The sequence below is a fragment of the Acidithiobacillus sp. TH-A117 genome (assembly GCF_057473465.1).
On the sequence record NZ_JBYCKQ010000038.1, the window covers coordinates 1 to 56,671 of the forward strand.

The 56,671-nt window shown below is 56.8% G+C and carries 56 protein-coding genes, 1 rRNA gene and 2 pseudogenes (1 of these 59 cut by a window edge); 51 read left to right on the top strand and 8 right to left on the bottom strand.

Annotated features, from left to right (window positions below):
• A 5S ribosomal RNA gene (rrf, locus tag AC2VLR_RS09260) occupies positions 1-87 on the top strand; the annotation flags it as partial.
• A gap of 61 nt (positions 88-148) precedes the next feature.
• Here rrf and AC2VLR_RS09265 read toward each other — a convergent pair.
• On the bottom strand, positions 149-1,336 hold the full coding sequence (locus AC2VLR_RS09265; protein WP_486881873.1) for a BaiN/RdsA family NAD(P)/FAD-dependent oxidoreductase: 1,188 nt from the start codon (positions 1,334-1,336) through the stop codon (positions 149-151).
• A 99-nt stretch (positions 1,337-1,435) separates the two neighbouring features.
• Here AC2VLR_RS09265 and AC2VLR_RS09270 point away from each other — a divergent pair, with 99 nt between their 5' ends.
• The 3 genes from AC2VLR_RS09270 (at position 1,436) to AC2VLR_RS09280 (ending at position 3,622) form a co-directional block, all read left to right on the top strand.
• Positions 1,436-2,035 carry a nitroreductase family protein gene (locus AC2VLR_RS09270; RefSeq protein WP_486881874.1) on the top strand — a complete coding sequence of 200 codons (600 nt, stop codon included), beginning with the start codon at positions 1,436-1,438 and terminating at the stop codon, positions 2,033-2,035.
• Positions 2,036-2,109: 74 nt separating this feature from the next.
• Positions 2,110-2,310 carry a YgaP family membrane protein gene (locus AC2VLR_RS09275; RefSeq protein WP_215844356.1) on the top strand — a complete coding sequence of 67 codons (201 nt, stop codon included), beginning with the start codon at positions 2,110-2,112 and terminating at the stop codon, positions 2,308-2,310.
• Between the two features lie 112 nt (positions 2,311-2,422).
• Positions 2,423-3,622 (top strand): Bcr/CflA family multidrug efflux MFS transporter, encoded by a 1,200-nt coding sequence (locus tag AC2VLR_RS09280; protein WP_486881875.1) that lies wholly within the window; start codon positions 2,423-2,425, stop codon positions 3,620-3,622.
• On the opposite strand, the gene AC2VLR_RS09285 is transcribed toward AC2VLR_RS09280, so the two are convergent.
• Positions 3,623-3,928 (bottom strand): hypothetical protein, encoded by a 306-nt coding sequence (locus AC2VLR_RS09285; protein WP_215844354.1) that lies wholly within the window; start codon positions 3,926-3,928, stop codon positions 3,623-3,625.
• Between the two features lie 151 nt (positions 3,929-4,079).
• On the opposite strand from AC2VLR_RS09285, the gene AC2VLR_RS09290 reads away from it, so the two are divergent.
• The 13 genes from AC2VLR_RS09290 to AC2VLR_RS09350 are packed head-to-tail and all read left to right on the top strand — an operon-like array spanning position 4,080 to position 17,547.
• Positions 4,080-4,439 carry an NADH-quinone oxidoreductase subunit A gene (locus tag AC2VLR_RS09290; RefSeq protein WP_486881876.1) on the top strand — a complete coding sequence of 120 codons (360 nt, stop codon included), beginning with the start codon at positions 4,080-4,082 and terminating at the stop codon, positions 4,437-4,439.
• Positions 4,430-4,930: an NADH-quinone oxidoreductase subunit B gene (locus AC2VLR_RS09295; RefSeq protein WP_486881877.1), complete on the top strand. Its 501-nt coding sequence runs from the start codon at positions 4,430-4,432 to the stop codon at positions 4,928-4,930. The genes AC2VLR_RS09290 and AC2VLR_RS09295 overlap by 10 nt, the downstream gene beginning before the upstream one ends.
• On the top strand, positions 4,917-6,620 hold the full coding sequence (gene nuoD, locus AC2VLR_RS09300; RefSeq protein ID WP_486881878.1) for an NADH dehydrogenase (quinone) subunit D: 1,704 nt from the start codon (positions 4,917-4,919) through the stop codon (positions 6,618-6,620). The genes AC2VLR_RS09295 and nuoD overlap by 14 nt, the downstream gene beginning before the upstream one ends.
• Positions 6,595-7,107: an NADH-quinone oxidoreductase subunit NuoE gene (nuoE, locus tag AC2VLR_RS09305; RefSeq protein ID WP_486881879.1), complete on the top strand. Its 513-nt coding sequence runs from the start codon at positions 6,595-6,597 to the stop codon at positions 7,105-7,107. The genes nuoD and nuoE overlap by 26 nt, the downstream gene beginning before the upstream one ends.
• Positions 7,092-8,351: a complex I 51 kDa subunit family protein gene (locus AC2VLR_RS09310; RefSeq protein ID WP_486881880.1), complete on the top strand. Its 1,260-nt coding sequence runs from the start codon at positions 7,092-7,094 to the stop codon at positions 8,349-8,351. Before nuoE ends, AC2VLR_RS09310 begins: the two co-directional genes overlap by 16 nt.
• Complete coding sequence (locus tag AC2VLR_RS09315) at positions 8,348-10,645, top strand: 2Fe-2S iron-sulfur cluster-binding protein (RefSeq protein WP_486881881.1); 2,298 nt, start codon at positions 8,348-8,350, stop codon at positions 10,643-10,645. The genes AC2VLR_RS09310 and AC2VLR_RS09315 overlap by 4 nt, the downstream gene beginning before the upstream one ends.
• Positions 10,642-11,598 (top strand): NADH-quinone oxidoreductase subunit NuoH, encoded by a 957-nt coding sequence (nuoH, locus tag AC2VLR_RS09320; RefSeq protein WP_486881882.1) that lies wholly within the window; start codon positions 10,642-10,644, stop codon positions 11,596-11,598. Before AC2VLR_RS09315 ends, nuoH begins: the two co-directional genes overlap by 4 nt.
• Positions 11,595-12,125, top strand: coding sequence for an NADH-quinone oxidoreductase subunit NuoI (gene nuoI / locus AC2VLR_RS09325; protein WP_486881883.1), 531 nt, complete (start codon positions 11,595-11,597; stop codon positions 12,123-12,125). The genes nuoH and nuoI overlap by 4 nt, the downstream gene beginning before the upstream one ends.
• Entirely contained in the window at positions 12,122-12,616 is a 495-nt protein-coding gene (locus AC2VLR_RS09330; protein ID WP_226819122.1) for an NADH-quinone oxidoreductase subunit J family protein, read from the top strand. Before nuoI ends, AC2VLR_RS09330 begins: the two co-directional genes overlap by 4 nt.
• On the top strand, positions 12,606-12,917 hold the full coding sequence (locus AC2VLR_RS09335) for an NADH-quinone oxidoreductase subunit NuoK (protein ID WP_486881884.1): 312 nt from the start codon (positions 12,606-12,608) through the stop codon (positions 12,915-12,917). Before AC2VLR_RS09330 ends, AC2VLR_RS09335 begins: the two co-directional genes overlap by 11 nt.
• Positions 12,910-14,772: an NADH-quinone oxidoreductase subunit L gene (nuoL, locus tag AC2VLR_RS09340; RefSeq protein WP_486881885.1), complete on the top strand. Its 1,863-nt coding sequence runs from the start codon at positions 12,910-12,912 to the stop codon at positions 14,770-14,772. The genes AC2VLR_RS09335 and nuoL overlap by 8 nt, the downstream gene beginning before the upstream one ends.
• Positions 14,769-16,229: a complex I subunit 4 family protein gene (locus AC2VLR_RS09345; protein ID WP_486881886.1), complete on the top strand. Its 1,461-nt coding sequence runs from the start codon at positions 14,769-14,771 to the stop codon at positions 16,227-16,229. The genes nuoL and AC2VLR_RS09345 overlap by 4 nt, the downstream gene beginning before the upstream one ends.
• Positions 16,219-17,547 carry an NADH-quinone oxidoreductase subunit N gene (locus AC2VLR_RS09350; RefSeq protein WP_486881887.1) on the top strand — a complete coding sequence of 443 codons (1,329 nt, stop codon included), beginning with the start codon at positions 16,219-16,221 and terminating at the stop codon, positions 17,545-17,547. The genes AC2VLR_RS09345 and AC2VLR_RS09350 overlap by 11 nt, the downstream gene beginning before the upstream one ends.
• A gap of 119 nt (positions 17,548-17,666) precedes the next feature.
• Here the strand turns inward: AC2VLR_RS09350 and AC2VLR_RS09355 are convergent, their stop codons facing one another.
• The 3 genes from AC2VLR_RS09355 to AC2VLR_RS09365 are packed head-to-tail and all read right to left on the bottom strand — an operon-like array spanning position 17,667 to position 19,420.
• Positions 17,667-18,101, bottom strand: coding sequence for a DUF6691 family protein (locus tag AC2VLR_RS09355; protein WP_486881888.1), 435 nt, complete (start codon positions 18,099-18,101; stop codon positions 17,667-17,669).
• Complete coding sequence (locus AC2VLR_RS09360) at positions 18,098-18,526, bottom strand: YeeE/YedE family protein (protein ID WP_486881889.1); 429 nt, start codon at positions 18,524-18,526, stop codon at positions 18,098-18,100. The genes AC2VLR_RS09355 and AC2VLR_RS09360 overlap by 4 nt, the downstream gene beginning before the upstream one ends.
• 27 nt (positions 18,527-18,553) lie before the next feature.
• Positions 18,554-19,420: an MBL fold metallo-hydrolase gene (locus AC2VLR_RS09365; protein ID WP_486881890.1), complete on the bottom strand. Its 867-nt coding sequence runs from the start codon at positions 19,418-19,420 to the stop codon at positions 18,554-18,556.
• Positions 19,421-19,635: 215 nt separating this feature from the next.
• Between AC2VLR_RS09365 and rplM the strand changes: the two genes are divergently transcribed.
• From rplM to AC2VLR_RS09520, 31 genes and pseudogenes are all read left to right on the top strand, one after another.
• Positions 19,636-20,064: a 50S ribosomal protein L13 gene (gene rplM, locus AC2VLR_RS09370; protein ID WP_215844338.1), complete on the top strand. Its 429-nt coding sequence runs from the start codon at positions 19,636-19,638 to the stop codon at positions 20,062-20,064.
• Positions 20,065-20,077: 13 nt separating this feature from the next.
• Positions 20,078-20,464, top strand: a complete 387-nt coding sequence (rpsI, locus tag AC2VLR_RS09375) for a 30S ribosomal protein S9 (RefSeq protein WP_101537506.1) — start codon at positions 20,078-20,080, stop codon at positions 20,462-20,464.
• 89 nt (positions 20,465-20,553) lie between these two features.
• Complete coding sequence (argC, locus tag AC2VLR_RS09380) at positions 20,554-21,588, top strand: N-acetyl-gamma-glutamyl-phosphate reductase (RefSeq protein ID WP_486881891.1); 1,035 nt, start codon at positions 20,554-20,556, stop codon at positions 21,586-21,588.
• 131 nt (positions 21,589-21,719) lie between these two features.
• Positions 21,720-22,796 (top strand): EAL domain-containing protein, encoded by a 1,077-nt coding sequence (locus AC2VLR_RS09385; protein WP_486881892.1) that lies wholly within the window; start codon positions 21,720-21,722, stop codon positions 22,794-22,796.
• Positions 22,797-22,886: 90 nt separating this feature from the next.
• A complete protein-coding gene (locus tag AC2VLR_RS09390) occupies positions 22,887-24,779 on the top strand; it encodes a diguanylate cyclase (RefSeq protein WP_486881893.1) in 1,893 nt (630 codons plus the stop codon).
• Positions 24,780-24,980: 201 nt separating this feature from the next.
• On the top strand, positions 24,981-25,379 hold the full coding sequence (locus tag AC2VLR_RS09395; protein ID WP_423856006.1) for a hypothetical protein: 399 nt from the start codon (positions 24,981-24,983) through the stop codon (positions 25,377-25,379).
• A 55-nt stretch (positions 25,380-25,434) separates the two neighbouring features.
• Positions 25,435-25,707, top strand: coding sequence for a hypothetical protein (locus AC2VLR_RS09400; protein WP_215844050.1), 273 nt, complete (start codon positions 25,435-25,437; stop codon positions 25,705-25,707).
• A gap of 249 nt (positions 25,708-25,956) precedes the next feature.
• Positions 25,957-27,141 (top strand): outer membrane beta-barrel protein, encoded by a 1,185-nt coding sequence (locus AC2VLR_RS09405; protein ID WP_486881894.1) that lies wholly within the window; start codon positions 25,957-25,959, stop codon positions 27,139-27,141.
• 36 nt (positions 27,142-27,177) lie between these two features.
• Complete coding sequence (locus AC2VLR_RS09410) at positions 27,178-27,729, top strand: OmpA family protein (protein WP_486881895.1); 552 nt, start codon at positions 27,178-27,180, stop codon at positions 27,727-27,729.
• 500 nt (positions 27,730-28,229) lie between these two features.
• Positions 28,230-29,210: a pyruvate dehydrogenase (acetyl-transferring) E1 component subunit alpha gene (gene pdhA / locus AC2VLR_RS09415; protein ID WP_486881896.1), complete on the top strand. Its 981-nt coding sequence runs from the start codon at positions 28,230-28,232 to the stop codon at positions 29,208-29,210.
• On the top strand, positions 29,203-30,183 hold the full coding sequence (locus AC2VLR_RS09420) for an alpha-ketoacid dehydrogenase subunit beta (protein ID WP_486881897.1): 981 nt from the start codon (positions 29,203-29,205) through the stop codon (positions 30,181-30,183). The genes pdhA and AC2VLR_RS09420 overlap by 8 nt, the downstream gene beginning before the upstream one ends.
• A gap of 94 nt (positions 30,184-30,277) precedes the next feature.
• Positions 30,278-33,267 (top strand): annotated as a pseudogene (locus AC2VLR_RS09425) (FAD-dependent oxidoreductase).
• Between the two features lie 4 nt (positions 33,268-33,271).
• On the top strand, positions 33,272-33,745 hold the full coding sequence (locus AC2VLR_RS09430) for a phosphate-starvation-inducible PsiE family protein (protein ID WP_486881898.1): 474 nt from the start codon (positions 33,272-33,274) through the stop codon (positions 33,743-33,745).
• 115 nt (positions 33,746-33,860) lie between these two features.
• Positions 33,861-34,232 carry an iron-sulfur cluster insertion protein ErpA gene (gene erpA / locus AC2VLR_RS09435; RefSeq protein ID WP_101537515.1) on the top strand — a complete coding sequence of 124 codons (372 nt, stop codon included), beginning with the start codon at positions 33,861-33,863 and terminating at the stop codon, positions 34,230-34,232.
• Positions 34,233-34,377: 145 nt separating this feature from the next.
• Positions 34,378-35,550: a citrate synthase gene (locus AC2VLR_RS09440; RefSeq protein WP_486881899.1), complete on the top strand. Its 1,173-nt coding sequence runs from the start codon at positions 34,378-34,380 to the stop codon at positions 35,548-35,550.
• On the top strand, positions 35,547-36,857 hold the full coding sequence (gene gshA / locus AC2VLR_RS09445; RefSeq protein WP_486881900.1) for a glutamate--cysteine ligase: 1,311 nt from the start codon (positions 35,547-35,549) through the stop codon (positions 36,855-36,857). The genes AC2VLR_RS09440 and gshA overlap by 4 nt, the downstream gene beginning before the upstream one ends.
• Positions 36,854-37,792: a glutathione synthase gene (gene gshB, locus AC2VLR_RS09450; protein WP_486881901.1), complete on the top strand. Its 939-nt coding sequence runs from the start codon at positions 36,854-36,856 to the stop codon at positions 37,790-37,792. The genes gshA and gshB overlap by 4 nt, the downstream gene beginning before the upstream one ends.
• Positions 37,793-37,858: 66 nt before the next feature.
• Positions 37,859-38,419 carry a YqgE/AlgH family protein gene (locus AC2VLR_RS09455; protein WP_486881902.1) on the top strand — a complete coding sequence of 187 codons (561 nt, stop codon included), beginning with the start codon at positions 37,859-37,861 and terminating at the stop codon, positions 38,417-38,419.
• A complete protein-coding gene (gene ruvX / locus AC2VLR_RS09460) occupies positions 38,412-38,843 on the top strand; it encodes a Holliday junction resolvase RuvX (RefSeq protein WP_486881903.1) in 432 nt (143 codons plus the stop codon). Before AC2VLR_RS09455 ends, ruvX begins: the two co-directional genes overlap by 8 nt.
• Positions 38,840-39,352, top strand: a complete 513-nt coding sequence (gene pyrR / locus AC2VLR_RS09465; RefSeq protein WP_486881904.1) for a bifunctional pyr operon transcriptional regulator/uracil phosphoribosyltransferase PyrR — start codon at positions 38,840-38,842, stop codon at positions 39,350-39,352. The genes ruvX and pyrR overlap by 4 nt, the downstream gene beginning before the upstream one ends.
• A complete protein-coding gene (locus AC2VLR_RS09470; protein ID WP_486881905.1) occupies positions 39,349-40,347 on the top strand; it encodes an aspartate carbamoyltransferase catalytic subunit in 999 nt (332 codons plus the stop codon). Before pyrR ends, AC2VLR_RS09470 begins: the two co-directional genes overlap by 4 nt.
• Positions 40,340-41,614: a dihydroorotase gene (locus tag AC2VLR_RS09475; protein WP_486881906.1), complete on the top strand. Its 1,275-nt coding sequence runs from the start codon at positions 40,340-40,342 to the stop codon at positions 41,612-41,614. Before AC2VLR_RS09470 ends, AC2VLR_RS09475 begins: the two co-directional genes overlap by 8 nt.
• A gap of 155 nt (positions 41,615-41,769) precedes the next feature.
• Positions 41,770-41,982, top strand: coding sequence for an AbrB/MazE/SpoVT family DNA-binding domain-containing protein (locus AC2VLR_RS09480; RefSeq protein ID WP_215844035.1), 213 nt, complete (start codon positions 41,770-41,772; stop codon positions 41,980-41,982).
• 175 nt (positions 41,983-42,157) lie between these two features.
• Complete coding sequence (locus AC2VLR_RS09485) at positions 42,158-43,723, top strand: type I restriction-modification system subunit M (protein WP_486881907.1); 1,566 nt, start codon at positions 42,158-42,160, stop codon at positions 43,721-43,723.
• A complete protein-coding gene (locus AC2VLR_RS09490; protein ID WP_486881908.1) occupies positions 43,720-44,553 on the top strand; it encodes a KilA-N domain-containing protein in 834 nt (277 codons plus the stop codon). Before AC2VLR_RS09485 ends, AC2VLR_RS09490 begins: the two co-directional genes overlap by 4 nt.
• The gene (locus AC2VLR_RS09495) at positions 44,550-44,792 is read left to right on the top strand and encodes a hypothetical protein (RefSeq protein ID WP_486881909.1); all 243 of its coding nucleotides are present in this window, start codon (positions 44,550-44,552) and stop codon (positions 44,790-44,792) included. The genes AC2VLR_RS09490 and AC2VLR_RS09495 overlap by 4 nt, the downstream gene beginning before the upstream one ends.
• Positions 44,789-46,057, top strand: coding sequence for a restriction endonuclease subunit S (locus AC2VLR_RS09500; protein WP_486881910.1), 1,269 nt, complete (start codon positions 44,789-44,791; stop codon positions 46,055-46,057). Before AC2VLR_RS09495 ends, AC2VLR_RS09500 begins: the two co-directional genes overlap by 4 nt.
• Positions 46,054-48,054, top strand: coding sequence for an AAA family ATPase (locus AC2VLR_RS09505; RefSeq protein WP_486881911.1), 2,001 nt, complete (start codon positions 46,054-46,056; stop codon positions 48,052-48,054). Before AC2VLR_RS09500 ends, AC2VLR_RS09505 begins: the two co-directional genes overlap by 4 nt.
• 6 nt (positions 48,055-48,060) lie before the next feature.
• Positions 48,061-50,997, top strand: a complete 2,937-nt coding sequence (locus AC2VLR_RS09510) for a type I restriction endonuclease subunit R (protein WP_486881912.1) — start codon at positions 48,061-48,063, stop codon at positions 50,995-50,997.
• A gap of 17 nt (positions 50,998-51,014) precedes the next feature.
• On the top strand, positions 51,015-51,350 hold the full coding sequence (locus AC2VLR_RS09515; RefSeq protein WP_486881913.1) for a M48 metallopeptidase family protein: 336 nt from the start codon (positions 51,015-51,017) through the stop codon (positions 51,348-51,350).
• Between the two features lie 336 nt (positions 51,351-51,686).
• Complete coding sequence (locus AC2VLR_RS09520) at positions 51,687-52,859, top strand: tyrosine-type recombinase/integrase (protein ID WP_486881914.1); 1,173 nt, start codon at positions 51,687-51,689, stop codon at positions 52,857-52,859.
• An 89-nt stretch (positions 52,860-52,948) separates the two neighbouring features.
• Here the strand turns inward: AC2VLR_RS09520 and AC2VLR_RS09525 are convergent.
• The 3 genes and pseudogenes from AC2VLR_RS09525 to AC2VLR_RS09535 form a co-directional block, all read right to left on the bottom strand.
• A pseudogene (locus tag AC2VLR_RS09525) lies at positions 52,949-53,175 on the bottom strand (IS3 family transposase); the annotation flags it as partial.
• Between the two features lie 418 nt (positions 53,176-53,593).
• The gene (locus tag AC2VLR_RS09530) at positions 53,594-54,148 is read right to left on the bottom strand and encodes an FUSC family protein (protein ID WP_486881915.1); all 555 of its coding nucleotides are present in this window, start codon (positions 54,146-54,148) and stop codon (positions 53,594-53,596) included.
• A 71-nt stretch (positions 54,149-54,219) separates the two neighbouring features.
• Positions 54,220-54,717, bottom strand: coding sequence for an LEA type 2 family protein (locus tag AC2VLR_RS09535; RefSeq protein WP_486881916.1), 498 nt, complete (start codon positions 54,715-54,717; stop codon positions 54,220-54,222).
• Positions 54,718-54,837: 120 nt separating this feature from the next.
• Between AC2VLR_RS09535 and AC2VLR_RS09540 the strand changes: the two genes are divergently transcribed.
• The 3 genes in view from AC2VLR_RS09540 to AC2VLR_RS09550 are tightly spaced (at most 60 nt apart) and all read left to right on the top strand, a layout consistent with a single transcriptional unit that may run on beyond the window.
• Positions 54,838-55,305, top strand: a complete 468-nt coding sequence (locus AC2VLR_RS09540; RefSeq protein ID WP_077273635.1) for a LexA family protein — start codon at positions 54,838-54,840, stop codon at positions 55,303-55,305.
• Positions 55,302-56,576 (top strand): Y-family DNA polymerase, encoded by a 1,275-nt coding sequence (locus tag AC2VLR_RS09545; RefSeq protein WP_486881917.1) that lies wholly within the window; start codon positions 55,302-55,304, stop codon positions 56,574-56,576. The genes AC2VLR_RS09540 and AC2VLR_RS09545 overlap by 4 nt, the downstream gene beginning before the upstream one ends.
• Positions 56,577-56,636: 60 nt before the next feature.
• Positions 56,637-56,671: the start of a hypothetical protein gene (locus AC2VLR_RS09550; protein WP_486881918.1), read on the top strand. It continues 970 nt past the right edge of the window; 35 of the gene's 1,005 nt are visible here — the first part of the coding sequence; it begins with the start codon at positions 56,637-56,639; the stop codon falls past the right edge of the window.

The window sequence follows — 56,671 nt, forward strand, 5'->3', positions numbered from 1 at the left end:
CCTTCCCATCCCGAACAGGACCGTGAAACACTGCAGCGCCTATGATAGTTGAGGGCCTCCCTCCGCGAAAGTCGGTCACCGCCAGACACCTATATCCAGCCCCGCTTCCTGATGGAAGCGGGGCTACTACTTTTTGTGCTGAACAGGCTCAGACCTGCATGCCTGCGGCATGACCCGAGGCCCAGGCCCACTGAAAATTGTACCCACCCAGCCAACCCGTCACATCGACGACTTCACCGATGAAATAGAGGCCGGATACCAGTTGGGATTCCATAGAACTGGAGGAGAGTTGGGAGGTATCTATCCCGCCCAGGGTGACTTCTGCCTTGCGATATCCTTCGCTGCCACTGGGTAGCACAGACCAGTTCTGCAACTGCGGAGCCAGGGATACCAGTTCGGCATCTGGATAATTGCCCAGAATTTGCTGCAGGGGATATTGTTCAGACAGATGTTGGGCGAGGCTTTTGGGCAGCAGTTCCGATAAGGCATTTTTCAGGGATAATTGCGGCTGCAGTTTTTTTTGCCGCAGTAAGTGGGCGCTGAGATCTGTTTCTGGAAGCAATTGAATGTCCAAGGCGTTCCCTTCCTGCCAGAAAGAGGAAATCTGCAAAATTGCCGGACCACTGAGGCCGCGATGGGTAAAGAGCAGGCCCGCGCGAAAACGCTGCTTTTGAAAACGGGTTTCCACTGTCGCCAGGGATACGCCGGCAAGGCCGCTCCATTGTTCCAGAGGGCGGCCTGTAAAGGTCAGGGGTACAAGTCCTGGTCGTGTTGTCTGGATATTATGCCCAAACTGGCGGCCCAATTGGTAACCCAAGCCGGTAGCCCCCAGACTGGGAATGGAGAGGCCACCGGTGGCGATGACCAGGGATTCTGCAGTGAACGCTCCCTGGCTGGTTTCCATATGAAAAATACCGTCTTCTTTCCGGCAGGATAACAGGCTGCACTGGGTACGGATCTTCACATGCCCGGTTGCAACGCACTCCTGTTCGAGCATGGCTACAACTTGCTTGGAAGATTGGTCACAAAATAGTTGGCCAGCCTCTTTTTCGTGATAGGCAATTTGATGTTTTTGCACCAGGGCAATGAAGTGTTCCGGGGTATAACGTGCCAGTGCCGATTTCACAAAATGCCGGTTGGCACTGAGATAGTGCTGCGCGCTCACGGCGGTATTGGTGAAATTGCAATGTCCGCCGCCGGACATCAGAATTTTTTTGCCGATCCGGTTGGCATGATCGACGAGTATGACCCTACGGCTCCGCTGTCCTGCGGTAATGGCGCACATCAAACCGGCAGCGCCGGCACCGATAATGAAAACCTCTGTGTGCTCAGCCATGCTTGTTTATACGCTCCTTGGCAAAACGGTTATTGACAATACCAACCGGTCGGTCCTAAATTGCTCTTACCCAATGATATAGATAAACGAGGTGAGTATATGGATGTCATTACTGCAGTCCAGCAACGGCGGGCGGCCAAATCTTTTGATCCGAATCACCAGATGTCTGCTGAGACAAAAAGAACCCTGCTTGAACATGCCGCACTGGCCCCGAGTGCCTACAATATACAGCACTGGCGAGTAGTCGATGTGCAGGATCCGCAATTACGTGCGGCGATTCGTGAACAAGCCTGGGGCCAAGCCCAGGTGACTGATGCTTCAGCGCTTTTTGTATTATGTGCAGATCTTCAGGCCTGGCAGGAAGAACCGCAGCGTTACTGGGCAACTTCCCCGCAGCCAGTACAGGATTTTTTGCTACCCAAGCTGGATGAATATTATCGTGGAAAGCCGCAGATTGCGCGTGACGAAGCCATGCGCAGCATGGGCATTTTCGGGATGACCCTGATGCTGCTGGCCCAGGATCTGGGATATGATTCCTGTCCCATGGATGGCTTTGATTTTGAGGCGGTAGCCAAGCTGATTCATCTGCCCGAAAATTACGCCATTGCTTACATGATTGCCGTGGGCAAGGGTACCGAAAATGCCTGGCCACGAAACCGGATCGATATGCAGTCTTTGGTGCAGGTGGATCATTTCTAAATTGCAGAAGTCGTGACAGATTACACTTTGGTTCCAATAAGTATATGCAGGCACCGCCTGCGAGGGAGTTGAAAATGCCTGTCAATGAAGGAAAGTGGGATCGTCTGATTCGGGTGATATTGGGACTGGTGATCATTGTGGTACTGGCGGTATTTTTACCGGGAGCCAGCAAGTGGTGGGCTTTGCTGGGCTTGATACCGCTGATTACCGGAATCACCGGCTTTTGCGGTTTATATACCTTGCTGGGTATCAGGACCTGCCCGGTAAAAAAGTAGCTCTGCACACTGCGCGCTATCGCTTTTAGTTTTGATTGCGTTGCCGGTCACAGGCACGGATTTTCCGTGCCTTCTTTTTTGGGATAGGACGTGAAAAGGGAAAGGAAGAACATTGCAGCATAAAAAGCGGTTGATATTCATTCTGGGTATGCTGAGTGCCTTTGGTCCCATGTCCATTGATATGTATCTTCCCAGTTTGCCCACGCTGTCCCGCTTTTTTAGCGCTTCGCATCTGGCGGTCCAGCTAACCCTGGCCAGTTTTTTTGTGGGACTTTCTCTGGGACAGTTATTTTTTGGTACTCTCTCGGATCGTTTTGGGCGGCGCGGCCCCTTGCTGCTGGGACTTACGCTATATGTGTTGACTTCGGCGGGTTGTGCCCTCGCTCCATCCATCGGAACGCTGATTGTGCTGCGCTTTGTTCAGGGGCTGGGTGCCTGTGCTGGAATCGTGATTTCCCGGGCGGTAGTGCGGGACCGGTTTCCTCCCCAAGAAGCACCGCACATTTTTGCCGCGATGATCCTGGTGATGGGTTTGGCCCCCATCATTGCGCCGCTGGTGGGCGGTTATCTGCTGGTATGGTGGGGCTGGCAGAGTATTTTCTGGTTGTTGACCCTGTTCGGGATAGGGATTTTACTGTTGGTTTATCTGGGGCTGGCGGAGAGTCATGAACCAACGGCGGAGCATTCTCTGGCCATCGTCCAGGTCTTGCGGCGTTATCGGACGCTGCTGCAGGACAAGCGTTTCATGGCGTTTTCTGTGGTGTATGCCCTGTGCTACGCCGGCATGTTTGCCTATATCGCCGGATCACCTTTCGTTTTTATTGATCTTTACCGGGTTCCCGCGAGCAGTTTTGGCTGGATATTTGGTGCCAATGCCCTGGGTCTGGTGCTGATGGCGCAGCTCAATCGTCTCCTGCATCGTCGCCACAATGCCGAGAGTATTCTGCAGACCATAGTTTGGGTGCAATCTCTGGCAGCTTTGCTGTTGCTGATCAGTGCCTTGACTCCCGGGATCGGGATGTTCGCCATCCTCTTGCCGTTATTTGTGTATGTGGCCAGCATCGGTCTGGTCGGCCCCAATGCGACCGCCCTGGCGATGGCCGAGCAGGGTCGCCATGCCGGAAGCGCTTCTGCACTGCTGGGCGCCATGCAATTTACGGCCGCGTCACTTGCTGCCATCGTCATTGGCAGCATGACCGTGCATAGTGCCCTGGCTCTGGGGATCACCATTCTGGGCTGCGCCAGTTTTGCTGTCATTGCCCTGCGTTACGCGCAGACTTTGCCAGCGCCAATGCTGCGCACGAGAGGCTAGTCAGCAGGATCCGGGACGGCACAACCAGGCATCGACCACCTTGCCAGCCTCATCCAGGCGCACATGCACCTGCCCCTGTTGGCGGAGGCGCTGATCTCCCGCCGCCCCGAAGGGGACCAGTTCATCAAAATCGAACTGACAGAGCACTATCACTTGCTTATCAACATGTTCAGGGAGACTGCAATGACATTGTGCGCCCTCCCGGATCGCCACCCCGCCCATGCTGGTGAAGCTCGCCAACAGTTGTTTTTGCTCGAGATAGTCCAGTATGCCCGACTGGACGGCGGGATCTTCCCAGATATTCATCCGTAGCGCTCCTCCGATGCACGACAATTCATGGTCTATACTATATAGCGTAGTCCAAGGATGACGCTGCGTATGCTCAGGGCATGCCTGCATGCTGAAAAGGGGGCTTTTTGTATTCACAGACAAAAATCGCACGTGGTGGGAAACCGTTATGACTCCCAGCCCCGCCCTGATTGTCGGTATTTTTGCTGCCGCCGTTTTACTGGTATTGATGGGCATACTCTGGATTTCAGGTTTGCTGGGTGGCAGTCACCCGAATCGCTACAAAAATGTACCCTTTGAAAGTGGCCTTGGCGCCAATACCACGACCCATCCGGCAACGCCCGTAGCCTTTTACCTGTTGGCGGTTTCTTTTCTGGTTTTTGAGCTGGAAGCCGCTTTTCTCTTTGCCTGGGCGGTGGCTTTTCATAGCCTGGGGTGGGGACCGGTCATTGCTGGTCTGGCATTTATGCTGATTTTGGGCCTGGGTTTATTTTACGAGTGGCGCATGGGAGGCTTGCAATGGCACTAGGTCCGGGGCCCTTGTCCCTGCTGGTAGGAAAATTTGAGGAAATGTTGGCCTGGAGTCGGGCTGGCTCGCTCTGGCCATTGAATTTTGGTACTTCCTGCTGTTTCATCGAAATGGTAGCTGCGGTCACTCCCCGCCACGATTTGTCGCGATTTGGCGCAGAGGTGCTGCGCGGCTCACCCCGGCAGTCGGATGTGCTCATCACCTCGGGGACGATTTTCGTGAAAATGGCGCCCATGATTCTGGAAATTTATGAACAAATGCTGGAGCCAAAATGGGTGATTTCCATGGGGTCCTGTTCTAATTCCGGGGGAATGTACGATGTGTACAGCGTCGTTCAGGGCATTGACCGGCTTTTGCCGGTGGATGTGTATGTGCCCGGTTGCCCGCCCCGGCCCGAAGCCTTGATGGACGGACTCTTGCTGTTGCAGCAGAAAATCCGCCGGCATCCGCCCCGGATATTACAGCGGGAATTGAATCATGCTGCTGGCTGAGGTTTTGCAGAAGCGTTTTGCGGCCAGTCCGCTTACGGAAGGGCGGGACGGCTGGCCGGATTTCCAGCTGCCCGAGGAGCAGTTATTGCCCGCCTTGCAGTTTCTCCATGAAGAGATGCAGCCGCGCTTTCCCATGTTGCTGGATCTGACGGCTGTGGATGAGGGACCGGCAAATGCGTCAGCAGCCTCTGCCCACTATACCTTGACCTATCATCTTCACGGTCTGGAAGCCTGTGGCGTGCTGCGCCTGCGGGTGGCTCATGCCGATGCAGCAGTCCCAGTGCCTTCCATTACCGGTATTTATGTGAATGCCAACTGGTATGAACGCGAGGTCTACGACCTTTTCGGCTTGCAATTCAGCGGTCACCCGGACTTGCGACGGATTTTGCTGCCGCCTCTCTGGGAAGGACACCCGCTGCGCAAGGCGGAAGCCATTCGCGCCACGGAGCGTCCTGCCTACCGTTTGAGCAAGGCGGATCTTCAGGATGCCCTCAAGGCTTACAGCGCAGAAGTGGTTGCTCCGGAAGCGGGATACACGGTGTTGAATGTAGGACCGCATCATCCTGGAACCCACGGCATTTTGCGCTTTGTCCTGAAAATTTCGGGAGAAAAAATTGCCAGCGTGGATCCGGAAATTGGTTATCACCACCGGGGTGTGGAAAAAATTGCCGAAGGTCATACTTTCCATAATTTCATTCCCTATACCGATCGTGTCGATTATCTGGGGGGGGTGTTGGGGGAGTTTCCTTATGTGCGCGGTGTGGAAATGCTGGCGGATCTCAAGTTGCCCGCCCGCGCCGAAGGCATCCGCACCCTGCTCGCGGAAATCTGCCGGATTTCTTCGCATCTGGTCTGGCTGGGTAGTTATGGTAATGATCTCGGCACCATGGGTCCGGCATTTTATGCGTTTCGGGACCGGGCTCTGCTCCTGGACCTGATTGAAAAATATACCGGTGGGCGCCTGCATCCGCAGTTTTTCCGGATTGGCGGGGTAGCTGCTGACTTGCCCGAGGATTGGCGGGAGGATCTGCTGCAAGTACTGCAGAAAGTCGAGTCGGGACTGCGTGATACTGAGACGCTCACCGTCGGCAATCCGATTTTCCGCGCCCGGACCCGGGGTATCGGGGTACTGTCCGCTGCACAGGCTGAAAAGTGGGGCGCCTCGGGGATTGTCTTGCGCAGCACGGGTAAAGCCTGGGATATGCGCAAAGCCGCACCCTATGGACTTTACGAGCGCCTTGATTTTGAGGTGCCCACGTCTACGGACGGCGATGCTCTGGCACGGACGCAATTGCATATTGATGAGATTCATCAAAGTATCCGCATGTTACGGCAACTTGCCGAGGATATGCCCGAGGGCCCGACCCTAGCCGCTGATGCCCGCTACGCCTTACCCCCCAAAGACCATACCTTGCGGGATATCGAAACACTCATCCACCATTTTGAACAGATGGCCGGAGAAATTGGCCCGCCCGCCGGGCAGGTATTGAGTATCACGGAGTCGGCGCGGGGCATGCTGGCCTATTACTTGGTCGCCGATGGCAGCGCCCACCCTTACCGGCTACGGGTGCGCACGCCCTCGTTTCCCCATGTCCAGCTCATCACCGAGCTGGGACGTGATACCGCTCTGCCGGATTTTATTGCCACCATTGGATCCATCGACTATGTCCTCGCCGATCTCGACCGCTGATTTGCACGATGAGGCACTTCTCGCCAGGCTCCGGGCCATGGTGGCGGAGTCGCCAGTGCCGGAGGCGGCCATCAGTGAAGTCCTGCAGGCTCTGCAGAAGGCGCGGGGCTACATTGATGACGAAGCCTTGCAGCTGGCGGCTACAATGACCGGATTAAGTCCGGTAAAGGTCGAGGAGCTCTGCACTTTTTACAGTCTGGTACTGCGCGAACCGGTGGGCACCCATGTCATGCGGGTATGCGACAGTATCGCCTGCCATATGGCCGGTGCTCAGGACATCCTTACCCAGGCACGCCAGCACTGTGGCGTCGAATTCGGGGAAGTGAGCCGGAGTGGCAAGCTGACGGTGATTCCCCATGTGTGTATTGGCATGTGTGATCGGGCGCCGGCCTTGATGGTTGATGATGAGGCACTCGGACCGATGGATAAGCAGGCACTGACCCGGCTTTTGGCGCAACTGGAGGCGGATGTATGGAAGCCATCCTGAGTCGGCACTTTGCGGATCCGGATCCTGCTGATTTGCAGGTTTACCGTCAAGCTGGCGGCTACGCCGGACTGGCCCGGGCGTTGCAGATGGAGCCTGCTGACATCATCGCCGAGGTGGAAAAATCCGGACTGCGCGGTTGTGGCGGTGCTGGCTTTCCCACCGGACTGAAATGGCGTCTGCGCGGTGCTGACGCACCGCAACCCCGCTATCTGGTCTGTAATCTGGACGAAACCGAGCCGGGAAGTATCAAGGATCGGGCGCTGCTGTTCGGGGCTCCTCACCACATTATCGAGGGCATGCTGATTGCCGCTCATGCTCTGGGTGTGGGCTATGCGGTCATTTTTGTGCGGGGGGAATATGCAGCCGGTGCAAGGGTTCTGGAAAAAGCACTGCATCAGGCCCGTGCAGCCGGTTTGCTGCGCTTGCCCGACGGTGATCTGCGCCTGGATATTCATATTTCTCTGGGTCGCTATATTTGCGGCGAAGACTCGGCTATTCTCAATGCCATTGAGGGCAAAAGGGCCAATCCCCGCAAAAAACCGCCTCATATCAGTCAGCAAGGGCTCTGGCAGCAGCCGACGACAGTGAATAACGCTGAAAGTATCGCGCATTTACCGGGCATCCTGGCCCATGGCGCCGACTGGTTTCGCAGTCTGGGTGTGAACGGCGGCGTCGGGAGCAAGCTATACAGTGTCTGCGGGCCTGCCCAACGCCCGGGGGTCTTTGAATTGCCCATGGGCACGACCGCCCGGGAGATATTGTTTGAGCATGCCGGAGGATTGCAGCAAGGACGCAGCTTGCGCGCGGTGCTGCCCGGTGGTTCCTCCACACCCTTTCTGATGCCCGAGCATTTTGATACGCCCATGCACTTTGATGCGGTGGCCAAGGTGGGCTCCAGACTGGGTACAGGAGGCTTCATTCTGCTGGACGACCAGCAATGTCCTGTCGATTTTCTGGTCGCGACCACCCGATTTTTTGCCCGGGAGTCCTGCGGCTTTTGCACGCCCTGTCGGGAGGGGCTGCCTTATCTGCGCTGGTTACTGGAGCGCATTGAGGCGGGAGAAGGCAGCACGGAAGATATTGACACCCTGCACCATCTGGGTGGGCAAATTGCGCCCAATAGCTTTTGCGCGCTGGCTCCCGGAGCCCTGATGCCGGTGCTTTCGGGGCTGCATGCCTTTGCTGATGATTTTCAGGCCCATGTGCGCCTCGGCCATTGTCCGTATCGGGAGCACCAGTCATGAAGCATGTTTTTTTTCTGGATGGTCAGGAGATTCCCTTCATTCCCGGACAAAATGTGCTGGAAGCCGCCATTGCCGCAGGTCAGGATCGGCAGATCCCTTATTTCTGCTTTCACCCGGCGCTCGGCAGTCTGGGTGCCTGCCGCCAATGTGCGGTAAAAATGTATCCCCATGACAGCAAGCATCCCCCCCGCATCACCATGGCCTGCCTGCTGCCTGCCAGTGATGATCTGCAACTGGTGACTCTGGAAAACGATGTGCATACGGAACATCGGGAGATCATCGAGCTGCTCATGACCAATCATCCTCTCGACTGTCCGGTCTGTGATGAGGGTGGGCAATGTCATTTGCAGGACATGACCGTGCAAACCGGACATAGTGTCCGCCACTATAGTGGCCCGAAGCGCACCTATCGCAACCAGGATCTCGGCCCTCTGGTCTATCAGGAAATGAATCGCTGCATTACCTGTTATCGCTGCGTACGTTTTTATCAGGATGCGGCGCTGGGAGAGGATTTCGGGGTGTTTGGTTCGCGTAACCGGGTCAGCTTCGGACGTCTGGAGGATGGCCCGTTGGAAAGTCCGTTCAGCGGAAATCTGGTGGAAGTCTGTCCAACCGGCGTGTTTACCGACAAAGTCTTTCGCCACGACTATGTCAGGGTGTGGGACCTGCAGCAGGGACCTTCGGTCTGCCCCCACTGCGCGGTGGGTTGCAACACCACTCCGGGAGCGCGACTGGGCACCCTGCGGCGTATTCGCAATCGCCAGAACCCTGAAATCAACGGCCATTTTCTCTGTGACCGGGGCCGCTATGCATTTCCTTATGTGACCGCCCATTCTCGACCCTTGCAGCCCCGTCTGAAAGGCGAAACCAGTCGCCAGGAAGCGGTGTTGCGGCAATTGGCCAGTCGTCTGGAGGAGGGGCGCAGTGGATTTCTCGGCTCCCCTCGGGAAGATCTGCAAAGTAATCTCGGGCTTTTTGCCCTGGCTGATTGTTTACATGCGCCTTTTGCCGCAGTGACCAGTTCCTGGGCGGAAGCTCTGGCACAACAATGTTTGGCCCTCCCCCAGGCACCCAGCTTGCAGGAGGTCGCGGCAGCGGATCGTATTGTGGTTATCGGTGATCTCGACAGTATTGCGCCCATGGCCGGATTTGCTGTGCGCCAGGCCTTGGGGCAGGGCGCGCGCTTGACGGTACTGGCCAGCAGCCGGACCAGTCTGGCCCGGAAAGGCGATTATCGACCCCTGCGGCCCAGCGCCCTGCCCGATGTGGTCTCCCGGTTGGCCGATGATCCCTGCTTGCAGGGAGGGCGTCTGCCGGTATTGCTGGCAACGGCTGAGACTTTGGGGCCAGCAGGCTTGTATGCCCTGCGCAAAACCCTGGAAAAGCTGCCCGCCAATGCTCGCGCCGGAGCTTTTGTCAATCGTCCTAACCTGTTTGGAGCCGCCTATTTTGCGGCGGATGGCCATACCGAGCGCCTGCAGCAGGCCTTGCGGCAGCGTGAAATCAATCACCTGCTTTGCCTGGGGGCGGATCCTCTGGGCGAGGATTGGGGTGCGGGTACCTGGCGCACCCTCTCTCCCGGTTTGGATGGCCTGGCTTTGCTGGATATGGTGGACTCGCAAACTGCCCGGGCGGCAGAGGCACTGTTACCCGTTGCGGTTTTCCCGGAGCGCGCCGGGTCGTTTGTGAATTATGAAGGGCGGATTCAGGCGTTTGCTCCGGTATACCGACGGGAAGCCCAGGTATTGCACTCGGCAGTGCATGGGAGTGCTTTTCCCGAGGCCGCCGGAGGAATGAAGCATCCCCTGGGACCACCGCCGCCGCTGTTCTGGTTGGGCCGTTTGGCCGAGCTTTTGCAGGTTCACGAAGCCTGGCAGCAGCGCCTCGATTTTTATCTGCATTTTCTCTGTCCCGCAGCGCCGGACCCGGAAAGTCCGGGCGTACTGCTGCCAGATACCCTGCGTGCCCGCTTTGCAATTGCGGCGCTGCCGACTAACCCGACTGTGGAATCCGGGCAGTGGGAGCTGGATATATTTCGCTGGTACGGTGGCGAGACCCTGGCGGATACGGCGGAAGACCTGCAATCTTTGGCGCCTCTCCGGGGTTTGCGGGTGCATCCGGACGTTCAGGCCGAATGGGCCACCTTGCAGGGCCCCTGCGGGCAACTGCATTTGCCGGTCATCCCCTGTGAGGATATGGTCCAGGGAGTTATTGCCATCGATCAGGAAGGCTTCGCCGAGCTGGGATTATATCCCGGTGATCCGGTCGAGGTGACCTGGGAGCAAGGATCATGAGGCTTTTTCTCATGGCCCTGGGTATGTTGCTGACTACCATGATATTGCTGGGAGTGGCCGGTTTTCTGGTGTTTGCCGAACGCCGGGTGCTGGCTTTTCTGCAGAATCGTCTGGGTCCCAACCGCCTTGGGCCGCTGGGCGTTGGTCAAGCCCTGGCCGATGCCCTCAAACTGATGAGCAAGGAAAATTTTGTCCCGGACTTTGCGGATCCGGTGCTGTACCGGGCCGCGCCGGTGCTGGTGGCTTTCAGTGCTCTGGCCAGTTTTGCCGTGGTGCCCCTGGATCAGCATTTTTCCTGGGCGGGCAACTGGAATATCGGCCTCCTGTTCATTCTTGCCATGAGTTCCCTGAATGCCTACGGGGTCTTTCTGGGCGGCTGGGCTTCGGGAAACAAATTTTCTCTGCTGGGTGCGGTGCGGGCAGTGGCACAACTGGTCAGCTACGAGTTGCCCATGGGTCTGGCGCTGCTCGGGGTAGTGCTGCTGAGTGGTTCCCTCTCCCTGAATGGCATTGTGGCGGCCCAGAATCTGCCCTTTATCGTCCTGCAGCCTCTGGGCTTTGTCATTTTTATGATTGCCGGGGTCGCCGAAACCCATCGCCTGCCCTTTGATCTGCCCGAAGCGGAAAGTGAACTGGTGGCGGGTTTCAACACCGAATATGGGGGTATGCGCTTTGGCTACTTTTTCCTGGGAGAATATCTCGGGATGACCCTGATTGCTGTGCTCACGGCCCTGCTGTATCTGGGCGGCTGGCATGGTCCCTGGCTGCCGGGCTGGATCTGGCTGCTGCTCAAGACCGGTGCGATCATTTTTGTGTTTTTCTGGTTGCGGGCCACCTTGCCCCGCCCCCGCTATGATCAATTGATGGGCCTCGGCTGGAAAGTGCTTTTGCCCCTGGCGTTGTTCAACATCATGGCAACAGCTCTGGCAGCAGCTCTGTGGAGGCTGGCATGAAGGTCTGGCGAAATTTTGTCGATCTTGGAGCGGGGCTGTGGACAACCTTGCGTCAGATCGGCCGCATCTCAACGGTCAGCTATCCGGAAGAACCCTTGAATTTACCGCCCCGCTGGCGCGGCAGGCCGACCCTGACCCGGGATCCCGATGGCGACGAACGTTGTGTGGCCTGTCAGTTGTGTTCAGCCGTGTGCCCGACCCGCTGTATCGAGTTACAGGCGGGCGAACGGCCGGACACCCGGCGTTATCCGTTGACCTTCCGCATCAATTTTTCCCGCTGTATTTATTGTGGCCTCTGTGAGGAAGCCTGTCCCACCCTGGCCATCCAGCTCCTCGATGAGTTTGCTTTCAGCAAAGAACATCATGCCGATTTCATTTATGAAAAAGATGCCCTGCTCATCGACGGCACCGGTAAACATCCGCATTACAACTTTTACCGGCATTCCGGGGTGGCTCTGGGCGACAAGGATAAAGGCCAGGGAATCAATGAAAAAGCCCCGGTCAATGTCCGGAGCAATCTGCCATGATGATTCTGCTCATATTGTTGCTGCTGCTGATCATCCTGATGACGGGAGCGGCACTGCTGGTCGTCCGCGACCCCATGCACGGTGCTGTCAACCTGGGTATTAGCCTGCTGGCGCTGAGTATTCTGTTTTTGCTGCTGGGGGCGCCCTTTATTGCGGCCCTCGAAGTAATGTTGTACGTGGGTGCTATTCTCGTCCTTTTTCTTTTTGCCATCATGTTGTTGCGTTCGCCTCTGCAAGTCCGGGAGGAGGCGCGTTGGCGTCGGGGTTTCTGGTGGCCTGCTGTGCTGGTCGTGCTGCTGACCGTCGTCTTGATTCTTCTCTTCAGCCAGCGTCCTGATCTTCAGGTGATGATACAGGAAATAGGCCCCGCCAGCGTGGGACGTGCTCTTTTTGGTCCCTATCTGTGGCTGACAGAAGCCGTAGCGCTGCTTCTTTTTGCAGTCATTGCGGCGGTGCTGGCCATTCATCGGAGGGATGCGCATGACACTTGAGCTGGCGCTGGTCATTGCGGCACTGCTGTTTGTGGTCGGGGTGGCGTTGATCCTGTTGCGCCGCAATCTGATTTTTCTGCTCTTGGGCATCGAACTGCTTTTCAATGCCGCCATGGTGATTGCCCTAGCGGGAGGCGCGCGCTGGCACTCAGCCACCGGCCAGGTACTGGTCGTGTTCATGATGGCGCTGAGCGGCGCTGCTCTGGCTTTGACCTTGGCATTGTTGCTGCGGGTCAAGCACGAGCTGGGCGGCGATACGGTAGATGATCTGCGTCAACTCCGGGAGGAAGTCGATGAGTGAATGGCTTTTTCTGATTCCGGGTTTGCCCCTGCTAGGGGCTTTGCTCAATGCTGTTTTTGGCGAGTATTTCTCGCCAAGAAACATCGGCCGCATGGCCGCTACCATGCCCTTTTTGTCGACTCTGGTGGTATTTGCCGTCTGGATGACCCACGGCCGCGATCCCAATCTTCATGATCAGGTCTGGACCTGGATGGCCGTGGGCCATTTTCAGGCCAGCGTCGCGTTTCATGTGGATCAAGTGACCCTGGTCATGATCAGTATTGCCACTTTTGTGGGTTTTTTGATTCACCTCTTTTCCCAGCAATATCTGAACGGAGACTATGGCGAGCGGCGTTATTATTTCTATCTGAATCTGTTTGTGGGCGGGATGCTCATTCTCACCATGGCGGATAACTTGTTGCTGCTGTATCTTGGCTGGGAAACCGTCGGCCTGTGTTCTTATGCGCTGGTGGCGCACTGGTACCGCAAGCAGGAAAATGCCTGGGCGGGACGTAAGGCGTTTGTGGTGACCCGGATTGGTGATACCGCCCTGGCCCTGGCCATTTTCATTCTCTTTGCCGAGTACCATACCCTCAATTACTCGCCGCTGTTTGCAGCAGTCGCGGCCAGCCCCGATCATCTGGCGCTGCTCATAGCTGGAATCCTCATATTGATTGCTGCGGTCGCCAAATCAGCGCAATTTCCCCTGCATATCTGGCTGCCGGATTCCATGGCCGGACCCAGTACGGTTTCTGCCCTCATTCATGCGGCGACCATGGTCACGGCGGGCGTCTATCTCTGTATCCGTCTTTATCCGATTTTTGCAGCAGTGCCCGGTATGCTCTGGGTGATTGGCCTGAGCGGTGCTTTTACCGCCCTGTATGCGGCAAGCTGTGGTATTGCCCAGGTGGATATCAAGCGGGTACTGGCTTATTCCACCATCAGTCAGTTGGGTTACATGTTTCTCGGGGTGGGCATCGGCGCACCTTCCCTCGGTTTATTCCACCTGCTCGTCCATGCCTGTTTCAAGGCGCTGTTGTTCATGGGCGCCGGGGTGGTCATTATTATCTATAACGAAAATCATGATATTCGTCAGATGGGCGGCCTTAAAAAACAGCAACCCTTTTTACGCTGGACGTTTCTGGCAGGCATTTTTGCGCTGGCCGCCGTGCCGGTGATTTCCGCCTCTTTTTATAGTAAAGATGCGATTATTGCCACGGCCTTTATTGTTCCCGGTGGCAAGTTGCTCTGGGTGCTGGCTCTGCTGGGCGCGGTATTCACGGCGATTTATGCTTTTCGACTGTATTTTCTGGTGTTTGAAGGGCCGGAAAAACCGGGCGAGCCCTACCAGATGGGTTGGGGCATGAAAATTCCGCTGGGCATTCTGGCTGTCGCAAGCATTGGTATTGGCTGGCTGCAGTTTCCTCCCGGCTGGCCGGGACCGAAAATCTGGCTACCCTGGCTGGCCCCGGAACTGGGCATGCCTCCAGCCCCCACCGGGAATGTGAATTTTTTTCTGCAGGTGGCAGGATCAGTAGCCACCCTCATTGGTATTGCCATTGCCTACAAGGCCGCCCAATGGGAGCGCGAAGGCCGTGGCCTCAGTCGCATCGCCTTCCTCTTCAACGCCTGGTTTTTCGACCGGATTTTCCTGCGTATTTTTCCGCCGGTCTGGTATGCCCTGGCCCGGGTTCTGGACCGCTTGCTGGAGCAAACGGGGTTTCAACTCCTCCTGCTCGGGGGGTTGAAAGATGGTTTCGGGCTGGGTAGCAAGGTCCTGGAGAGCGGTGAAGACGGTCTGCTCAGTCGCTATGCCAGTGGCATGATTCTCGGGCTGGTGGTGCTGCTCTTTGTCGCCTGGGGGTACTTGCTGTGATCCTCGTGACGGTATTGATTCTCCTGCCCTGGTGCGCCGCCCTTTGGTTGTCCGCACAAAAACAGGCGGGGCAGCGTCTGGCCATGACCATAGCCCTGATCGAGTTGTTGCTGACGCTGATTTTGCGTTTTGCTCCCGACAGCATGGGCACTTTAGGACATGGTCTGCATATCCCCTATCTGGGTGGTCTCTGGACTTTGCATGCGGGCCCGCTGGGCAGCACTTTGGCCTTGCTTTGTGCGATATTGATACCGGTGAGTCTGGCTTTTGCGTGGCGCCTACCGGAATTCCGGTCCCTGGCCAATGCCGTTCTGGTCATGGCCGGTGCCTTGTTCGGGATATTTTATGCCCAGAATGTCCTGATGTTTTATATTTTCTATGAAATTCTGGCTCTTGCTGGCGCTTTTCTGATTTTGCGCAGTGGTCATAAAAATCGCGCAGCTGCCCTGCAATTCCTCCTGTACACCTTTGTCGGTTCATTACTGTTTCTGGTGGCCCTGGTGGTGGTCTATGTCCTCCATGGCCAACAGACGGGAGTGTATGACTTTTCCATTTTGCAGCTGGCGGACACCCGGATCAGTGCGGGGCTGGGCATCTGGTTGTTTCTGGGTATGGTTGCCGGTCTGGCCGTCAAAATGCCACTTTTTCCCCTGCATAGCTGGGCCGCTTCGGGTTATGGGCATGCCGCTCCTGCGGGCAGTGTGTTTCTCTCGGGGGCGGCGGTGACCGCCGGGGCTTATGGTCTGATCCATTTTGCGATTCCCATGCTGCCCCAGGCCGCTCTGGAATTCGCCCCGGTCGGCATCATTCTGGGTGCCATAGGCACCCTGTATGGCGCATTTCTGGCTCTGAATGCCGCCAATTTGCGCCTGTTTGCGGCCTGGGCCAGCGTCAGTCATATGAATCTGGTGGCTCTGGGATTGTTTGCGCTGCAAAGTCAGGCCATTCATGGCAGCGTATTTTTGCTCATTGCCCATGGTGTGGTGTCGGCGGGACTGTTCGGTGTGGTCAGCGTCATGGAAAGTCGCGGACTCACGGGTGAATGGGCTGGATTAGGCGGCTTGTTTAGACGGGCTCCCCGACTCGGGGCCTGGATGCTGTTTTTCTTTCTGGCCGGTATGGGGCTGCCGGGATTGGCCAATTTTCCGGGGGAGTTTCTCAGTCTGGCCGGTGCGTTCCGGATACTGCCCTGGGCGGCCGCCCTCGCCACCCTGGGGATTCTAGCGGGGGTGGTGTATTTTCTGCGGGCCTATGAACGGATCATGCTGGGTCCCTTGAACCATACCCTGCCGGAAACGCTGCAAGATTTGCAGCAGAGCGAGTGGTTGTTGTTCTGGGCGCTGGGTTTGCTGACCTTATGGTTGGGGCTGGATCCACAGGTCATTCTGTCCCATCTGGGCATTCTGCTCTCGACCCATAGTATGGCGCTCATTCAGGGAGGCGCTCATGGCGTATAATCCGACCTTGCTGCCATTGCTCATCGTCGGTGTGGCGGCGCTGCTCGCCTTTCTGGCTGATGCCCTGGGTCTGGGGCGCGTCATGCCCTGGCTGGGTGGACTCAGCAGTATAGCGGCGGGTGCCAGTATTTTTGTGGACCACATGGCCCTTGGTGCCGATTTGTACTGGGATCTCAGTGCCAGTCTTCTAGGCATATATTTGAGTCTTGCCATGGCGGCAGGCTTGTTTTTTATTGCGTTTCACCCCCTTTCCCGAAAAATGACCGGCAGTCTGGTGGGTTTGTTACTGACACTTCTGGTGGGCAGCCTGATTCTGGTCAGCGCCCAGAATATCCTGCTGTTATTTATCGGTCTGGAACTGCAGGTGCTGCCTTTTTTTGCCCTGCTGGCCTGGCCCGGCAGCGGCCGTGCGGCACTGGAGTCTGCTTTTAAATATGCGCTGCTGGCGGGTCTGGCCTCGGCCCAGTTTGCCATTGGCATTGCCCTGATCTATCTGGGTGATGGCAGCCTGGCGGTGATTCCCCCCCTGGGCGACATGAGTGCGAATGTGTTCGGACTGATGGGGGTGCTGGTCTTGCTGGTTGCCTTGAGTTTCGAGATCGCCGCCGCCCCCTTCCATGCCTGGGTGGCGGATATTTACCAAGGTGCCCCTGCTCCTCTCCTGATTTTTCTGGGAGGGGTGGGCAAGGTGGCCATCATGGGCGCACTGATTACCCTGGCGGCGGCGACCCCCAAACTGGAAATTCCAATAGCCATCATCGCTGCAAGCAGTATCGTGGTAGGTAATGTCCTCGCGTATCGGGCCGGACATATCCGCAGAATGCTGGGCTATTCGGCCATTGCCCATGCCGGATACTTTCTTGCCGCGCTTGCCGCCGGTCCTTTGGGTATTATTGCCGCCGCCATTTATGCCCTGGTCTATGGACTGATGAACGTGGGCACTTTCATGGGCCTTTCGGCCCTGCCCGAGAACAGTATTGCGATTCCCTGGGCAGCCTTGCGGGAGCGTCAACCGGTACTGGCCGGACTTTTGGGCCTGACTTTGCTGGCGTTGGCCGGCATGCCGCCCAGCATCGGTTTTTTTGCCAAGCTGCTGGTGATTATTGCCGATGTGCATGATCAGGCGTACTGGCTGGCGATTTTGCTGGCCCTGGGCAGTGCCTTTTCTTTCGCCTACTACCTCAGCGCCTTGTGGAAGCCTGCTGCACTCAGTAATCCGGAGCGCTTGTTGTACCGTCGCAGTTGGGAGACTTTTGCGGCACTGGGGATCGTGATTCTGCTGTTTGCCTGGTTGCTGATGCCTTATGGGGTGAGCTGAAATAAACCGAAGTTAGGGGCTGGCGGAGGTAAGGTGAGAATAATGAGCAGGATGTGTCTGTCCAAACACAAAACCCTTCCCGCAGATGCTCCTACGGGAAGATGATAAGCTGCAATCCTTTAAGCCGGGACTGTACGCTGAAAGGCTCGCCGCAGGGAGGGCACCGCAAACATGCCAACTCCCATGGCCAGAAAAAAGAGCAAACCGCTGCTGCCGTTCAGACCCAGCCCGGCAACAGCGGGCCCGGGGCAAAGCCCCACCAGTCCCCAACCCACGCCAAACAACGCAGCGCCCAAAAACAGTTCCCGATTGATTTGCACCGAGGCCGGACCCGGCAGAGCGTTACCCAGGAGTGCTTTGCCGCGCCGGGCCCCCAGGGGCCAGGCCAGCAGCATGGGTAAAATGGCCCCCAACAACACAAAGCCCAGCGTCGGGTCCCAGTTTCCCAGCACGTCCATCCAGCCCTGGACTCGTTGGGCATTGACCATATCGGAAACCACCAGGCCCAGACCAAACAGTGATCCGGAAAATAAGGCGACAAGCAGACGCATCATGGCAACACCCCCAGGAAGTGCCGTAATAGGGAAACAGCCAGCGCTCCGCTCAGCAAATAAACCGCCGTCGCGAAAATGCTGCGCATTGAAAAGCGGGAAATACCGCAGACGCCGTGACCGGAGGTACAACCATTGGCCAGACGACTACCGATACCGACCAGCAGGCCAGCAATAATGACCAGTCCGATATTACTGGTGACGTGGGTGTCTACCGGAGCGACGAAATGTGTCCAGAGCACGGGAATCAGAAACAGACCAAACAGAAAAACCAGGCGTTCCGCCCCATTGCCCCAGCCGCTGCGATCGATGAGACCCCCGAGGAGACCGCTCACCCCCATGATGCGTCCATTCACGAGTAAAAAAGTCAGGGCGGCCAAACCAATCAACAAACCGCCCAGAAAACCCATCAACCATTCCTGTTGCATGGATGCTTCTCCCTAGGATTGAAACGGTCAGACGGCATTAAGTGGAATGCGCAGGTAGGCCACCCCATTTTCTTCTGCTGGCGGGAGTTCTCCGGCACGAATATTCACCTGCAGAGCGGGTAGGATCAGCTTGGGCATGGCCAGGGTGGCATCGCGTTGCTGGCGCAGAGCCACAAAATCGGCCTGGGTCCGACCATTTCCCATATGAATGTTCCGCGCTTTTTCTTCGCCTACCGTACTTTCCCAGCGGAACTCATCGCGGCCCGGTGCCTTGTAGTCATGACCGACAAAAATGCGCGTGTCATCGGGAAGAGAAAAAATGCGCTGGACCGAGCGGTACAAGGTATCAGCGCTGCCGCCGGGAAAATCACAGCGCGCCGAACCATAATCGGGCATAAAAATGGTATCGCCGACAAAAGCAGCATCGTCATCAACCACATAGGTCAGGCAGGCGGGCGTGTGTCCTGGTGTGTGCATGACGCGTACCGGCATGGCGCCGATAAAAAAAGTCTCGCCATCGTCAAAGAGATGATCAAATTGACTGCCATCCTGAGGGATTTGCTGTGACTCATTGTAGAGCTTGGCAAAAGTGCTTTGTACGGTGGTGATGTGCGCACCAATACCAATTTTGCAGTGTAGTTTCTCGCGCAGATAGTGGGCGGCACTGAGGTGATCGGCATGGGCGTGGGTATCCAGCACCCATTCCACCTGCAGGTGGTCCTGCTGAACCTTTTCGAGAATCCGCTCTACCGAACCGGTGGAAGTGCGTCCGCTGGCATAGTCAAAGTCCAGCACCGGGTCGATGATGGCACAGGCAGAACCTTCGGGTTCTCGTACCAGATAAGTGGCGGTGAAGGTGTTTTCATCAAAAAAACATTCTACGTTGGGTTTCATACGCTCATTCTCCTCAACTGGTATTAAGAACCAATCAGCATAATTACTTATTCTAAATTTATGGTCAATATGGCTGTGTTACCACAATATCTGTTGTTTGCCGCCAACCTGCATACGTTTGAACGTGTGGCAGATGCTGTAAGTGCCTTGACAAGACCCCGTTTCGTCGCTAATCTCCCGCCCCTCAGTGAAAAACCCGAAGCCGGAGTTTTGTGATGAAGACCTATTCTGCCAAGTCTCATGAAGTCCAGGGAGACTGGTTCGTAGTGGATGCAACCAATAAAGTGTTAGGCCGCCTGTCTGTCGAAGTGGCTACACGTCTGCGCGGCAAGCATAAGCCCGAGTACACCCCCCATGCCGATATTGGTGATCATATTATTGTCATCAATGCCGACAAGATTGCGGTGACCGGCAACAAAGCCAAAGACAAGATGTACTACCATCATACCGGCTATGTCGGCAATCTGAAGAGCGCCTCTTTTGAAAAAATGATGGAAACCCACCCGGAGCGGATTATCGAAATTGCGGTGAAGGGTATGCTCCCGAAAAACTCCCTGGGCCGCGCCATGTACCGCAAGCTCAAGGTGTATAGCGGTTCCGAGCACCCCCACTCAGCGCAACAGCCCCAGACTTTAGATATTTAAGGTGAGTACTATCATGGAACAATATTACGGCACGGGTCGGCGCAAAAGCGCCACTGCACGGGTTTATTTGCGGCGCGGTTCCGGTAAGATCGTTATCAACAAGCGGAGTCTGGAAGAGTATTTTGGCCGCGAAACTTCGCGCATGGTGGTCATGCAGCCCCTGGAGCTCACCGGACACGGCAGTCAGTTTGATATTCTGGTGAACGTCAGCGGTGGCGGTGCCAGTGGTCAGGCGGGTGCCATTCGCCACGGCATCACCCGTGCCCTCATGGTGTATGATGAAACCTTGCGTCGGCCGCTGCGCAGTGCAGGTTTCGTGACCCGGGATGCCCGCGAAGTGGAGCGTAAGAAAGTTGGTAAGCACAAGGCACGGCGCAGTCATCAGTTCTCCAAACGTTAAGACCACGCTTGGAATTGAAATCAGCCGCCTCCGGGCGGCTTTTTTGTTGTTGCTTCAAATATATTTCACGGTAATAAAGGACAAATGACATGATTCGGGCAGGGATTGTGGGCGGTACCGGTTACACCGGAGTGGAGTTGTTGCGCTTGTTGCTTCCCCATCCCGAAGTGGAGGTGCAAGTTATTACCTCCCGCGCCGAAGCTGGAGAAAGGGTGGATGCGCATTTTCCCAACCTGCGCGGGGTGTGCGATTTGTCCTATACCGCTCCCGATCCTCTGGTGCTGACGCAGTTGGATGTTGTTTTTTTTGCCACGCCTCATGGCGTAGCCATGGACAGTGCTCCGGAACTGTTGGCGCGAGATGTCCGGGTGATTGATCTTGGCGCAGATTTTCGTTTGGCGAACCCTGAACTGTTTGCGCAGTGGTATGGTATGGCGCATCGCGCACCAGATGCGCTTCGCGAAGCGCGCTACGGGCTTCCCGAGTATTATCGGGAAACCATTGCCCAGTCGCGCCTGATTGCCAATCCCGGATGTTATCCCACGGCAGTCATTCTGGGATTGGCCCCCTTACTGGAGGCGGATTTGCTGCAGCAGGAGACCCTGGTGGCCGACTGCAAATCAGGCGTCAGTGGTGCAGGACGTACCGGAAAGGTGCACCTGATTGTTCCCGAAGCTGCCGACAGTGTGAGTGCCTATGGCGTCAGTGGTCATCGTCACCGTCCGGAAATTGAGGCGATTCTCTCGGAAATCAGTGGGAATAACATCGAATTGCAGTTTACCCCGCACCTCATGCCCATGATTCGCGGTATTCATGCCACTCTTTATGGACGCCTGCGGCAGCCCATGAGCGACGCCAATTTGCAGGCAGTGTTTGCAGAACGCTACGCGCAAGAGGCTTTTGTAGATGTGATGCCTTTTGGAAGCCATCCGGCCACCCGGTCGGTGCGCGGCGCCAATATGTGCCGGATCGCCGTGCACCAGCCCCGTCCGGGGCAGGTCGTGGTGTTGTCGGTCATTGATAATCTGGTCAAAGGTGCAGCCGGCCAGGCGGTTCAGAACATGAACCGTTTGTTTGCCTTGCCCGAGACAACTGGATTGACACAAATTGCTTTGTTGCCATAGTGTGCTAATTATAGAGATATATGGTAAGCGTATGTGTTCAGAGGCACTACTTTGCTGATCGGATTGGATAATCGAAAAATGTTTCGTCGCGATTGTTTCGGGGCTTTTAAGCCGGCACCTGGATTTTTACTGTGAAGCCTCCACAGCAGGCAAGTTGGCGCTTCCCCGAGGATCTGCTTGCCTATTTTCAGCCCGAATACTCCATCAACCAGCAAAAAATAGTCGGCATTGAAGCCCTGGCACGTATGCGCGATGCCTCTGGGCAGATTCTCTCTCCCGATAGCTTTATTCCGTTTCTGGATATGGATGAGCGTCGGGAGCTGAGCCGCTTGATGTTGGTGGCCGGCCTCCAGGTTCTCGAATCCCTGGATGCACTGGGGATTTTTCTGAATCTGTCCTTCAATGTGGATCCCGATTTTATGGTGGACCATGATTGTGCGACGTGTTTTACCGGGACGATGGCTACCAGTCCTATTGCTCCATCCAGAATTTCTCTGGAACTTCTGGAGAGTGGCGATTTCCTGAATCGCGATATCGCTAAGGAGCGATTGTTGGCTTTGCAGGCTACGGGGGTACGTATTGCGCTGGATGATGTGGGTTCGGCCTATTCTTCCCTGCTTCGCATGAAAGATCTGCCCATCGATAAAATCAAGCTGGATCAAGGTTTCATCCGCGATTTGTGCGCGCAGCCCAAAAATCTGGCATTTGTCCAGAGTATTCAATTGTTAGCTAATACCCTCAATGCCGAACTGGTCATTGAAGGAGTGGAAACCCTGCCCATACTGGATGCCATGCGCGCCCTGCGCTTGGATCATGTGCAGGGCTATGCCATTGCCAGACCCATGCCCGCTGATGCACTGCTGACCATGCTGCGATCGGGTTACACCATGCCCGAAGGAACAGCCAACCATCCCTCAACCCTGCTGGGTGCTTACGCGGCCCACTTATTGCGCCGCCCCCTGATGGATGCTCTTCGGCGGGGCTGGATTGATGTATCTCTTGCCGCCGAGCCTCCACCTTGTCCGTTGGTTACTTATCTGCAGGAAGATGGTGCGCCGGGTGATCATCCCATTTTGCTGGCCCATGGCCGCTTGCGCCAGATCAAGTCTGACCCGGCACAGGGGTATCAGGATCAGGCATTGACGCGTATGGAAGCGGAAATCCAGGAATTGGTTCGTGAAGCCATTCACCATGAACACAATGATTGAAACCTCATGATTTGGAGGGGTGCCTTTTTCTTATCTACAAGGGCCGCCCCCGTTATATTGTTGCACCTGTTTTTTTTGATCATGGGACTTTTGTTTATTGCTTTGTGGAGTTGGCGTTATGTTGATGCGCGGGCCTCCTTCCACCATGAGCTCCGATACCGGGGTGAGATTGCTCTGCGCAGTATCGCCGATCAACTGGCCAGCAATCTGGATGGTCATTTTCATGACCTGACCTTTTTTCGTCGCTCTCTGCTGGAGCTGAACGACCATCCGCTGGTGCTGACTCCAGGTAAAAAAGCGGCCATGCGTGCTTTTCAGAAAACCCATTCGGGTATTGTCGCTATCAACATGCTGGATAGGCGGGCGAAAAAAATCATCTGGTCCAGTTCCGAACAGTGGTCTACGCCTCTGTTACAGGCTGGAGCCTTCACACAGCTCAAAAGAAACCCGGATTACCTGGTGGGCCAGCCAGTATTATTATTACCGGACAAAATTTGGGTAATGCCTATGCGCGAACACTTATTAAACCGCCAGGGGCAGGTAACAGGTTATATTGGTTCTCCTTTTCGCTTGTCGCAACTGAAAAACATACATACGCCGGCGGATATGGATATTCAGATCATGGGGGCGGGGCAGATTCCGGTAGCTTTCTGGAGGCGCGGCGTGTGGCAGAGTCCTGCCCCACAGGAGCACTGGGCGGGTAACAGTTTGCAAGTGGCTGTACCGGGATATCCGTGGACCGCCTCTGCGCGCTGGTCTCCTGAAATGATTTCCAGCCAATTCTGGCAGCAGAATGTCTGGCAGGGACTGCCCTTTGTGATTATCTTGTGCGTTCTCCTACTCCTCGATCGTCTGTCCGTGGGCTTTCTCCGTCAGCTTCTGGATTTGCGCCAGTATCAGCAGGCGGCACTGTTGACCCAGCAATCCCTGCTGATGCTGGCAGAACCTGAAGCCATGTATGCCCGGCTGGTGCAAGACATTGTGCATGAAACCCGGGCCACTGCGGCATGGCTAATGATGCCCGACCACAAGACAGGTTTCTGGCAACTCATGGCTCTGGAAGCGGATGGAATCGATTTGCAGGAAAGTCTGCAAGTATGGTTCTCCGCGTGGAGCCCGAACGATTTGCGGGATGAGCATTTTCTTCCGGCCCGGGTATTACGTAGCGGCCGAGCCGAAGAGTTCCGTTTTTCGGAAGCGCTGGTCGGATCTCCAGAACTCCCGGAGAACCGACCAGCTTTGCGTCGTCTGCACAGCATGATCGCCTATCCGATATACACCCAGGACGACGAGCAGCAACTGGTGCTGATAGTTGCCAGTGCTGCCACCCGGCATTTCAGTCAGCCTCTGAAAATGCTGATCGGACAGCTGGCGAGCAGTATGGGCCTGACCCTGACGCTCTGGGGGCGTCATCATGACTTGACCAATGCCGAGGCGGAAATACGCAAGATCGCTTTTTACGATAGCCTTACCGGCCTGGCCAATCGGCGTCTGTTCAACGAGCAATTGGCAAAAATTCTGACTCTGACGTGTGCCTCTGGTCAATCTGTCGCATTGGGTATTCTGGATGTCGATGATTTCAAAGGGGTGAATGACCAATACGGGCATGATGCGGGTGACTCCTTGCTGGTCATTATTGCCAGAAGGCTGGAAGAGGCACTGAGAGCCTCTGACTGCGTGGCTCGTTGGGGAGGTGATGAATTTGTCCTGCTTTTTGAGGGCTTGCCCAGTCGCCGGGTGCTGGAAGAAGTCCTGACCCGCCTTGAGCGAATAATGGATTCTCCGGCCAAATTGTCAGACAGGGTGTTGTTGCCCCTGCGGATCAGTCTGGGAGTTTGTTTTTGTGAGAATTTAAGTCAACTGGAAAATCAGGATGATTTGTTCCGCTGCGCTGATCAGGCTTTGTATGCCATGAAGGCGCAGAAAAGAAGGCGCGATCAATTCTGGATGATTCATGATCTGGACGACAGAGTAACTGACTAAAAAATAGTTGGTATTTGGTCTATGGGGAATTTATGTAGCTATTTGGCTACAGAGTGCTTGGCTAACTTACTGAAAAATCAGGAAGTCAATCTGGCAAGGTTCTTGCTATTGCATAGAGTTGCTCCGATAATGACCGGATGTTTTCCGATGATTATCGGCGATGACCAGTATATGGATGAGTCAAATACTCAAGGAGAACCCATGAAAAAGATAGGTTCTGTTCAACGGTTGCCGCAATGGACGCTATTTGCGGTAATTTTTGCAGTGCTATTTGCGGTAGCAAGCCGCCCTGCCTGGGCGGATGGTGATTTATCTCTGGGGGTCGCGGTCCCGGGCTTGAGTGTGTTTCTCGGGAATAACCCGGGGTATTATGCTGCTCCGGTGTATGCGCCCCCGCCCGTATATTACGTGCCACCACCCCGGCGCGTGTATTATGTGCCAGCTCCGCCGCCTCCGCCTCCCCCTCCCCTGGCATATCCGGCCCCAGGCTATTATGTGCAACCAGCTCCCATTCGCTATTACCGTCCACGGCCATGGCAGCATCATGGCCCACCCCCCTGGGCGGGGCGCTGGCGCCATGATGATGGCTGGAGGCATTAACTACTGCATGAGCCCAGTTATCAGCCTGTTGAGACAACGTAGAGGAGAAGTTCTGATGAAGGTCAATATTCAAACCCGGGAGCACCGCTACAGGAAAAGTAGCTGGTTAATCATCCCGTTATGTGTGCTAGCCCTGAGTGGCTGCGCCAATATGAGCCCTACCGGACAGCGCGCCCTGAGTGGGGGAGCGATTGGTGCTGCGGGCGGTGCCGTGTTGGGCACTGTGGCTGCGGGTAATCCTGCTGTTGGCGCCGCAGTGGGTGGTGCGGTCGGCGCCGGTATAGGTGCTGCCCTGCCTAATATTGAGAGAACACTGAACGGCAATTAGTCTTTATTTGTTCTGGAGAAAGAAGCCCGGCCATGTGCCGGGTTTTTTATGGATGGTGAGTTGGTTGCACGATAGGAGTGCGTTACGACCTGTTTTGGTGCAATGGGTTTTTCTATTCGGTGCGATGAATATTTTTAGCATATTGTTTTGTAAATAAAACCTTAAATATGGCGAGGCGAAAATTTCCAGGCATGTATTTTGCTTTTTGACAACAGCTTTGATTGTTTTCATACATACCAAGGAGTCAACATGTCGCGCTACAGCAATCGTTATTTTCGTCGTGCCATCCTCGCCAGCTTGTGCGTGGGTCTTCCTCTCGTCGCCGGTGTGGCTGATGCCAGCCCGTTATCCTTGCCTAATCCCCTGACATTCTGTGCCGGCCCCCTGGGGCAACTGGATGTGCAAGGCGTCGCCAGCGGCATGGCTTTTTATCAGGATAATCCTCAGGGAATGGCAGGTACCTTGGGGGCTAAGCGGGTAGGTGCGTCCATTACCAATGGTATGGTCATCATCCAGAAAGAGAATGGGCCTATCCAGTTTTATATTCAGGCGGGTGCTTACAGCTTTCCAACTTTAGCAGCAAGTTTATCCACAGCGACACCAAGTAATACGATCAATGAGTTTGGGGCCTTGCCTGTTGCGTATCTAAAAATTGCCCCATCTTCTAATTATTCTGTGGAAATCGGACAGCTTCCCACTCTCATCGGTGCAGAAGGTGGCTTCACCTATCAAAATATCAACATTGAGCGCGGCCTGCTTTGGGACATGGAGCCCATTATCAGTCGTGGTATTCAGTTCAATGGTAGTGCGGGTCCTTTGAGTGCCTCACTTGCCTGGACAGATGGTTATTATTCCAATCGCTATAACGTACTCAGCGGCTTAGTCAGCTACGCCATTAACGGCGCGAATACGGTCAGTATTTACGGCCAAGGTTCCCTGGGTAAATCCCGCCTGAGTTCCAATGATGTGGCTTACAGTCCCATTGGCAACGAAAGCCAGATTTACGGCATTGAGTATGAATATAGCTCCGGGCCGTGGATGATCGAGCCTTATTTCCAGTATATGCACACCCCTTCGGCACCTGATTTGGGCGTGGATCATTCCTTTGATAATTATGGTGGCGCTTTGTTGGCAGACTACAGTTTTACCAAGACGATCTCTCTGGGCGCCCGTGCAGAATATTTGCGTGTAGGCGGTCCTCTAACTGGCCCGGATAGTGTTGAGGGTGCAGCGTCTAGTCTCACAGACCTCCCCGCCGACTCCCATGCCTGGTCCATCACCCTCACGCCGACCTATCAGGATGGCGGTTTCTTCGCCAGAGCGGAGCTGTCCTATGTCACGGCATCGGCTCCGGCTAGTTACGGCTTCTCTGGAGCGGATGGCACCAACACCAACCAGTTACGCGGAATGGTCGAAACCGGCTTTATGTTCTAAGGAACACACACATTGCGTATTCAGGAGAGACGAAACATGAAAAATTCCGCACCATTTATCAAATTACTGCTTTCAGGAGGGCTGCTGGCCGCCTCGGGTTGTGGCCTCTATGAGGTGACCCCCTGTCCTGCGGGTCCGGCTCCAGTGGCCCCGGTGGTCTCTGCCCCCACCCCGCCACCACCGCCAGCCCCCATCGCCCCGGTGGAAAAAACGGTGCTGATCAGTAAGCCCATTACCATCACCGGCATTAATTTCAAGACCGGTTCCGCCCAGTTGATGGGGACGGATATTGCGGTTCTGGATAAGGTGGCAGGTTTTGCCAAAATGCATCCAGATGCGACTTTGGATATTAACGGGTATTGCAGTAAAACCGGAAGCTATGCTTACAACTACAAACTTTCCAAGGCCCGTGCCGGCAGTGTGGCGGGCTATCTGGAAAATCGTGGTGTCGCAGCGGACCGGATGACCGTCAAAGGTCATTCCTACGAAGACCCCATTGCCAGTAACAAAACCCCGGAAGGTCGTTTCAAGAATCAGCGTGTTGAAATTAATTCCAGTGTGATGGTGCGTAGTACGGTACAGCAGTAAATCCTCCCGGCCTTGGCTGACCATAACCCGCTTGATGGTCATCAAGCGGGTTTTTCGATGGTATTGCTCAAGCAAATGTTCTCCCTGTTTTGGGGAGATTTTGCCAATATTGTGCAATAGCGCACCGTATCTGGGTCTTGATTGCCATGAATTTTCAGTAAACAAGGCAATTTCTCTGTATCCAGTATTGGCACTCATTTTGCTAAAAATTAATTGGGTATCGGGTATCGGGTATCAGGTTTCTGGTATCGGATATCTGGGTCGAGCAATTTTTGTGCATTCTCCTTTAAGCAGCATTCATGGGCGGGAAACTGCCCATTTTTTGTGGCCCATTTTTTGTAGGGTAAGCGCTACCCGGGACCTAACCATAAATCTGCGCTGTGCGGCTTGGCTCTTGACGCTTTACGCCGGCCTAGGCCATTATTCCTGAGACTTTGGCTGGAATTATTCACCGCGACCACGTTTGCCAACGTGGTCCATTTACTTTGTCTGGGAGGACCATGGACGCCACGGACCAGAAGCGCCTGTTGCGTGAAATGCTTTTTGCCCGCCGCTTTGAAGAACGCTGTGCGGAGGCCTATCACGAGCGCCAGATTGGCGGTTTTTTGCATCTTTATCCGGGTGAAGAAGCCTGTGCCATTGGTGTTCTGGAAAAAGCCCGGACGGGTTCTGACTATGTGGTGACCGGCTATCGGGATCATATTCATGCGCTTAAATCCGGTATGGATCCCAAGGCGCTGATGGCGGAGCTGTTCGGAAAAGAAGCGGGCTGCTCCAAGGGGCGCGGTGGTTCCATGCATCTGTTTGATCCCGAAGTGCATTTCATGGGCGGGTATGCTCTGGTGGGCGGACCCTTCCCCCTGGCGGCAGGTTTCGCCAAGGCCATTCAGTTGCGTGGCGGTCAGGAAATTTCCATCTGTTTTCTGGGGGATGGCGCCAACAATCAGGGCACCTTCCATGAAACCATGAACATGGCGAGTCTCTGGAAGCTGCCCGTCCTTTTCATCTGTGAAAACAACCTCTACGGCATTGGTACGGCCATCGAGCGCTCCACGGTGGAAATCAACCAGTACAAGCGGGTAGCGCCCTATGGTATCGAAGCCGCCCAATGTGACGGGCAGGACATCGACATCGTCATGTCCCACGCCGAAAAAGCGGTCAATTATGTGCGCGAACAGCGCAAACCCTATTTTCTGGAGCTCATGACCTATCGTTTGCGCGGCCATTCCATGTCGGATTCCGGTGCATATCGCAGCAAGGAAGAAGTAGAGGAATGGGCGCAACGTGATCCTATCGGCATATACAAGCGCCGTCTGGTGGAAGCCGGGGTGGTGACGGAAGAAGAGTTCCATGCCATGGACAAGTCCATCCAGGATGAAATCGAAAACGAGGTGGTGCGTTACGCCATGGAGTGTCCGGAACCCCGTGTTGAAGATGTAGCGCGTTATGTGTATACCGAAGGAGACAATAACCATGGCTGAATTGATGTATTGGCAGGGAATTCTGCGTGCCCACGATGAAGAAATGGCGCGTGACCCGCTGGTATTTGCCATGGGCGAGGATATTGGCGTTGCCGGCGGTACCTACAAGGCGACTTCCGGTCTTTTTGCCAAATATGGTGAACAGCGGGTTGTCGATACCCCCATTTCCGAAAACAGCTACACTGGCATTGGTGTTGGTGCAGCCATGGTGGGTGCCCGTCCCATCGTTGAGATCATGAGCGTCAATTTTGCCTGGCTGGCCATGGATCAGCTCATGAACAACGCCGCCAAAATTCATTACATGTCGGGCGGCCGGATTCGTTGTCCCTTTGTCATGCGGGTACCCGGTGGCACGGCGCATCAGTTGGGTGCCCAGCACTCGGCGCGCATGGAAAAAGTTTTCATGGGGATATCCGGTTTGCGGGTAGTGACCCCTGCGACGCCCCGGGATGCCTACGGCTTGCTGAAAAGCGCCGTACGTTCGGATGATCCGGTGGTGATTATCGAACATGAAAGCATGTACAACCTCAAGGGCGAGGTGCCGGATGAAGAATTTTTCACGCCACTGGAAGGCGTGGAAATCATGCGTCCGGGCAAGGATGTCAGTATTTTTGCCTACAACATCAGTGTTCACTGGGCGCTGGATGCGGCGCAAAAACTCGCCAGCGAATATGGTATTGATGCCGAAGTCATTGATTTGCGCGCTCTGAAACCGCTGGATCGCGCCGGCATTGCCGCGAGTGTGCGCAAAACTCATCGCGCCATTATTGTCGAAGAAGATGAGGCGCCGGTCGGTGTCGGTTCAGAAGTCATCGCCATCATCAATGAAGAATGCTTTTTTGATCTGGATGCTGCCCCGGTGCGGGTGCATGCGCTGGATGTGCCCATTCCGTACAATCACCGCCTGGAAAAAGCGGCCATTCCCAATGCCGGGGATGTAGTTGCTGCCGTCAAGAAGATGTTCGGTCGTTAAGACCGTCCATTTTTACACATGCTCGCCGCCCCCGTCGCCGCTGACGGGTGTGCGGATAGCTTCTGATCTAGAGATTCTCAAAACAGGGTGAAACATGGCTGAACCTTACGTCATCAAGATGCCACAACTGACCGATACCATGACGGAAGGCGTCGTCGTTTCCTGGGAAAAACCCATTGGGGCCCGGGTGGAGCGCGGCGATGTGGTGGCGACCATTGAAACCGACAAGGCGATCATGGATGTGGAAGTGTTTCGCTCCGGTTATCTGGCCGGACCCTTGGCAGCGGTGGACAGTGTCATGCCGGTGGGGGCAGCCATGGCTTATCTCACGGAAACACCGGAAGAAGCCCAATCTCTGGTTGAGGGTGGGGTGTCAGAAAATCCTCCTGCCGAAGTGGCTCCGGCGGTTTCAGCGCCTGCAGCCTCTGAATCCCTTTCCGGGTATGCCATCAAAATGCCCCAGCTTTCCGATACCATGACCGAAGGCGTGCTGGTTTCCTGGGAAAAATCCCTGGGCGATAAAATCCAGCGTGGGGATGTGGTGGCCACTATTGAAACCGACAAGGCCATCATGGATGTGGAGGTGTTTCGTGAAGGCTATCTTTCCGGTCCCCGCGTCGCGGTGGATGCGGTGGTTCCCGTAGGTGAAGCCATTGCCTGGTTGGTGGAAACGGCCGAACAGGTGCGGGATATCAGTACTGCGGTGGTATCCACCCAGCCCGCAGCACCCGTTGCCAGTGCTGCCAAGGCAGCGCCTGCCGTCACCAGCACGCCTCAGCCACCCTTCGCGGAGGTGGCGGCCCAGCGCGTTCCCGGGGCGCAACCCGCAGCCCGTCCCCGGCAGGGAGCAGCCAGTCCTTTTGCCCGCCAGCTGGCGGGACAGCAGGGCGTGGATCTGAATCTGATGCAAGGTAGCGGGCCGGCAGGTGTGATTGTCGGCGCCGATGTGTTGGCCGCTGCCAGCCGCGCCGTCCCGGCCATGTCTGGTGCCCGCGTGCCGGAGCCTGCCGTACCCGGGGAAGGGCGGGCGATGAGTGCCATCGAAAAAGCCATCAGTCAGGCGATGGTGGCATCCCTCAGTATTCCGGTGTTTCATGTCACCGTCAAAGCCAAGCCGGAAGCGCTGATGCGTGCCGCCAAGGCCCACAAGGTGTCGCTGACCGTGGCCATTGCCAAGGCTGCGTCCCAGGCATTGGCCAAGCATCCCCTGGTCAATGCCGCCTATCAGCCGACCGACAAAATTGTGGAACGCGCCCAGCATGATATTGGCATTGCCGCGACCACCGAAGATGGCGGGCTGGTAGTGCCGGTGCTGCGCTCGGTGGAGGGCAAGGCGCTGGAGCAGTTGCAGCAGGAATGGACGCCCCTGGTGGAAAAAGCCCGTAAACGTCGGCTCAGTCCTCCCGAATACACCCATCCTACCTTTACCATTTCCAACATGGGGATGTATGGCGTTACCCAGTTTGATGCCATCGTCACTCCGGGTACGGCGGCCATTATTGCCATTGCCGGTAATAGCCCGGAGGGAATGCCCATTACCATTACCGCCGATCATCGGGTGGTGAACGGGGCGGAAGCAGCGCTGTTTCTCAAGGATCTCAAAAAAGCCATTGAACACCCGGAAAGCTGGCTGGAAGCTGGTGCGACCCCGATTCCCGAGGGCGACTATGATGTCCAGGTGCTGGTCATCGGTGCCGGTCCGGGGGGCGAGGATTGCGCCCGCGAACTGGTTGAAAACGGCGTCAAGGTAGCCATGGTCAATAACGCGCCTTATCCCGGGGGTGAATGCCTGTGGCGCGGTTGCATCCCCTCCAAGGCCTGGCGGGCTGCCGCTGACCGTATTCGGGATCGGGAACATGATGCCGCCATGGGCCTGCAGATGGGTACTCCTAAGCTGGACTGGGCACAGTTGGAAAATCACCGTCGCGGCATTTTGCAGGCGCGAGGCGAAATGGCCCTGAAAACCGATCAGGGCATGAAAATTCAGGTGCTGGAAGGTACTGCCCGCTTCACCGGTGAGCACAATGTCGAAATCAGCGGCAAGGATGCCCGGAGTCTGAGTTTCGGGGCTTGTGTCATTGCTACCGGCGCGCCCGCCTTTGTGCCGCCCATTCCGGGGGTGCAGGAAGCATTAAAAAGTGGTGCGGCGGTCACCTCAGATACGGTCTGGGATCTGGCCCAGCCGCCCAAACGACTGTGCGTGATCGGTGCGGGTGCCATCGGTATGGAAATGGCCCAGATGTTCCACGATTTTGGTGCCGAGGTGCTGGTGCTGGAAGCTCTGCCGCGCCCGGTGGCCGAAATGGAAAAAGAAGTTTCCGAGCAATTGATGAAAGCACTGGCCCATAACAGCCCGCGTCTGCAAGTGCTGACCAGCGTCAAGGTGCAGGAAGTATCCGGTAAGCCCGGTGCTCTGGATATTCATTACCAGGTGGGTGATACCGACACCCATCATGTCTGTGACCTGCTCCTGGTGGCTACCGGCAAGCGTCCGGATACCAGCGCCCTGAACCTGACCGCTGCGGGGGTGACTCTGGCCGAACGCGGCGCCATTGCCGCGAGTACCACAGGGCAGACAGTGTTCCGCATATTTATGCGGTGGGGGATGTGGTGGGGGGATACATGCTCGCACACACGGCGGGCCAGCAGGGGCGGGTGGCAGCGGCCAATCTGCTCGGGCATGGGGCCCGTTATGATGCGGCTAAAGATAGCGGCGTAACCTTCACCCGACCTCAGTGTGCTTTTGTGGGGCTTTCCCTCGAGCAGGCCAAGGCCGCCGGAATGGATGTGGCCGAAGTCAAGGTGCCCATGAGTATTGATGCCAAGGCCATGATGACCGGCGAAACCGATGGCCTGATCAAAATGATTGCCGACAAGGTCAGCCACCGGATTGTGGGGGTGCATTTCTTGGCGGATCATGCTGATCTGCTGGTGGGTGAGGCGGTCATGATGGTCAGCGCGGGCTTGACCCTGGAGCAGGTGGGCGAAGCCATTCATCCTCATCCGACTCAGACAGAGCTATTTGGCGAAATGGCCAGACGGCTGCTTTCACGCCTGCGGCGTTCGGCCAGGGCGGCAGGGTGACCGCTTGACCAAGTCAGGCGCGGAGGAATCCCTGCCTACTATAGGCGTCAGCGGTCTGCGCGGGCGCATTCTGCGCTTCTACGAACGCTTTCTTGATTTCATCGTGGTCGTGCTGATTTTTGTCATGCTGCTGACGCTGGTCGCCTCGGTGGTGGGGGTGGTCTGGGATGTATATGAAACCTTCCTGACCTTCCGTGAAGAAGAGGCTATTCAGGGACTTGTGTCTGACGTGCTTTCGGTGTTCGTGCTCATCGAGCTGTTTCGGACCTTTACGGATTATCTGGAGTTTCACCGCATCCGTTTGCGGGTGTTGTCGGAAGTGGCCATAGTCTTTGTCTTGCGTGAACTGTTCATTGGCCTTTATGCTCATCACCTCGGGCCCATGGATCTCATCGCCACAGCGGTGCTTCTGGCGGTTTTGGTCGGTGCACGAGTGGCCGCTGTGAAGTACGCTCCGCACTCTCCCGAAAAAGACTGAGCCGGGGCTTGAATTCCGGCATTGAACTCCGGCACCTTGACGCTACCCCGAAAAAGCGAGCAAAATGGTCGGGTATCCACTGAACAACGCGCTGCGGCGCATGGAGTTATGCACAATGAGCACAGCAACAGAAACAATGACCAATCTGGATTCCATTCCTCCGGTAATGACCCTGACCCAGAATGCGGCGGATAAAATCAGCGCCCTCATTGAAGAGGAAGGTTCTGAAGACCTCAAGCTGCGGGTTTTTGTGACTGGCGGTGGCTGTTCCGGTTTTCAGTACGGTTTCACCTTTGATGAAAACATGAATGAAGGAGATACCGAAGTCCATCAGTTTGGTGTCAGTCTCCTTATTGATCCCATGAGCTATCAGTATCTCGTGGGTGCCGAAATTGATTACAGCGAAGGCCTCGAAGGCGCACAGTTTGTGATCAAAAATCCCAACGCGACCACCACCTGTGGTTGTGGGTCTTCTTTTTCTGCCTGATAAACCGGACAGCTAAAATTGCTCCTGGGGAGGCTTGCGGCCTCCCTTTTATTTTTCCAGCGCGTTATGATGATCATCACCGGCTGATAGCGAATAGCCCGGCAACCCCTGGATGCATTTCTGATCAGAATAAAAGGAGTTCGACATGGCGGATACGAACGTAGCTCCCGGTCTGGAAGGCGTGGCGGCCACCCACTCCAGTATTTCTCACATAGATGGCGCGGCAGGTTTGTTGAGTTATCGCGGTTACGCCATTGACGATCTGGTGGCCCACAGCAGTTTTGAAGAAGTGGCCCTGCTGCTTCTGGATGGAGCACTACCCGAAGCCAGCGATCTGCAGGCTTTTGACCAGGGCCTGCGCAGCCACCGCCAGGTCAAATACAACGTGCGGGAAATCATGAAGTTCATGCCGGTCACCGGTCACCCCATGGATATGTTGCACTGCGCCGTAGCCAGTTTGGGCATGTTTTACCCGCAGCAGGAGCTTTCGGATGCCGAACGCGAAAATACTCCGCATCTGGACGCCATGGCCATGCGCATTATTGCGCGCATGCCCACGATCGTTGCCATGTGGGAGCAGATGCGTTTCGGTAATGATCCCATTGCTCCGCGCACGGATTTGAATCATGCCGCCAATTTTCTCTACATGATTTCCGGACGGGAGCCCAACCCGGCGCTGGCCAAAATTCTGGATACTTGTCTCATTCTTCATGCGGAACATACCATCAACGCCAGTACCTTTTCGGTGCTGGTGACGGGCTCGACACTGACCAATCCTTACCATGTGATTGGCGGCGCCATTGGTACTCTGGCCGGCCCGCTGCATGGCGGAGCCAACCAGAAGGTAGTGGAGATGCTGGAAGAAATTGGCAGCGTTGACCGGGTTGCTGCCTATCTGGACAGCAAAACGGCGAACAAGGAAAAAATCTGGGGCTTTGGACATCGGGTATATAAAACCCGTGATCCGCGTGCGGCTATTTTGAAGGACATGATGGAAAAGCTGGCGAGCAATGGGCAGCTGCGCCACAGTCAGCTCTTTGAAATTGCCATAGAGGTCGAAAAGCTGGCCACAGAAAGGCTCGGTCCCAAGGGTATTCATGCCAATGTGGATTTCTATTCCGGGGTGCTTTACCACGAAATGGGGATCAAGGCCGATTTGTTTACGCCCATTTTCGCCATGGCCCGTTCCGCAGGCTGGCTGGCCCATTGGCGGGAACAATTGGCCGATAATCGGATATTCCGCCCCACCCAGGTGTATAACGGAGCCAGTCCACGTCAGTATGTGGCTATTGATAAAAGGAATCAGGCCCAGGCATGACTGAAGTTTTACAAAATATCCCCCTGCTCGCTACGGAGCGCACTGAGGCTTTACTGGATATCGAGCGGCATCTGATTGCCGGGCAGTCAGCTATTGAACGCTGGTTTCGCAGCCAGTTCCAGATGACGCCGGCGCCCTTTTACGCGTCGGTGGATTTGCGCAATTCCGGGTTCAAGCTGGCACCCGTAGATACCAACTTGTTTTCGGCGGGTTTCAATAATCTCAATCCCGAATTTTCCTCGCTCTATGTGTCGGCCATTCAGCATTATCTCAATCAATATTATCCGGGACTGGAACGATTGCTCCTGATTCCGGAAAATCACACCCGTAACCTGTTTTATCTGGAAAATGTGGCGAGATTGCGGGAGCTGCTGGAAATGTCCGGGCTAGATGTCAGGGTCGGCTCTTTGTTGCTCGAAGAACGGACTGCCTATGATTTACCTTCTGGCAATGTTCTGCTCCTGGAGCCGATTTTTCGTGAGGGTAATCGCCTGCAGGCCGCAGGCTTTGATCCACAGCTGATTTTGCTCAATAACGATTTGTCCGGTGGCGTGCCAGAAATACTCGAAAATCTGGAACAGCCCATTTCGCCGCCGCTGGCGGCGGGGTGGCGGTCCCGGCGCAAGTCCCAGCATTTTGCCCATTACCGGGCTGTTGCCCATGAACTGGCGGAGGTCATTGATATCGACCCCTGGCTGATTGATCCCTTTTTCCGGCGCTGTCAGGGCATTGACTTCATGCGTGCCGAGGGACGGGATTGTCTGGTTGCCAATGTGGACGCGGTACTGGAGCTGACCCGCGAGCGTTATGCGCATTACGGCATCACCCAGCGTCCATTTGTCATCGTCAAAGCCGATGCCGGTACTTATGGCATGGGGATCATGACCGCCTATTCCGGTGCGGAGTTCATGGATCTCAATCGCAAGGAAAGAACGCGCATGGCCAAAAGCAAGGAAGGCTTGCCGGTCAGCGACGTGTTCATTCAGGAAGGTGTCTATACTTTTGAGCAAACCGCCGAAGAGGCGGTGGCGGAACCGGTGGTGTATATGGTGGGTCAGCAGGTGCTGGGGGGGTTCTATCGAGTCCATACCGGGCGCGGCAGGGATGAAAACCTGAATGCCCCCGGCGCGCATTTCGAACCCATGGCTTTTGGCGAGCCCTGCATATTGCCCTGCCGCAAATCGCCGCCCGATGCCCCGGTCAATCGCTATTATGCCTATGGGGTGATTGCCCGCCTGACCCTGGTCGCGGCAGCACGGGAAATGGCCGACTGGCGTCAGCAGCAAACATCGGGAGCCGCATCATGACGACATTGAAAGCGGCAATTCTCATGGATCCCATCTCCGGGATCAAACCCGCCAAGGACACGACCTTCGCCATGCTGTTGGCGGCCCAGGCGCGCGGACATCAGTGCTGGGTGTTCGGCTTGCCGGATTTGTTGCTGCGCGATGGCAAGGTCTGGGCGCGGCTGCGTGGGGTGACGGTACGCGATGAAAGTAATGACTATGTGACCCTGGCTGCCGTGGAAGAGCGGCCTCTCGCCGAAATGGATGTGGTCCTCATGCGCAAGGATCCGCCGGTGGATCTGGAATATCTGACCGCCTGTTATCTGCTGGAACATGCAGGTACCTGGGTGGTGAATAACCCGGTGAGTCTGCGCAATGCCAATGAAAAATTGTACGCATTGCATTTCCCGGAGTTTCTGCCGCCTTTGCTGGTCAGTCGTGATCTGGGAGACTTGCGCGCCTTTCTCGCCGAGCATGGGGAGGTTGTGGTCAAGCCCCTCTCGGCGCGAGGCGGTGAAGGCGTATTTTACCTTCATCAGCAAGACCGCAATGTCGGGAGCATTCTCGAAACCGTGACCGGCTGGGGGCAGCATTATGTCATGGCGCAACGCTACATTCCCGCCATTCGCGAGGGCGATAAGCGGATTCTGCTGGTGGATGGCCAGCCGGTTCCCGGCGCCATGCTGCGGGTGCCTTCGGAAAAAGATTTTCGCGGCAATCTGGTAGCCGGAGCCACGGCAGTGGCGGCCGAGCTTATGGAGCGTGATCAGGAAATCTGTGCGGCCCTGGGGCCGGCTCTGCGTGCCGCCGGCCTGCTCTTTGTCGGGCTCGACGTGATCGGTGGTTATGTGACCGAAATAAATGTCACCAGCCCCACCGGTGCCCGGGAAATTCGCCGCTTTTTCGGGGTGGATGCCGCCGACTTGCTCTGGCAGCGTCTGGAGCGGGGTCAATAAGGGGGTGATTCATCTTCCCGCTCAGCTTATCTGCCGTTTTACTCAGAAAACCCGTATGATAGCGGCATGACGACTTTCTCATCACTTAAAAATCATCTCCTCATCGCCATGCCGGCTCTGCATGATGGCCTTTTTGACCGTACGGTCATCGTCGTCTGTGAGCACAGCCCTGAAGGGGCCATGGGGGTGGTTATCAACCGTCTTGTCGATATCAACATGGCCGATGCCCTCAAGGCCGTGGATATTCAGCCTTCTGAAGAAATGATCCACCGTCCGGTCTATTGGGGCGGGCCGGTGCAGCCGCAGCATGGTTTCATTTTGCACAGTCCTCGGGGCGAGTGGCTCTCCAGCCTTGAAATCAATACGGATCTGGCACTGACCAGTTCTCCGGATATTCTCCAGGCTATTGCCCAGCATGAAGAACCTCAGCGCTATTTGCTGGCTCTGGGTTATGCCGGTTGGGGCGCGCAGCAACTGGAAGAAGAATTGAAAGAAAATTCATGGCTGCATGGTCCTCTGGATATGCAGGTCATCTTCGATTTGCCGGCCAGTGAACGCTGGCAGGCTGCAGCGCGTTCCATGGGGGTGGATATGCGTCTGCTCAGTGGTGCTGCGGGCCATGCCTGAAGTTTCGGGACCGCTGCTCGGTATTGATTTTGGCGAGCGGCGCATTGGTATTGCCGTACTGGGGGAATCCGGGCTGCCTCCCCAGGGAGTAAGCACCCTGCGCAATGGCGAGGCTGGCCCCGATTGGGAGGGTTTCGCGCGGATTTTCCAGGAGTGGCAACCGCGTGCGGTGGTTCTGGGCTTGCCCCTGAATATGGACGGAAGTGAAGGGCTGATGGTGCGGCGGGTGCGCAATTTTGCCGAGCGTCTGCAGCGCCGTTTCCCTCTGCCCTTGCACTGGGTGGACGAACGCCTGAGCAGCCACTCAGCCGAAACCATGCTCAAAGATCAGGCGTTTTCCGCCAAAAAGCGCGCCCAACTTTTGGATCAGGCGGCTGCCTGCGAAATTCTTCAGACTTTTCAGGATCTCGGGGTCAGCGAATGAACGCAGATTGGGATGTGAGCAGCTTGCTGGAGGGCATGATTCGGGATTTACGTCCCCGGGTGGATCCTGAACAGACCGCCATGATTGGTATTTTTACCGGCGGGGTCTGGGTTGCCCAGGCCTTGCACCATGCTTTGGGCCTGAACACCGCCCTGGGGCGGCTGGATATTTCCTTTTACCGGGATGATTTCAGTCAGATAGGGCTGCACCCGCAGGTGCGCGCCTCGGATATCCCCTTTGATGTGAATGGTCGCTCCATCATTCTGGTGGATGACGTGCTCTATACCGGGCGCACCATCCGCGCTGCCCTTAACGAAATTTTTGATTATGGCCGCCCTGCCAGTGTACTGCTGGCCGTGCTGGTGGATCGTGGTGGCCACGAATTGCCGGTGGCTGCGGATATTGCCGCCCTGCGTCTCAATGGCGCGGCGGGTGGACAAATCAAGTTGCGGGGACCTGACCCTTTGCGTCTGGAATGGCTGGCGGCTGCGCCGGGGAGTGTTGCATGAGCCTTCAGACATTTCGCCTCGGGGACGGAAATCCCCAATATGATGACCAGGGACGCTTACGTCATCTGCTCAGTACCGAGGGGTTGCGGGAGCGGGAGTTGTTGCAGATTCTCGATACTGCCGAATCTTTTTTGAGCATAGCCCAGCGTAGCGTCAAAAAAACCCCCACCCTGCGGGGCAAAACCATCGTCAATCTGTTTTTTGAGAACAGTACCCGGACTCGCAGTACCTTTGAGCTGGCGGCCAAACGGCTGTCTGCGGATGTGCTGAATATTGCCGCCAGTACCAGCAGTACCAGCAAGGGCGAATCCCTCATCGATACCGTCGATAACCTCATGGCCATGCAGGTGGATGGTTTCGTGATCCGTCATCCGGAGGCGGGAGCGGCCCACCTTATCGCCCGCCATCTGGGGGATTCGGCGCTGGTCATCAATGCCGGTGATGGTCAGCATGCCCACCCGACCCAGGCGCTGCTGGATGTGTTCACTATCCGCCGCCTGGCTGGTCCCATTGAAGGTCGGGTGGTAGCGATCGTGGGCGACATCCTGCATTCGCGGGTGGCCCGTTCCCAGATTCATGCCTTGTCCATTCTGGGTTGCCCGGAAATCCGCGTCATCGGTCCCCGGACTTTGGTTCCCAAGGAGCTGGCCGCCCTGGGTGTGCATGTGTATCACGACTTGCAGGCGGGATTGCGGGGGGTGGACGTGATCTGTGCCCTGCGCCTGCAGAAGGAGCGCATGGAATCCCACCGTCTGCCCAGCCTGGATGAATTTCATCGGCGTTTTGGTCTGACCCCGGAGCGCTTGCAGTGGGCGCAGCCCCATGCACTGGTACTGCATCCCGGCCCCATGAATCGTGGCGTCGAAATTGCCTCGGAAGTGGCGGACGGGAATCAGGCGGTGATTTTGCAGCAGGTTTCCCATGGGCTGGCGGTGCGTATGGCGGTTTTGACGCTCCTCGCGGGCGCGGCAGGTGGAGGAGAAAGCCATGCGTAGAATCATCCGCAATGTGCGCGTGCTGGACCCTGTCGATGGCTTCGATGCCATCACCGATCTCGGGATTGAAGACGGAAAAATTACCACAAGAGGCCCTGTTCCCCGGGATTTTCAGGCCGAGGAAATTCTCGATGCTACCGGCCTGGTCGCTTGTCCCGGATTTGTGGAGAGCAGTTTTCAAGGGCATAGCCCCGGTCATGGGCGGGACGGGGATCTGGCCAGTGAATTGCGGGCGGCAGTAGCTGGTGGCGTTACCCGGGTAGTTTTGCGTCCCGACACCCAGCCGGTCGCCGATACCCCTGCAGTGCTCCAGGAACATCGGCTTATGGCCGAGTCCCTGGGGCTGGCGCGGGTCCATGTGAGTGGCGCCTTGAGCATGGGCCTGCAGGGACAGGCATTGACTGAAATGGCGGCACTGCAAGAGGCGGGTGCCCTGGTCTTCAGCCAGGCCAAGGAACCCATCCGCAATGCCGCCTTGCTCCGATTGGCGCTGAGCTATGCCGCCGACCTCGGCTGTCCCGTATTGCTGCATCCGGAAGACGCCGACCTGGCTGCCCAGGGAGTCATGAACGAGAGCGGCTTGAGTATACGTCTGGGGCTTCCGGGGCGCAGTGCGACAGCGGAGCTGGTGGGTATCCAGCGGGACCTGGCGGTGGCAGCGCTGAGCGATTGCCCGGTATTTTTCCCCCAGCTCAGCACGGCAGCGGCCGTTGCTGCAGTTCAGAACGCCCGGCAACGGGGTGAAGCCGCCCACTGCGGAGTGAGCATTCATCATCTGCTCCTCAGTGAGCAGGATGTGGGTTATTTCAATGTCCATGCCAAGGTGCTGCCGCCCTTGCGTTCCCTCGCCGAGCGGGACGCCTTGCGGCGTGCTGTGGCAGCGGGAGAGATTGCGGCCATCAGCAGTGATCATTGTCCCTGGGGCATCGATCGTGAGGGGATGACTTTTATCCAAGCTCCTTTTGGAATCAGTGCCGTTGAGTGGCTGTTACCGTTGACCTTGCGTCTGGTGGACGATGGCTTGCTGACCATGATGGGGGCCCTGAAATTGCTGAGTACCGGTCCCGCCGAAGCCCTGAGACTGCCGCCTCCCACGCTGCAAGTCGGCAGTGCCGCCGATATCTGCCTCTTTGACCCCGAGGCTGGGTTTACCCTGAATCCTGTTTCCGGCGCCAGTCGCGGTCGCAATCTCCCTTACGCGCAGTGGGATTTACGGGGTCGGGTGCGTTATACCCTGGTGGGTGGGAGATTAGTGTATCGGGGGTGATTTTTGTTTGTCATTTGATGTATGTAAACCGCGTATTCCTGAAGGCGTGCGCGAAACCCACAGAGTCAACGCTTGGGCTGTGAAGTTGCCTGGCATCCTGGGCTGGGGTTAGCTATTCTTACCAAATGCTTATCGATCCAGCAGGAGCACGAACCATGACCGCTACAGCCATCTTGTCGAGCAAGTTCCAGATTTCCATCCCCAAGGCCGTGCGCGAAGAGCAGCACTGGGAAGCCGGGCAGGAGTTTGTGTTCATTCCCAAGGGCAAGGGCGTGCTGGTGATGCCGGTGCCCGAGATGGCGCAGTTGGTCGGCATCGCCAAGGGCGCTGCGACCTCCGACTTTCGTGATCGCAAGGATCGCTACTGATGACGGTAACGCCATGCGTGGTCGATACCTCCGCCTGGATCGAATGGCTTGCCGACACCTTGCTGGGCAAGCGTCTGGCAAAGCAGTTTCCGGACAGGCCGGCTGAGAACACGTGGTTTACATTCCGCGCGGAGCAACATATCGTTGTTGCAGATAGTCAAAGGGAAAAACGCAGGTGGCAAGCAATAACGGTAAAGACAAATCCCTCGAATCGTGGATATGGGACGCGGCCTGTTCCATCCGTGGCGCCAAGGACGCGCCGAAATACAAAGACTACATCCTCCCCCTCATCTTCACCAAGCGTCTTTGCGATGTTTTCGATGACGAACTGAACCGCATCGCTGCCGAGGTCGGCTCGCGCCAGAAAGCCTTCCAGCTCGCCAGGGCCGACCACAAGCTGGTTCGTTTCTACCTCCCCCTGGTGCCGGACGATCCCGAGCAGCCGGTCTGGTCCGTCATCCGCAAGCTCTCCGACAAAATCGGCGAAGGCGTCACCAGCCACATGCGCGCCATCGCCCGGGAAAACCCGCTGCTGCAGGGCATCATCGACCGCGTCGACTTCAACGCCACCACCCACGGCCAGCGCGACCTCGATGACGACCGCCTCTCCAACCTGATCGAGGCCATCAGCACCAAGCGCCTTGGGCTCGACGACGTTGAAGCCGACATCATCGGCAAGAGCTACGAATACCTCATCCGCAAATTCGCTGAAGGCGGCGGCCAGAGTGCCGGCGAGTTCTACACCCCGCCCGAGGTTGGCACCATCATGTCGCGCGTCCTCCAGCCCGAGCCCGGCATGGAAATTTACGACCCCACTTGCGGCTCCGGCGGCCTGCTCGTGAAATGCGAGATCGCTATGGAGGACGCTGCCAAAGACAAGAAGCGCAGCGTTGCCCCGCTGAAGCTCTTCGGCCAGGAATTCACCCCCGAGACCTGGGCCATGGCCAACATGAACATGATCATCCACGACATGGAAGGTCAGATCGAGATCGGTGACACTTTCAAGAATCCTAAATTCCGCAACAAGCAGGGCAGGCTCCGCACCTTCGATCGCGCCGTCGCCAATCCCATGTGGAACCAGGACTGGTTCACCGAGGCCGACTACGACAACGACGAACTCGACCGCTTCCCCGCCGGAGCCGGCTTTCCCGGCAAGTCCTCCGCCGACTGGGGCTGGGTGCAGCACATCCATGCCAGCCTGAACGCCACTGGCCGTGCCGCCGTCGTCCTCGACACCGGTGCCGCCTCGCGCGGCTCGGGCAATGCCGGCACCAACAAGGAAAAGACCGTCCGCCAGTGGTTCGTCGACCACGACCTCATCGAGAGCGTGCTCTACCTGCCCGAAAACCTGTTCTACAACACCACTGCCCCCGGCATCGTGCTGTTTCTCAACAAGGCCAAGGCACCGGAGCGCCAGGGAAAAGTCTTCCTCGTCAACGCCTCCCAGGTCTTCGCAAAGGGCGACCCCAAGAACTTCATCCCCGACGAGGGCATCCAGCGCATCGCCGACACCCTCATCGGCTGGACCGAAGCCGAAAAGCTCAGCCGCATCGTCGATTATGCCGAGCTGAAGAAAAACGATTACAACATCTCCCCCAGCCGTTACATTCACACTAGTGACGCCGAAACCTACCGGCCCATCGCGGAAATCGTCGCGGAGCTGGAGGTTATCGAGGCCGAGGCCAAGGAAACCGATGTTGCACTGCGGAAAATCCTCAAGCAACTCGGAGTCGGAGCATGAAGAAAAAAGCCACCAGCGCTACGATCAATGTTCGGGGCACCGAGGTCTCCGTCATTCAGCGGGAGGACCAGGACTACATCTCCCTCACCGACATGCTCAAGGCCAAGGACGGCGATTTTTTCATATCCGACTGGCTGCGCAACCGCAACACCGTCGAATTCCTCGGCATCTGGGAAGCAGTCCACAACCCCGATTTTAATTCCGGCGAATTCGCCATAATTAAAAGCCAGGCCGGGCTCAACAGCTACAAGCTCAGCGTCAAGGAATGGGTCGAGAAGACCAACGCCATCGGCCTGCGGGCGACGGCCGGACGATACGGCGGCACCTACGCCCACCGCGACATCGCCTTCGAGTTCGGCATGTGGATCAGCCCCGAATTCAAAATCTACCTCATCAAGGAATTCCAGCGGCTCAAGGAAGATGAGAATCGCCGCCTTTCCTTGGCCTGGAACCTCAACCGCACTCTCGCCAAGATCAACTACCGCCTCCACACCGACGCCATTCAGGCTCACCTCATCCCGGCGGAAGTGACCCCCAAGCAAGCCTCCATCACCTACGCCAACGAAGCCGACCTGCTCAATGTCGCCCTCTTCGGCCAAACCGCCCGTGAATGGCGCGACGCCAACCCTGACAAGGATGGCAACATGCGCGACCACGCCACCCTGGAACAACTCCTCGTTCTCGCCAACATCGAGAACATGAACGCCGAGTTCATCCACATGGAACTCCCCCAAGGCGAGCGCCTGAAACGCCTCAACGCCATCGCCATTCGCCAGATGCAGACGCTTACCGCACGGACGGTGAAACAATTGAAAGGCGGCGCCGCGTGATGCGCTTCAAGAACCGGCTGGAAGCCTGGATTCCCAGCGGGGACATTGATATGGCGGAAGAGTCAGTTATTCGAGAATTTCGAACAACTGTCGCCGATGGCAAAAACTACGACACCGGCCACTACAACCGCTCCGCCATCGTTCAGGATCGCTTGTTTGTCTCGGATTTCGATGCCGAAGTCATGCGGATCGCAGGGAATCATGAGGAAAGCGGGTACGCGGAAGGCGGTGCGGAGTGAACGCCGAATTCCAGCAAACCGAAATTGGCGCGTTCCCGTCCGCTTGGGAAATCAACCGCGTTGATTCGGCTTTCGACATTCAGCAAGGAAAGCAGGTCTCAAAAAGGAACCGCGATGGCGAACACCAACGCCCCTTTCTTCGAACCAAGAACGTCTTCTGGAATCGCCTCGAACTTCAGGCAAACGATCTGCTTGTCTGCGAAGGCGGTTCGATTGGACGAACAGCACTTTGGAACAATGAGGTCGATGGCTGCCTGTACCAGAACCATCTTCATCGCCTCCGGGCGAAGGGCGACAAAGCTCATCCGCAATTTGGCGTGTATTGGCTTTGGTATGCCTTCGATGTGGCCAATCTTTACTTTGGTCGTGGCAACGTAACGACGATCCCGAACCTTTCGCAGTCGAAGCTAGCGGAGTTGCCCATGGCGCTCCCCCCACTCCCCGAGCAGAAGAAGATCGCGCACATCCTTTCGACGGTGCAGCGGGCGATCGAAGCGCAGGAACGGATTATTCAGACCGCCACCGAGCTGAAAAAGGCCCTCATGCACAAGCTCTTCACCGAAGGCCTCCGCAACGAACCCCAAAAACAAACCGAAATCGGCCCCGTCCCGGAAAGCTGGAAGCTTCTTTCCATCGGTGATCTTTTCGAAACACAACTCGGGAAAATGCTTTCTCAGAAGGCAAAAGTTGGAGATTCGCCGAAGATCTACTTGCGAAACAAGAATGTCCAGTGGGGTCGGATCGATACTGACGATCTGCTACGAATGGACTTCAATGATCGTGAGGTGGAGAAGTTCCGGTTACGGAAAGGTGATTTGCTCATCTGCGAAGGCGGCGAGGTCGGGCGGGCGGCACTTTGGGACGGCAGCGTCGCAGATTGCTATTACCAGAAGGCTCTTCACCGATTGCGCCCGAAGACCGATCAAATCACCAACGAGTTCATGGTTCACTGGATGATGTTCGCGTTTCTCTTAACGAACACCTATGGCGTGACGGGTACTCGGACTACGATTGCGCATTTACCTGAAATCAAACTCAAGCCGCTTCTCGTTCCTGTTCCGATGCCAGACGAGCAAGCCGAAATCGTCAGGGCACTTGCGACCGTAGACCAAAAGCATGCTGTCCATCAGGGAAAGCTCGGCGCACTCCAAGACCTCTTCCGCACGCTCCTACATGAACTGATGACCGCGAAGACCCGGGTTGGGAATATCGATCTGAGCTCCATCAACAATCCAAAGCTACTGGAGGAGAGGAACGCTTTATGAAACTCGAAAAATGCCGAATTCAAAACTATCGCTGCATCACCGATTCCGGCTGGGTGGATTTTGACGACATCGCGGTAATCGTGGGACGGAATGAATCTGGCAAGTCCTCCTTCCTAAAAGCACTGTGGCGGCTCAATCCATATAACGACACCGGATACAACATTGACCGGGAGTGGCCGAGCGGTCGCCGGAAAGAGAAAAGTCCCACCAAGATCGTAGTCGAGGCGGTCTTTTCATTTTCAGAGGGCGAGCAGAACGAGATCTCGGCCATTCATGAATCTGCAAAAGTCATCACTTCGGTGCAGATTAGCCGGAACTACGGGGGTGAATACGGCCATCAGTTCTCCCCGCAAATGCCAAGCACTGAGCACGGTGTGGGCTGGGTTGTAGATCTCCTCAACAGCCAACTGGCGGAACTACCAGACGGATTCTCAGAACATTTCGCGACGCAATATCAGAACGTCTTTTCTTCCTTGGTCGCGGAGGTTCGAGACAGTGGGGGAAGCGATAGGGCGCTCACTGGCCTACGAGAATTGAAGGAAAAGCTTCCCGAGTTCCGGCATCCGAGCAACCCGTTGCAACAACAAGACCAAAATGCCATTGCATCCCTCAGCAAGCAGATGGACAAGGTGGTTTCCGAAATTGAGGCGACGCCCATGATGCGGGTTGTCGATTGGGTGCACAAACATCTCCCCACGTTCATTTACATGGACGACTACCGGACATTCGTCGGATCGGCACAGTTGGATGAAGTGCAGAAGCACCGGAAAGAGAAGAAGCTCAGGCCGGAAGAGGAAACGATCATCATGATCATGGACATGGCGGGATTGGATCTCGATGAGGAGGTTGCAAAGGGCAACCAAGAAGATCGCGAGCAGAGGATGCTCGATATGAACGATGCCAGCAATACGCTGACAGCCCAGATTTCGGAGCGGTGGTCACAGCGAAAGTATCAGGTCGTATTCCAAGCTGACGGCCAACACTTCATGACCTTCGTAAAGGACCAGAGCGACAAAGGGCTAGTTCCCCTGGAGGAACGATCGAAAGGCTTTCAGTGGTTTTTCTCGTTCGACATGCACTTCATGCATGAAACGGACGGCAATTTCAGAAATGCGATCATTTTGCTCGATGAGCCTGGGCTGCATCTTCACGCGGCAGCACAGCGAGACTTGCTCGAACTAATGAAGGCGTATGCGAAAGACAACCAACTCGTCTACACGACGCACCTGCCGTTCATGATCGACCTCAAGCGGCTAGATAACATCTACGTCGCTGAGGAGAGCCCCAAGGAGGGAACCAAGGTTCACAAGAACTGGGCGACTGCCGACAAGGACGCGCGGTTCACTTTACAGGCGGCGCTGGGACTGTCTTGGAGCCAGTCACTATTCGTCGGCCAATACAACCTTGTCGTCGAAGGCGTGGATGATTTTTGGTTTCTGACGACAATTTCCACACTCCTTGAGGAGGCTGGCGAAGGAGGGTTAGCCCCCGACTTGGTTATCACGCCTGCCGGTGGGGCGAGCAAAGTCGCTTATGTCGGCACGATCTTGCACGGGCAAGAGCTGAAGGTGGCTGTCCTTCTCGACTCTGATCCGGCTGGAGAACAGGCATTCGAACAACTCGTTCACCAATGGATTATTGATGAAGACATGGTAGTCATGGTTGGGGATGCTATCGGGTCGAAGCCTTGCGCGCTTGAAGACCTGTTTGGCGAAGCCTATTACATCACCAAAGTCCAAGAAGCCTATTCAAAAGAACTGGGATGTAATCCTGTCACTCTTGATCCAAATACAGCGGGAAAGAAATCCTTGGTGCAGCGAGTTGAGGACGCATTTGAGAAAGCAAATGTGCAGGCATTCAACAAAGGCCGAGTTGCCAAGCGGATCATGGCGGAATTCGGAAAGACGGGACTTTCCTCTGTTGACAAGGAGACAGTCGAATCATTCCGAAAGGTAATCCAGGCGGTGAACGGCGTCGTGGCAAAGTGGAAGAAGTAGAAGACGATGCCCACCCCCTCCGAACACAAAACCGTCCAGTCCCGCATCCTCGGCTACGCCGAGGCCATCGGCTGGACGTTTGTGTCACGCGAGGTAGCCGAGCAGCGGCGCGGCTTTGATCCGGGCGTCCCACCTACCGACCGCGCCAAAAACCGCTCGCTCTTCTTCGACGACCTGCTCGACGCCAAGCTGCGGGAATTCAACCCGCGTTATGCCGAGGCCGAGGGTGCCTTGCTCGGGCAGTTCCGGCATCTGCACACCGACATCTACGGCAACCGCGAATTCGTCGAGCACCTGCGCAACCGGGGCAAGTTCTTCGACCACGAGGAAAATCGCGAACGCGACCTGATGCTGATCGATTACGACGACCCGGCGCGCAGCGCTTATGAAGTCACCGAGGAGTGGGCTTTCCACAACGGTCACTACGGCACGCGGGAGGATGTGGTCTTTCTGATCAACGGCATTCCGGTGCTGGTGATCGAGTGCAAGAACGCCAACAAGGACGAGGCGATTGCCCTGGGGGTAGACCAGATCCGCCGTTACCACCGCGAGACGCCCGAGCTGTTCGTATCTCAGCAGTTGTTTACCGCCACCGACGCCATCGGCTTTTCCTACGGGGTGAGCTGGAACATGGTGCGGCGGAACATCTTCAACTGGAAGGACGGGGAGGTCGGCAAGCTGGAGACCAAGGTGAAGAGCTTCTGCGCCATCCCGCAGGTGCTCGCCTTTCTGAAGGACTACATCGTCTTTGCCGAGAAGGACGAGGAGCTGAACAAATACATCCTGCGCCAGCACCAGACCGGCGCGGTGGAGGCGGCCGTCAGCCGCGCCCTCGATCCCCAGCGCACGCGCGGCCTAGTCTGGCACACCCAGGGCAGCGGCAAGACCTTCACCATGATCAAGGCGGCGGAGCGGCTGTTCCGCGCACCCGGGGCGGACAAGCCCACCGTGCTGCTGATGATCGACCGCAACGAACTGGAAGACCAGATGCTCAAGAACCTCGCCGCGCTCGGCCTGGGCAATCTGGAGCATGCCAGCAGTATCGCCCGGCTCAACCAACTGCTGCGCGATGACTACCGGGGCATCATCGTGACGATGATCCACAAGTTCCGCGACATGCCGGCGAACCTGAACACGCGCGCGAACATCTACGTGCTGATCGACGAAGCCCACCGCACCACCGGCGGCGACCTCGGCAACTTCCTCATGGCCGGCCTGCCGAACGCGACCTTCATCGGTTTTACCGGCACGCCCGTGGACAAGACCGTCTACGGCAAGGGCACTTTCAAGACCTTTGGCTGCGAGGATGACCAAGGCTATCTGCACAAGTATTCCATCGCCGACAGCATCGAGGACGGCACCACGCTGCCGCTCTACTACCAGCTCGCGCCTAACGAAATGCTTGTTCCGCACGAGACGCTGGACAAGGAGTTCCTCTCGCTGGCCGAAGCCGAGGGCGTGGCCGACATCGAGGAGCTAAACAAGATTCTCGAACGGGCGGTGAACCTGAAAAACTTCCTCAAGGGCAAGGAGCGCATCCAGCAGGTGGCGCAATTCGTCGCCGAGCACTACCGCCAGAACGTCGAGCCGCTGGGCTACAAGGCCTTCCTCGTTGGCGTCGACCGCGAGGCCTGCGCTCATTACAAACACGCGCTCGACGCGGCGTTCAAGGAAATGGGCCTGCCGCCCGAGTATTCCGAGGTCGTTTACACCGGCAGCAACAACGATTCCAAGCTGCTGACGGAATTCCACCTCGACCCGAAGCGGGAGCGGCAGATTCGCAAGAGCTTCGGCAAACTCGACCAGATGCCGAAGATACTGATCGTCACCGAGAAGCTGCTCACCGGCTTCGATGCGCCCGTGCTCTACGCCATGTATCTCGATAAGCCGATGCGTGACCACACGCTGCTGCAGGCCATCGCCCGGGTGAATCGCCCCTTCGAGAACGAGGCCCAGGAGATGGTGAAGCCCCACGGCTTCGTGCTCGATTTTGTCGGCATCTTCGACAAGCTGGAAAAGGCGCTGGCCTTCGACAGCGACGAGATCAACGCCATCGTCAAGGATTTGAAGCTCTTGAAGGTGCTGTTCAAGAACAAGATGGAGGCCGAGGCAGCGAAGTACCTCGGCCTGATCGAGCGCAACTTCAACGACAAGGATGTGGACACCCTCATCGAGCATTTCCGCGATCCCGAGCGGCGCAAGGCGTTCTTCAAGGAATACAAAGAGATCGAGATGCTCTACGAGATCATCTCGCCCGATGCCTTCCTGCGCCCGTTCATTGCCGACTATGGCACCTTATCGGCGATCTATCAGGTCGTCCGCAAGGCCTACACCCGAACCGTGATGGTGGACCGCGAGTTTCAGGCCAAGACCAACCATCTGGTGCAGGATCGAGTCGGCAGTTATGGCGTGGGTGGTTTGGGCGAGATGATTGCGATCAATGGCAACACCATCGAGCTGATCAAAAACAAAAGCGGCGGGGATGGCACCAAAGTCATCAACCTGATCAAAAGTATTGAAAAACTGGCTGCGGACAACAGCGATGACCCTTACCTCATCGCTATGGCGGAACGCACGCGGGCGGTGCAGGAAAGCTTCGAGAGCCGCCAGACCAGCACGGCCGAGGCTCTAGCCGAATTGCTGCGTGAAGTGGAAGGTAACGAGGCACGGAAGAAAGAACAGGCCGAAAAGTCGTTCGATGGCCTGACCTATTTTGTCTACCGCAGCCTGCTGGACGCGAAGATTGAAAACGCCGAGACGGTCAGCCGCAAGATTCGCCACGCCTTTACCGAGTTTCCGAACTGGAAACGCAGCGAAAACGCCCTGCGTGAACTTCGTAAGAAAGTGACCTTCGCCCTCTTCGCCGAAACAGATGACCTGGAGCGGGTGACGGCGCTGGTGGAAGAATTGTTTACGTTGCTGGAAAAGGCGGATCGGATTTGAAACCGCAGACTTCTCAGATGGACGCGGATTCAAAGAAGACGGAATTCAAACAGCGCGTCCGCCACTGGGCCGACAAGCTGGATGTCAGGATCGTCTGGCTGGGGGTGCGGCCGATGCGCAACAAATGGGCCTCGTGTTCCACCGCAGGTCATTTGAATTTCAGCGACGAACTGCCTGCCCTGAAACCAGAATTGTGGGACTACGTGATCGTCCACGAGCTGCTCCACTTCTCGGTCCCCAACCACGGTAAACTCTGGAAAAGCTTGATGCGCGCACATCTGGGCGAATATGAGGTGCATGAGGGAGAGTTAATGCGGATTACCGGTAACCAAGCGCCGCAGCATGCGCGCTGATGCACACCGCAGGTCAATATGAAATTGCTTGGTTTATATGGTGGCGCTTCAGGGATTCGAACCCCGGACACGCGGATTATGATTTGAAGAATAACACACAAATAAACAACAGACTGCGGCGTACCCGCTTGTTCTGCTTTGTTATTGTCTGTCGGCAATCATCCGCCGAGGTAGGGGGTTTCTGCGCCTTCTGAGGATATTTACACGCCTCGGGCAACCTGCCACTGACCAAGGGATTCGTGGTTTTCTGGTCTCTGGGATAGTACCCCCTTTCTCTCTTGATCGCTCCTCCGTCGCCCGGCACCATTACGCTATACCAAGATGGTGAGGCGATCCATGGCATCCGTATTCCAAAGCGGCAAGTTCTGGCGTGCCCAGGTACGCAGAAGAGGCTACCCATCGCTTTCCGCTACCTTTGACACCAAGCGGGAAGCCCTACAGTGGGCCGCACAGGTCGAAGCCCGCCTGGAAACCCAGACACCCGCCCAAGTCTACAAAAAGGTGGAGGTTCGAGAACTCACCCTGAAAGCCGCTTTTGAACGGTATACGCGGGAGATCTTGCCCTCCAAGGCACCGCGCACGTCCAGGAGGGAACATTCCCTCATCCAGTGGTGGTCACGCAGCCTGTGGCAGGCGGTTCCACTCCCCAATCTCGACGGCCCCCAGGTGGCCCAGGCCATCCGAGCCATGGAGAAGGAGAACCGTTCGGCAAACACCATTCGCTTGATGCTGGCCGTGCTCTCGCACCTGTACACCATCGCGAGGAAGGAATGGGGCTATGTCGATCTTATCAACCCGGTTGAACTCGTCCGCAAACCTCGCCTGCCTGAAGGCCGGGACCGGCGCTTTGTTGGCAGCGAGGAAGAACGCCTGCTGGAGGCCTGCGCCAGGAAGAACCCGGAGCTTGCCGATCTCGTGATTGTCGCCCTGGAGACCGCGATGCGGCAGGGAGAGGTCTTTACCTTGACCTGGGACCGCATATCCTTCACCGACCACACCATAAAACTTCCCCCGGAACTGACCAAGACCCGCAAGGGCCGGACGGTGCCCCTCTCCGAACGGGCAGAGGACGCCTTGAAACGGCAGAGAGCGCGCCACAACGGGCATGGCAACCGCGTGTGGAGCTACGCCACACAGGACGGCGTACGGGCCTCGTTTTTCAAAGCGGTCAAAGTGGCAGGTCTGGAGGACTTCCACTTCCACGATCTGCGCCATGAGGCCACCAGCAGGTTCTTCGAGCGGGGGCTGAATGCAGCGGTTGTGCAGGGCATCACCGGCCACAAAACCGCCCAGATGTTGGCCCGATATACGCATCTGAGCGGGAAGTCCCTGGTAGAAGCCGTGCGGGGAGCAGATCCAGCTATCAGTGTTTCACCCATACCCAGGGCCTCCCCTTCGCCTTCGAGCGTTCCGATCCAACGCTTTTGCACTAGTTGCGGTGCCGCACTAGAACCCGAGCACCAATATTGCGGGGGGTGTGGAAAGCCTGTATCTGGTCAGCGAGTGTAAGATTGATCGCCGCATCAAGGCAATTGCATGTCCATCAGGAGGATAGTGTTCACGGATGAGGTGTCCTTGCAATAGTGGACGCTATCGCTTCAAGCGGCTGACCTCCAGTAGGACTGGGCGAAGACAGCCGGTGCCAGATAGCCGAGACGTGAGTGGCGAGCTGGCGATTGTAGAAAATCTCGATGTATTCCCGGATAGCGGCCTCGGCCTCCATGCGGCTTGCAAAGTGGCGATGGTGTACCATTTCGTTCCTTAGGCTCCCCCAGAAGCTCTCAATAGGCGCGTTGTCGTAACAATTTCCCCTGCGGGACAGGGAGATTCGGGCCCCGTGTTTCTGGAATAGGGATTTGCCATGAGCCAAGTTTACCACCGGAACACCCCAACGGTCCGCTAAAGCAACGGCTTGGCCGATACCGCCCGTTGCCCTGGTGCACTGGATTTCCGTCTCGCATCCGTCCGATGTTCAGCAGATCACGAAGTCCACTGGGCGGCGAAGATCCGCGCCGAGCACTTGGTGGCTGCTCCGCGTCATGAACTCTGGCATCGGGCTTTTGCGCTTTTCCCCCGATGAACGCATCACCTGTGCCACCTGGAATGCTTCGGCAGACGGGCGATCCCAAGGGCTATGCTGGTCCCGGAACCCCGGCCAAGGCATCTGGATTTTTGCACGTTTGACCCCAAAAGTTTTGGATGCTACGCCGAAATTATCGCGGGACGTAACTCCTGCAAGGCTACTACTCTTCTTCCAGCACCCCTGCGTTTCTCAGCAGCCAGCCGCCGAGCAGTCCTACCATGGAACCAATGAGCACCTCCGCCAAGCGCATGCCAACATTGAGCCAGGGAGCGCTGCGGTTCAGGTGGGAGAAGATCACGATGAGCAAGACGGTGGAGACGACCTGACGGCCACGGTCTTGGAATCCCAGCAGTTGACTCGACAGCAGGGCAACGACCATGACAACCGCAAGGGCGAGCATCTTTTGCGGCAGGTACAAGAGGTATAAGATCGCCACCACTCCCCCCAAAAGACCCGAGGCCAACGTCGACCAAAAGCTGTGCCAGGTCTCCGTCCATTCGTCCTTGAAAACCGCGAGGACGGTCACAGCAGACCAGAGGGCGCCAATCACCGCCGCCGTGACGTGGGTGGGTACCACCTCGTCCAGACCGTAGCCCAGGAAGTAGGCAGCCATGACCAACACCGTCAAGGCAACGCTGTGCAGGTAGGGGCCTTTGCGTTGCAGCTTGCGCTCCGCCCGGAGGAGATGGTCTTGGGCTTGGGGGAAGAGATTCATGACAGGGTTTCCTGCTCTGCGATCAGGGTGGGATGGTAACGCAAGACCTAGTGCGATTCACGGCGACAGCCTCATTCCTCCCGGAAGATCTGCTCCAAAAGCGGGGTGACCTGGGTGCTGCGCACCTCTCCCTGCTCATCAATGGGAATCCTGGGTCCCGCAAGCTGCACGTACCCTTGGGCTGACCAAGGCAGCGCGGGCCGCAACAGCAGGTCAGGCAGCAAGCCGCCCAAGCGGCTGAGGGAGAGCTCCACAGGGACCTCCACAGCCCTTTGCCGATGCGCCGGGAAGCTCGTGGGGGGTATGGTGCCATGGCCGATGGGCTGGTGGCCGAGGCGCAAGTCCACTCGGCCATATTCCACCGGGATCGCTTGCTTGCCGGGGTTGGTGACCTCAAGGCGCACGCGCAGGAGCGCTTGTCCTTTTTCCACACCCAGTAAGCGACTCCCCTCGTAGCGAATCACGGGGCGCGTCTCCCCATAGGCATGCCCCATGAGCAACACGACATAGACCAGGTTTCCCAGAGTCAGGCGTATTTTGTGGAACCGCCGTCCGATGGATCGCGTCATTCCGTTCTCCCTTTTTATATCCTCATCATGGACCCCACGCCCTAGGCACCAGTTCCCGCCTCGACAACCCCTTGCGCCAAGGGGACAATGAAGCTTCAAAGCCTTTCCAAGGAGTTTGCCATGCTCGAGCAAGCCATTCTCGACAAACTGGCCCGGGTGGGCCTCACGGTCTATCGACCGGACCCCGATGCCGAGCATCGTCCCCTGCCTTTGTATCTCTCCCGGATCCCCGCCGGATTTCCTTCCCCAGCGGACGATCATGTAGAGCGCAGCCTGGATTTGCACCGACACCTCCTGGCACACCCGGACGCTTCTTTTTTCCTCCGCGTCTCCGGGGATTCCATGCTCGCGTATGGGATCCATGACGGAGACTTGCTCATCGTCGATCGCGCGGTGCAGGCCAAGGAAGGGATGATCGTCGTCGCCGCTCTGGACGGGGAGCTCACAGTGAAGCGCCTAGGCAAGCACGCAGGCCAACCCGCCTTACTGCCGGGGAACGATCGCTATGCGCCCATTCCCATCCGCGAGGGCCAGGAGCTCGTGGTCTGGGGGGTGGTGATTCATGTCATTCATAGCTTTGCGCCATGACCCTGGCCCTGGTCGATGCCAACAACTTCTATGTCTCCTGCGAGCGGCTGTTTCAGCCCAGGCTCGAGGGGAAACCTGTGGTGGTGCTGAGCAACAACGACGGCTGTGCCGTGGCCCGCTCCAACGAGGCCAAGGCCCTGGGGGTGACCATGGGTGCCCCGTACTTTCAGTGGGAGAAGCTGGCCAAGCAGCACGGCATTGTGGTGCTCTCTTCCAACTATACCCTCTACGGGGAGCTTTCCGCGCGGCTCATGCGCCTGTTGGGGAATCAGGCCGTGGGTCAGGAGATCTACAGCATCGACGAGTCGTTCCTGGAGGTGCCCGTGGCAGATGCAGAGGCAGACTCCTGGGCGCAACACCTTCGCCAGCAGATTCGCAGGCAACTCGGCTTGCCGGTCTGTGTGGGGGTGGCGCCCACCAAAACCCTGGCCAAGGTCTGCAACCACTGGGCCAAAAAGGGACGGACTGCGGAAGGCGTCTGTATCTGGGGAGATCTGGATCCCCAGCAACGGCGCAAATGGTTCCACGAGACCCCGGTCGGAGACCTCTGGGGGGTGGGCAGGAGACTCGCGGCACGCCTGGAAGCCCATGGGGTGCAGAGCGCGGGGGACTTGGCGCAGACGGACTCCCGCTGGCTGCGACAGCACTACGGTGTGGTCCTCGCGAGAACGCAGCAGGAGTTGCGCGGAGTGCCTTGCTTGTCGTTGGAGGAAGTGTCTCCGCCCCGCCAGCAGATCCAGTGCAGCCGTTCCTTTGGGCGGTCGGTCACCGAGTTCTCCGATGTGCTGGAGAGCCTTTCGCTGCACACCCAGCGCGGTATTGAGAAGCTGCACGAGCAAGCCCTCTGGGCAGGCTCGGTCCAGGTTACGGTCCGCAGTTCTCCCTTTCGCGAGGGATTCTACAGCGGCACGGCGCATCGCCGTCTGCCGGAGCCCAGCCGCGATTACCGGGTGTTGTGGGAAGCGGTGCGCAGCGCCGCCGCGGAAGCCTTTCAGCCGGGGGTGTCCTACCAAAAGTCGGGCATCCTGCTCTTCGACCTGCAGGCCCAAGCGCGTACCGGCGACCTGTTTGCTGTCCAGGAAGGTGGCGAGGAACGGGCGGAGCGGCTACAGGAAGCCCTGCAACGAGCACAGGACCGTTTTGGCAAACACACGTTGGCCCGGGGTGTGGGCGGTCTCCGGCAAGGGCGGGACTGGACGATGCGCTCCGACCGGCGCAGCCCCAGCTATCTCAGTGACTGGTGGTCCTTGCCGGTGGCTTTCGCGAGGTAGAAAGCTGCCGGTCCACCCGGGGTTTGTGGCACAATCCAGTCCAATTACAGAGGAGATCTCATGGTCAGTCGTAGTCACCGAGTTCTGCAACGCCT

Bases quoted from the DNA above. Each gene is read 5' to 3' on its own strand.
- pyrR (WP_486881904.1), top strand. From the start codon at position 38,840: ATGAACGCAGATTGGGATGTGAGCAGCTTGCTGGAGGGCATGATTCGG.
- AC2VLR_RS09285 (WP_215844354.1), bottom strand. From the start codon at position 3,928: ATGAATATCTGGGAAGATCCCGCCGTCCAGTCGGGCATACTGGACTAT.
- gshB (WP_486881901.1), top strand. From the start codon at position 36,854: ATGACGACATTGAAAGCGGCAATTCTCATGGATCCCATCTCCGGGATC.
- AC2VLR_RS09275 (WP_215844356.1), top strand. From the start codon at position 2,110: ATGCCTGTCAATGAAGGAAAGTGGGATCGTCTGATTCGGGTGATATTG.
- AC2VLR_RS09490 (WP_486881908.1), top strand. From the start codon at position 43,720: ATGAAGAAAAAAGCCACCAGCGCTACGATCAATGTTCGGGGCACCGAG.
- AC2VLR_RS09395 (WP_423856006.1), top strand. From the start codon at position 24,981: ATGAAAAAGATAGGTTCTGTTCAACGGTTGCCGCAATGGACGCTATTT.
- AC2VLR_RS09475 (WP_486881906.1), top strand. From the start codon at position 40,340: ATGCGTAGAATCATCCGCAATGTGCGCGTGCTGGACCCTGTCGATGGC.
- nuoE (WP_486881879.1), top strand. From the start codon at position 6,595: ATGTCCTCGCCGATCTCGACCGCTGATTTGCACGATGAGGCACTTCTC.
- AC2VLR_RS09315 (WP_486881881.1), top strand. From the start codon at position 8,348: ATGAAGCATGTTTTTTTTCTGGATGGTCAGGAGATTCCCTTCATTCCC.
- AC2VLR_RS09265 (WP_486881873.1), bottom strand. From the start codon at position 1,336: ATGGCTGAGCACACAGAGGTTTTCATTATCGGTGCCGGCGCTGCCGGT.
- nuoH (WP_486881882.1), top strand. From the start codon at position 10,642: ATGAGGCTTTTTCTCATGGCCCTGGGTATGTTGCTGACTACCATGATA.
- AC2VLR_RS09515 (WP_486881913.1), top strand. From the start codon at position 51,015: ATGGACGCGGATTCAAAGAAGACGGAATTCAAACAGCGCGTCCGCCAC.
- AC2VLR_RS09480 (WP_215844035.1), top strand. From the start codon at position 41,770: ATGACCGCTACAGCCATCTTGTCGAGCAAGTTCCAGATTTCCATCCCC.
- AC2VLR_RS09410 (WP_486881895.1), top strand. From the start codon at position 27,178: ATGAAAAATTCCGCACCATTTATCAAATTACTGCTTTCAGGAGGGCTG.
- AC2VLR_RS09535 (WP_486881916.1), bottom strand. From the start codon at position 54,717: ATGACGCGATCCATCGGACGGCGGTTCCACAAAATACGCCTGACTCTG.
- AC2VLR_RS09540 (WP_077273635.1), top strand. From the start codon at position 54,838: ATGCTCGAGCAAGCCATTCTCGACAAACTGGCCCGGGTGGGCCTCACG.
- ruvX (WP_486881903.1), top strand. From the start codon at position 38,412: ATGCCTGAAGTTTCGGGACCGCTGCTCGGTATTGATTTTGGCGAGCGG.
- AC2VLR_RS09470 (WP_486881905.1), top strand. From the start codon at position 39,349: ATGAGCCTTCAGACATTTCGCCTCGGGGACGGAAATCCCCAATATGAT.
- AC2VLR_RS09335 (WP_486881884.1), top strand. From the start codon at position 12,606: ATGACACTTGAGCTGGCGCTGGTCATTGCGGCACTGCTGTTTGTGGTC.
- AC2VLR_RS09295 (WP_486881877.1), top strand. From the start codon at position 4,430: ATGGCACTAGGTCCGGGGCCCTTGTCCCTGCTGGTAGGAAAATTTGAG.
- AC2VLR_RS09290 (WP_486881876.1), top strand. From the start codon at position 4,080: ATGACTCCCAGCCCCGCCCTGATTGTCGGTATTTTTGCTGCCGCCGTT.
- AC2VLR_RS09505 (WP_486881911.1), top strand. From the start codon at position 46,054: ATGAAACTCGAAAAATGCCGAATTCAAAACTATCGCTGCATCACCGAT.
- AC2VLR_RS09520 (WP_486881914.1), top strand. From the start codon at position 51,687: ATGGCATCCGTATTCCAAAGCGGCAAGTTCTGGCGTGCCCAGGTACGC.
- AC2VLR_RS09405 (WP_486881894.1), top strand. From the start codon at position 25,957: ATGTCGCGCTACAGCAATCGTTATTTTCGTCGTGCCATCCTCGCCAGC.
- erpA (WP_101537515.1), top strand. From the start codon at position 33,861: ATGAGCACAGCAACAGAAACAATGACCAATCTGGATTCCATTCCTCCG.
- AC2VLR_RS09330 (WP_226819122.1), top strand. From the start codon at position 12,122: ATGATGATTCTGCTCATATTGTTGCTGCTGCTGATCATCCTGATGACG.
- AC2VLR_RS09545 (WP_486881917.1), top strand. From the start codon at position 55,302: ATGACCCTGGCCCTGGTCGATGCCAACAACTTCTATGTCTCCTGCGAG.
- AC2VLR_RS09355 (WP_486881888.1), bottom strand. From the start codon at position 18,101: ATGATGCGTCTGCTTGTCGCCTTATTTTCCGGATCACTGTTTGGTCTG.
- AC2VLR_RS09400 (WP_215844050.1), top strand. From the start codon at position 25,435: ATGAAGGTCAATATTCAAACCCGGGAGCACCGCTACAGGAAAAGTAGC.
- rplM (WP_215844338.1), top strand. From the start codon at position 19,636: ATGAAGACCTATTCTGCCAAGTCTCATGAAGTCCAGGGAGACTGGTTC.
- AC2VLR_RS09350 (WP_486881887.1), top strand. From the start codon at position 16,219: ATGGCGTATAATCCGACCTTGCTGCCATTGCTCATCGTCGGTGTGGCG.
- AC2VLR_RS09530 (WP_486881915.1), bottom strand. From the start codon at position 54,148: ATGAATCTCTTCCCCCAAGCCCAAGACCATCTCCTCCGGGCGGAGCGC.
- nuoD (WP_486881878.1), top strand. From the start codon at position 4,917: ATGCTGCTGGCTGAGGTTTTGCAGAAGCGTTTTGCGGCCAGTCCGCTT.
- AC2VLR_RS09420 (WP_486881897.1), top strand. From the start codon at position 29,203: ATGGCTGAATTGATGTATTGGCAGGGAATTCTGCGTGCCCACGATGAA.
- gshA (WP_486881900.1), top strand. From the start codon at position 35,547: ATGACTGAAGTTTTACAAAATATCCCCCTGCTCGCTACGGAGCGCACT.
- AC2VLR_RS09455 (WP_486881902.1), top strand. From the start codon at position 37,859: ATGACGACTTTCTCATCACTTAAAAATCATCTCCTCATCGCCATGCCG.
- rpsI (WP_101537506.1), top strand. From the start codon at position 20,078: ATGGAACAATATTACGGCACGGGTCGGCGCAAAAGCGCCACTGCACGG.
- nuoI (WP_486881883.1), top strand. From the start codon at position 11,595: ATGAAGGTCTGGCGAAATTTTGTCGATCTTGGAGCGGGGCTGTGGACA.
- argC (WP_486881891.1), top strand. From the start codon at position 20,554: ATGATTCGGGCAGGGATTGTGGGCGGTACCGGTTACACCGGAGTGGAG.
- AC2VLR_RS09270 (WP_486881874.1), top strand. From the start codon at position 1,436: ATGGATGTCATTACTGCAGTCCAGCAACGGCGGGCGGCCAAATCTTTT.
- AC2VLR_RS09510 (WP_486881912.1), top strand. From the start codon at position 48,061: ATGCCCACCCCCTCCGAACACAAAACCGTCCAGTCCCGCATCCTCGGC.
- AC2VLR_RS09365 (WP_486881890.1), bottom strand. From the start codon at position 19,420: ATGAAACCCAACGTAGAATGTTTTTTTGATGAAAACACCTTCACCGCC.
- AC2VLR_RS09310 (WP_486881880.1), top strand. From the start codon at position 7,092: ATGGAAGCCATCCTGAGTCGGCACTTTGCGGATCCGGATCCTGCTGAT.
- nuoL (WP_486881885.1), top strand. From the start codon at position 12,910: ATGAGTGAATGGCTTTTTCTGATTCCGGGTTTGCCCCTGCTAGGGGCT.
- pdhA (WP_486881896.1), top strand. From the start codon at position 28,230: ATGGACGCCACGGACCAGAAGCGCCTGTTGCGTGAAATGCTTTTTGCC.
- AC2VLR_RS09360 (WP_486881889.1), bottom strand. From the start codon at position 18,526: ATGCAACAGGAATGGTTGATGGGTTTTCTGGGCGGTTTGTTGATTGGT.
- AC2VLR_RS09440 (WP_486881899.1), top strand. From the start codon at position 34,378: ATGGCGGATACGAACGTAGCTCCCGGTCTGGAAGGCGTGGCGGCCACC.